Genomic DNA, 55,764 nt, shown 5'->3' with positions numbered 1-55,764 from the left:
GCGCGATTCCTCGCGTACGGCGGCTGCGTGGACAAGCAGCCGGGCCGCGAGGAGGAGGTTCCCCGCTTCGCTGCCGGCCCCGGAGGCGCCGAACTGGGAGAGCTGCTTCTGGGCGAGCTCGAGTCCGCTCCGGTCACGGACCACGCCTGCGTGCTCGGACATGAGCCGCTGCAGCTGTATCCGGGCGTAGGGCTCGCCCGCGCCGGCGGGTGCGGGGTGCAGGGCGGTGGAAGCGAACACCGGCCAGGCGCCCGGGGGCGCTGCGAGCGCGGCCGCTGTGCGCGCCCCGAAGATAAGGGCCTCGAGCAGTGAGTTCGACGCGAGGCGGTTGGCTCCGTGCACCCCTGTACAGGCGGTTTCACCGACTGCATAGAGCCCGGGGACGGAGGTCCTCCCCCAGATGTCGGTGCGCACCCCGCCCATCCAGTAATGGGCGGCGGGTGCCACGGGCAGGGGTTCGCGCGCCCAGTCGAAGCCGCACCGCGCGGTCGCGGCGCTCAGCGAGGGGAACCGCCGCTCGAGGAAGCGCCGGCCAAGGCCGGTGGCATCGAGGTAGACCCGTTGTTCCCCGCGGCGCGCGAGGTGCAGGGCGATGCTCCGCGACACGAGATCGCGGGGTGCCAGTTCAGCGGCCGGTGAGTAGTCCGAAAGGAAGCGGGAGCCCGAGGAGTCGAGCAGGACGGCACCTTCACCCCGCACAGCCTCGGAAATCAGCGGATGGCCGGGGACGTCGAGTGCCGTCGGATGGAACTGGAAGAACTCGAGGTCGGCAACCACGGCGCCGGCCCGCCATGCCAGGGCGACGCCGTCGGCCGTGGCCACCGGGGAGTTGGTGTTCGACGCGTAGAGCTGGCCGCCTCCGCCGGTGGCGAGCACGACGGCGTCCGCCTCCTCAACGTGCACCCCTGCCGTGCGGCGCACGGCCACTCCGGCAAGCCGCCCGGCATCGGTGAACTCCAGCGCCTCGACGAAGGCCTGCTCAAGCACGGTGATGGAGCGGTCCGCGCGGACGGCACCGATCAGGGTGGAGGCGAGCCCCGCCCCGGTGGCGTCGCCGCCGATGTGAAGGATCCGCGGTGCCGAATGGGCAGCCTCCCGCCCCACCGAGAGGACGCCGCCGGAGACGTCGAACCCGACGCCGAGTTCACGGAGCCGCCGGATCTCGGCGGGCGCACCCTCGCAGAGCAGGCGGACGGCGTCGCCGGAGCACAGGCCCGCGCCGGCCGCGAGGGTGTCGGCGGCGTGCGCGCCGACGGAATCCTCCGGCTGGATTCCGGTTTCGTGCTGCGGCAGCACCGCCGCAATGCCGCCCTGGGCATACCAGGTGTTGCTTTCGCGCAGCTCCGATTTGGCGATCAGCACCACCCGGGCGGCCGGCAGCACGGCCCGTACCCGGAGTGCCGTGTACAGGCCGGCGACTCCGCCGCCCACGATGACAACGCGCCCCGGATGCCCCTCCCCGGCGCCGCGGGCCGCCGGGCGCATGCGCACAGGACCCGCGGTCACCGGCAGGCAGCTGTTCGGGCCGCCCGGGTCGGCGCGGCGGCGGGCGGAGTTCGTTTGACTGACGGATTCACGGCTGCACCGCTAGCATGCGCTGAAGCGCCACCCGTGCGGCGTCCGCGGTGTCGTTCGCGACGGTGATGCGGTTGCGAACGACATTGCCGACCAGCCCCTCAAGCACCCAGGCGAGGTAGCCGGGGTGGATCCGGTACATCGTTGAGCACGGGCAGATCACCGGATCAAGGCAGAAGATCGTGTGTTCGGGGTGCTCGGCGGCGAGGCGGTTCACCATGTTGATCTCAGTGCCGACGGCGAAGGTGCTTCCGGGCGCGGCAGCGGCGATCGCCTTGCGGATGTAATCGGTCGAGCCGGCTTCGTCCGCGGCGTCAACGACGGGCATCGGACACTCCGGGTGGACGATCACGCGCACGCCCGGGAACTCGGCCCGTGCCTTGTCAATCTGGGCCACGGAGAACCGCTTGTGGACCGAGCAGAACCCGTGCCAGAGGATGACCGCGGCCTCGTTCAGCGCCTGCTCGTCGTTGCCGCCCAGGTCCTTGCGGGGATTCCACATCGGCATCCGCTCCAGCGGTATGCCCATGGCCTTGGCGGTGTTGCGCCCGAGGTGCTGGTCAGGGAAAAACAGGACGCGCTGTCCGCGCGCGAAGGCCCATTCGAGGACCGCAGCAGCGTTCGAGGAGGTGCACACGATGCCGCCGTTGTCGCCGCAGAATGCCTTGAGGGCAGCCGAGGAGTTCATGTAGGTAACGGGGATGACCGGGACCCGGCCGTCGTCGTCGGGCTCGGTGCCGTAGAGCTCGCACAGCTGCTCCCAGCATTCGGTGACCGAATCGATGTCGGCCATGTCCGCCATCGAACATCCTGCCGCGAGATTGGGCAGGACCACCGACTGGTCCGGCCGGGAGAGCAGGTCGGCGGTCTCGGCCATGAAGTGGACGCCGCAGAATACGATTGCCTCGGCGTCAGGGCGCTGCGTTGCCGCCCGCGCGAGCTGGAAGCTGTCGCCCACGAAGTCGGCGTGCCGGAGGACCTCGTCGCGCTGGTAGAAATGCCCGAGGATGACGACCCTGTCCCCCAGCTCCGCCTTCGCTGCCAGGACCCGCATCTCAAGTTCCTCCTCCGAGGCGAGCCGGTACTCCTCCGGGAGTTCCGCCTGCCGCGGGGTGAAGGCGGGCGCGGCGTCGTTCATCGAGGCGCCGGGCCCGTAGCCGGGCTCGACTGCGGCGTCGAACGCCCACGGGGCCCGGGCGAGCTCCGGGGTGCACGATGATGCACCCGCCGTCGCCTCCTTCCGGGAGATGAGCTGGATGGCGGTGTTCACTGAGGTCACGTGGTCTCCCTTGGGGATGGGCGGTCGGCGCCGGAGGCGGCGCTTCCGGTGTAGCGGTAGAGGCGCGGCGGCCGGTGCCGCCCGCCCTGGAGGTAGTCGTCCGTGGCGACGATGTCGGTTGCCGCGCGGAGCTGGCGCCGGAAATTGGCCGGGTCGAGCTCCCTGCCGAGCACGGCCTCGTAGACCTCCCGCACCTGAGCGAGGGTGAAGGATTCCCCGAGGAAGAGGTAGGCGATCGACGCGTATTCCATCTTGTTGCGCAGGCGCCAGAGTGCGTAGTCGACGATCTCGTTGTGGTCGAAGGCCAGGTCCTCGAGGGCGTCGGCGCGGAACCACCGGACGTTCTCCGATTCCTCGGCGAGTTCCGCCTCGTCGGGCTGGACGAGCGCCCAGTAGACGATCGAGACGACGCGCCGGGCGGCCGCCCGGTTCAGTCCGCCGAATGCATAGAGCTGCTCGAGGTAGCGCGGGGCGAGCGCCGTGGTTTCCCGGAGGTTGCGGGCCGCCGCATCCTGGAGCGACTCGGTTCCGGCCAGCGGCCCCCCCGGCAGCGCCCACTTTCCGAGGTGCGGCTGGCGGATGCGCCGGACGAGCGGAATCCAGAGCTCCTTGCGGCCGGGCTCGCCGCGCAGTGCGAATATCACGGTGGAGATCGCCAGGGCGGGCGGTTGGAGGCTGCGCTCGGAGACGTTCGCTGAGATCGACATCCTGCTGCACCGCCCCGGTCGAAAGGCCGTTGACAAGACGGTCACGAGTAAAAGTCATAATGACTATAACTCATGATGCAGGGTGGCCGCGACCGGCGTCGGCCCCTCCCGCCCAATCTTCCCTGCCGGGGCCGGACGGCGGCCGGCCGCGCGGGCGGGACTCAGCCCTCCGCGGCTCCCGGGCGCGGGAGGGCGGCGGCATGCAGCAGCGGCAGGGTCCTGCCTTCGAAGTGGGTGTTGAGCACGATGACGCTCGAGGAGCGCAGCACCGTCTCGGTCGCGATGATTTCGTCGATAACCCGCTGCAGATCCGAATTCGACCGGGCGGTGACGCGGGCCAGGAGGTCGCTCTCCCCCGACACCGTGTGCACCTCCTGGATTTCGGGGATTCCGGCCAGCGCCTCGGCGACGGCCGCATGCCCGGTGTCCTGGTTGATGATCAACGAGCAGTACGCCGTCACTTCGTATCCGAGCGGACCCGGATCGATCCGTGGCCCCCACCCTGCGATCACGCCCCCGCGCTGCATCCGCTCGAGGCGGGCGGTCACCGTGGCGCGGGCGACCCCGAGGCTCCTCGACGCCTCGAGAACCGACATCCGGGGATCGTCGGTGAAGATTTCGGCAATCCGGGCATCGAGCTCGTCGACATCCATTCCTTCTCCTTCAGTTGGGGCGGCCCCGAGGTGCGCTCCCTGGGGCCGGGACTGGCGCGTGACGAAGTTGCGGGAGATCCGCCGGTGTGCCTAAGGTCACACCGGCGGCCGAAACCGCCGGACGGCGGGGATATGTCCAACGACGCACATATCTTCGCCCCTCCGAGACAGCCCTCCAGTCAGGAGTCACCTGCGGCCAGCCCGCCACAGCCCTGTCCTGACGATAGCGGAAACGGCTAACAGTTTGTATACCTCCATTCGGGGAATCCCGGGGAAATGCGGCAGTTTGTGTTAGCTTTACTCGGCAGATTGCGCGATCGTGTCTCCTTGCATACGGTCGCGGGAGCTACCTCAACCGAAGGATGGACAATGGACAGCGCCTCCCAGACGGACCAGCTTGAGCTCGAGGAGCTCTACCGGCTCCTCGCCGCCGTCCGTCACCTCGACATCGCCGCGGTCCGCTGGCAGCGGCAGGGCATCCTTCCGGGGTACGCCCCGCTGCTCGGGCAGGAAGCCGCCCAGGTGGGAAGCGGCTTCGCCGTCGACCCCTCCCGGGACTTCATCTTCCCGACCTACCGCGAAATGGGCGTCGCCAGGGCCCTCGGCGTGGACATGGTCGAATACATGGCCACCCACAAGGCCGTCTGGCACGGCGGTCTCTACGACCCCGCCAAGACACACTTCGCTCCGATCCAGGCCGTCGTCGCCGGCTCCGTCCTCCACGCCGTCGGGTGGGCGCACGGGCAGACCCTCGCCGGACCCGCTCCAGACGGCTTCAACGTCGCCCTGACCTATTTCGGCGACGGCGCGAGCTCGCAGGGCGACGTCCATGAGGCGATGAACTTCGCCGCCGTCTTCCGTTCCCCCGTCATCTTCTTCGTGCAGAACAACGGGTGGGCGATTTCCGTGCCGACCGAGCGCCAGGTCGCCGGAGGATCGGTCGCCGCGCGTGCGGCCGGGTACGGGATGCCGTCGCTGCAGGTTGACGGCAACGACGTCGAGGCCGTCCTTGAGGCAACACGGCAGGCCCTCGCGCACTGCCGGGCGGGCAAGGGACCGATGCTGATCGAGGCGATGACCTACCGGCTGGGACCGCACTCCACGAGTGATGACCCCGGCCGTTACCGCGGGCTCGACGAGGAGCAGGCAGCGCGTGCCCTCGACCCGCTGCTCGCCTGTGAAGGGATGCTGCGGCAGAGGTTCGGCACTCCTGATGCGTTCTTCGCCGAAACTTCACGCGAGGCGGAGGCGGAAGCGGAGCGCGTCCGCGAGGGCGTTGAACGCCTTCCCGCACGCGGAGGCGCGGAGATGTTCGACTTCGTGTTCCAGGAACCCACCCGATCGCTCACGGAACAGGCCGCGGCCTGGAGGAAGGAGTCGGAGCATGCTTGAGCCATCCACCGCACTGCGCGGCGACCCCCAAGGGCAGCCGGAGGGTGCTGCCGTGCCCGCCCCGGTCCAGCTGTCGATGCAGGCTGCGTTGAACCTCGCCCTGGCCGCGACACTCGAAGACAATCCGAAGGCGCTGATCCTCGGCGAGGACGTCGGGGCGCTGGGCGGAGTCTTCCGGATCACCGACGGGCTGCAGGAGCGGTTCGGCAGCGCCAGGGTGTTCGACACCCCGCTTGCGGAATCCGGGATCCTTGGCATGTCGGTCGGCCTCGCCATGGCCGGCTTCCACCCGATTCCCGAGGTGCAGTTCGACGGCTTCGCCTACCCGGCGGTCAACCAGATCGTCTCCCAGATCGGCAGGATGAACTACCGCAGCCGGGGGACGCTGCCCATGCCGATCACCCTGCGGGTTCCGAGCTTCGGCGGCATCCGGGCACCGGAACACCACGGGGAGAGCCTCGAGAGCCTTTTCGTCCACGTGCCCGGGCTGAAGGTCGTGTCACCCTCCGATCCCCACCAGGCCTACCACCTGCTCCGCCAACCCGGTTCGATGCCGGATCCGGTCATCTTCATGGAACCGAAGGCGCGCTACTGGCAGAAGGGTGAAGTGGACCTCGAATCGGCAGGTCCGCTGGAGGGTTCGCGCATCGCGCGGCGCGGCCGCCACCTGACCCTCGTCGCCTGGGGCGCGATGGTCGCCCGCTGCCTCGCGGTGGCCGAGCTTGCCGCCGAAGACGGAATCGACGTCGAGGTGCTCGACCTCCGCTGGCTCAGCCCCATCGACGCCGAAGGGCTCGCCGAGTCCGTCTCGCGCACGCGCCGTGCCGTCGTCGTCCACGAAGCCCCCCGCAGGAGCGGACTTGGTGCCGAGGTCGCCTCGATCATCACCGAGCGGTGTTTCAACACCCTCAAGGCTCCGGTGGAGCGCGTGACCGGCTTCGACGTTCCCTACCCGTCGGGCGACCTCGAGGAAGAGTACCTCCCGAACATTGACCGGATCCTTTTTGGGATCCAGCGCGTATTGGAGCACCGCCGTGGCTGAAATCTCATTTCCCCTGCCCGATCTCGGTGAAGGCCTCATTGAGGCAACCATCCTTGAATGGCTCGTCGCCGAAGGCGACTACGTTGAGCGCAACCAGCCGCTCGTTGAGGTTGAAACAACCAAGTCTGCCGTGGAGCTTCCTTCACCCCAGGCCGGCACTGTGGTTAAGGTTCATGGTGAACCGGGAGCCGTCATCGCCGTGGGGCAGCCGCTCATCGTTTTTGAGGTGCCCGACGACACTGCGGGTATTGTCGGCACCGTGCCCACCGAACAGGCGCCGAAGCGGCGGGTGCGCCTGAGCGCCGTGCTCGACGACGACTGACCGGCACGCAACTGATGGGACTGCCGGCGCGGACACCCGCCCGTGCGGTGGATGAAAGGGATGGAATGGGACGGCACAGCGAGCACCTGGTTGAGGGGTCGAATCCTCAGCTGAACGTGCAGATCCATCCTCCCGCGGAGGACGCCGGTGCGCGCCCGGTCCTCCTGCTTCACGGGTTTGCCTCCTCCGCGAAACTGAACTGGATCGACACCGGGTGGATCCGGTTCCTCAACGACGCCGGCCGGCGGGTCATCACGGTGGACCTGCCCGGCCACGGCGGCAGCGGAGCGCCCGAGGCCCGCGATGCCTACTCCCCCAGCCGCATTCGGGCGGATCTGCTGCAGGTGCTCCTTGACGCCCACGTCATTCCGCTGCGGGAGGACCGGCCCGGAAGCGGCGTGGACATCATCGGGTACTCATTCGGCTCGCGGCTCGCATGGGAGTTCGGCGCCACCCAGCCCGAGCTCGTGCACCGCATGGTCCTGGGCGGCCCGGGAAGCGAGGACCCGCTCGCGGCCTTCGACCTTGAGGCCGCCCAGCGCTTCCTTTCCGACGCGGTGCCCATCGCCGACCAGTCCACCGCCGACCTCTTCCGCATGGCCCGCCTCGTTCCCACCAACGACGTCTTCGCGCTGCTCACGCTTGTCGAGGCGATCAAGACAGAGCCGTTCCGGCCTGCCGAGGCAGTGCCGAAGATGCCGTTGCTGCTCGTGGCCGGCGAGAACGACGAGCTCGCCCGGACCGCACCGGAGCTCTCCGAACTCGCACCCGAGGCGGGTCTGCTGTGGCTTCCCGCGCGCACCCATGCCAACGCCGTCACCTCCCGGCAGTTCAAGAGCGCCGCCGTGGAGTTTCTTGCACGGTGAGAAACAAGCGGGACCGGCTGTATAAATTTTCGGTAAATGCCCCGCACCTGGCGGCGAATGTCGGTTGCGTCAGGATACAATCATCAAAGTGATCAGCAGCCTTATCATTACTGCGCTCACCACCGGTCTTCTCAATAAACTTTTCCACTTTCCACTTTCCCGGGAGAACACCCATGGATGTGCTCCTCGCCGAGCGGTACCAGACGACCGACCTGCTGGGCGTCGGCGGGGCTGCATCCGTCTATAAAGCCGTCGACAGGAACCTTGGGCGCGACGTCGCGGTCAAGGTCTTCAACTCGACAACCGCCGACGACGACGAATACCGCCGGCAGCACACCGAGACGCTCCTGCTCTCAACCCTCAACCACCCCGGACTCGTGACCCTTCACGATGCCGGGCTGCACCAGGATGAGGACGGCCGCACCACGGGGTTCCTCGTCATGGAGTTTGTTGACGGCGAGGACCTGCGCAAGTTCCTCAAGAAGGGGCCGCTGTCTCCCGCCGCAGTCGCGCAGGTGGGTGCTGACCTCGCCGACGCCCTGGCGTACATCCACTCCCAGCGGGTGGTTCACCGCGACGTGAAGCCGGCCAATATCCTCATGTTCCACTCCGGGGAAAACGACACAAGGCTCTACCCGAAGCTGACCGACTTCGGTATTGCCCGGATGGTCGAGGCGACGATGGCCACGGCGACGGGGCCACCATCGGCACGGCGAACTACCTGAGCCCCGAGCAGGCACAGGGCATCGAGATCGAAGAACGCAGCGACATCTACTCCCTCGGCCTCGTGCTGCTTGAGTGCCTTACCGGAGAGAAAGCGTTTCCGGGGCCCATCGTTGAAGCCGCCGTGGCAAGGCTGCTGCGCGATCCGGAGGTTCCTGCCGCACTTGGCGCGGACTGGGTCGACATCCTCACCCGCATGACCGCCCGCAACCCGGCCGACCGCCCCTACGCCCACGACGTGGCGGTGATGCTGCGCGCCCGCACCGACGAGGGCACCGTCCTCGCCGAGCCGTTCGCGGAGCGGATATCCCGCACCGCAGACAGCGCGGAAGACGTCATCACCGGTGGAATCACCACCGGGAACATCCACATCCCTGATCCGCCCTCAAGAGCTCCGAGCCTGGGCTGACAGCCCTCAATACGGAGCTGCCGACACAGAACTGCCGGCCTGCTCCAGGGCATTGATGCCCTGCAGCAGGCCGGCAGGTTCCGGTCAGTGATTGACAGTAATCAGGCGCCGCCCCCGGCGTTCTTTCCCTCCGGGTCGGCCTCCGCGTCGTCTTCCTCCGGTTCGAAGTTCGACGGTTCGTCGAGTGTCGTGGCGCCGATGCCGTCGGAGCTGTCGGGAATAGTCCCCTCCGGGCCCGCTCCGCCGGTCTCGTCGTCCCTGTTCTCTTCGCCGTTGCCGGATTGTGAAGTCGTCATTGGATTATCCTTCCGATCTGAGAAGCGTGCCTCCCCTCGATCCTAGGCGCTTTGAACGCCGATCGACAGCAGGCTGATGACCGGGTCAGTGAGCTGACACGCCCAAGGGGGCGCCGCGGGTCTCCTTGACCAGGGTGACGCCAATGAAGGAAATGGCGCACAGGATCATGATGTAGATGGCAACAGCCCCCGACCACTTGTAGGTCTCGAGCAGGAGCTGCGCGACCATCGCCGCGAACGCTCCGCCGAGGATGGCACCCAGCGCGTAGCCGATCGAGATCCCGGAGTATCGCACGTTGGCGGGGAACATTTCCGCGTACATCGCCGACATCGGGCCGTAGGACAGCCCCAGCCCGATGGTCAGGACGAAGAGGGCCAGCCCGTACAGGAAAATGTTTGCGGTATCCACGAGCAGGAACATCGGAAGCATCCAGACGAACACGAGGGCGTAGCCGATCTGGAACGTCCGCACGCGGCCGATCCGGTCCGAGAGCCACCCGCCGACCATGGTGAAGATCAGCCAACCGAAGGAGGCGAGCGTTGTAGCGAGCAGCACCGGCACCACGGGCATTTTCAATGCGGTTGTGGCGTAGGAGATGAAGAAGGCGATGACCAGGTAGCCCGCGGCGTTGTTGCCGATGAAGATGACTGCAGCGAGGAGCACTTCGCGGGTGTTCTTGCGGAACAGTTCACGCAGCGGCGCCTTGCTTTCGGCCTTCCGGGCCACCATCTCCTTGAAGACAGGGCTCTCGCTGACGGCACGGCGGATCAGGTACCCGACGACGATCAGCACCACCGAGAGCAGGAACGGCACGCGCCAGCCCCACTCAAGGAACTGGTCCTCCGGGATGGCGGTGCGCAGCATCAGGAGCGTGCCTGTGGCAAGGATCATGCCGATCGGCACCCCGATCTGCGGGTAGGCGCCGAACAGCCCGCGCTTGCTGATCGGAGCGTGCTCGACGGACATCAGGGCCGCTCCTCCCCACTCGCCACCGGCCGAGAACCCTTGGAGGATGCGCAGGAGGATCAGCAGGACGGGCGCCCAGACACCGATCGAAGCATAGGTGGGCAGGAGCCCGATCAGTGCCGTCGCCGCACCCATGAGGATGAGGGTGAAGACGAGGACCGACTTCCTTCCGATGCGGTCCCCGAGGTGGCCGGCCACGATCGCCCCGAGGGGGCGGAAGAGGAAGCTGATGCCGATCAGGGAGAACGCGAGGACCTGGGCAAGGCCCGGATTCGACTCCTTGAGCGGCGTGAGGAACAGCGCGCCAAGTACCGTCGCGGTGAGCTGGGCGAAGATGAAGAAGTCGTACCACTCGATGGTTGTTCCGACGAGTGTGCCGGCAAGGACCCGGCGCTCCTCGCGGGAGGTGCGGTGGCCCGAGGCCTGCGCAGCGGTGAAAGACGTCATTGTCACTCCAAGGGACGGATCGAATAACCGACAGAACGTTCGGTAGTGTGAGATCGATCATACGCATTCCCAGCCCCGGATCGGGGAAGATTCCCTTAATTAATTAGCGGTTTCACTTTCCGGGGTCTCGTCTTCCCTCGCCAGGAACTCGCGGACCCGGCTGCGCGCCGGCTCGCGGTCATAGCTGTTCACCAGGGCCCCTGCCATCCGCACCGGGTCGCCGAAGAAGTAATACTCGTAGAGGGCCTGGCGCCCGGAGAACCCCGAGATGCTCGCGTCGAAGGCAAGTTTGAACAGGCGGACCCGTTCCGGACCGGTGAGCGTCTTCGCCTGCAGGTAGAGCTCGATGTCGGCGAGGGCCTGGCCTGCGACGTCGGCCTCACCGGGAAGGGCCATCAGGCCGCTGGCGGAGAACTTGCGAATGATCTGCGGGAAGCGCTGTGACACCTTCGGATACCAGTTCCGGGCGGCGTTGAGCGTTGACCACTTCGGAAGCATGACCCCCTCCGCGTTGGGGGCGGCGTCAACCTCGGAGGCGCGGAGCAGCGCCTTGCCGATCTCCACGATCTGGATCAGTTCGGCGAGGTCCTCCTGGATGTGGAGGAAGCCGTCCGTGCCGATGGCTCCGGCCAGCTCGGAGGCGAGTCCGAGGTAGAACTCGCTCTTGGCGATGGTGCGGGTGACCACCTGGTGCGTCATGAGCGCCCCCGCTCCCGTTTCGGCGTAAAAGCCGTTGCACAGGTCAGGGTGGCCGAGCATGAAGATCCGCTCGCGCGGGACGAAGACGTTGTCGAAGACGGCGACGGCGTCCATCTCCTCGAACCTGCTCGCCAGCGGCTCGTCGTGGGTGGGGCCGCCGTTGTAGAGCGGGCCGCGGCAGAGGTACCGCAGGCCCGGGGTGTCATTGGGGACAGCGAACGCAAAGGAATAGGGCTCGTCTTCGGGCGTGTTGCGGAGCAGGGTCGACGGGAAGACCAGCAGTTCGTCGGCGATCGGCGCGATTGTGGCGAGCATGCGGGCTCCGTTGACGACGACGCCGTCCTCGCGCTCCTCGGTGATACGCGCGGCAAGCTGTCCGCCAAGCTGCTCAGAGCCCGACACCGAGCGGTTGACCTGCGGCGGAATGAGCGTGTGGGTTGCCAGCAGGTCCTGCTCCCGGCACATCTCGTAGTAGTTCCTGATGTTCTCAGCGAATTCCGGGTCGGCCTGTCCGAACCACTTCGCGGCGGTGCCCAGGGCGGTCAACGAGCTGTTCATGTAGTCGCCCGTGCGCCCGAGGAACCCGTTCGAGTATTCGGCCCAGGTGGAGATTGCCCTGCGCCGGCGCTCGAGGTCCCCGATCGTCCGCGGGACGAGGAAGGACGCGTTGACCCGGTCCCCCGTCGAAGGTGATTCGTAGGTCAGCGCCTCGCTGAACTTCGGGTCGTGCTGCATGTCGAACAGCTTGGCGTAGGTGCGCGCGACGTTGCGGAAGGCCGGGTGCTCTGCGACGTTTTCCGTGACGACCTCGCCGTTGATGAGGATCGAGGGATGCATCGAATTGATTTTGTCGAGGAACTGCCGGCCGGTGCGGATGCCCATGGGTACTCCAGTGGTTGAGTAGTTGGCTGTGGCTGGACGGGAAGCGGTTAGAGCAGGTCCTCCACTCCGAGCAGCGACTCGGGGATTGTCGTGAACCTGCTGTTGACGTAGGCGAGGGCATCTCCCCTGCGGTAGTCGAAGTGGACGACCTCGCCGAGGTAAAGGGTGTGGTCGCCGCCGTCGTAGGCCGCCCAGGGGGCGCACTCGAAGAACGCCAGGACCCCTGCGAGCCGGGGCGCGGTGCCGCCCTCAATCCATCTGGGCTCCTCGGTGGGACGGCCGGCGAAGTGCATTGCGAGCTGCTGCTGCTCGGCACCGAGGATGTTGACGCTGAAGGGCCGCCCGGCGAGCTCGTCGTGCGCTTTCGTGGTGCGGGCGATGCTGACGAGGACAAGCGGCGGCTCAAGGGACACCGAGGTGAAGGAGTTGACCGTGAGCCCGAAGCGCTTGGACCGGCCGTCGAAGGCGACGATCGCGACGCCGGTGGCGAACCGCCCGAGGCTTCCCCGGAAATGCTGGGCGCGGGGCGTAGGGACCCGCGGAATTCTTGGCGGGACAGGACCGGAACGGGCAGCACCGGACTGGGTTGAAGTGGGCGGGGCGGCACCGGATGGGGCCGCGGCGGGTGGCGGCGCCGCGGCACTCTCGGAAGAAGGGTCGCTCGGTGTGGCGGTCATCCTGTGCCTCGTTCACTCGAGTGCGGCGCTCACTCAAGGAGGTGCTCCGCCGCCGGCGCTGCGGAGCCGTCGGTCGTTGAACGCTGGGTTCCAGTAAAGAACGATATCAGCGGTGGGATGGCGACCACCATGAATCCGTCCTCGGAGGCCCCCGCCGCCGGCAGATCTGGACTGCCCGTCGGACTGGGGCCGGTCTGCCGCGGACCCCGAGGAGCAGCCGCGCCCGGGTGTGCGCCTGTTCCGGACTAGCCGGCCGCCGGGGAAGCGGTCTTTGTCCGCAGGCCGAGCACGCTCGCCAGGCCGAGCAGGAGCAGCGCGCCGGCGGCTGCAACGGAGACGAGGAAGGCCGCCGTGGGCCCCGCCGTATCTGCCAGCGCCCCGGAGGCTGCCGACCCGATGGCGGTGCCTGCGACGATTCCGCTGGCCAGCAGGGTCATGACGGTACCGAGCAGGTGGGGTGGGGCAACGGCCGAGCCGATGCTGAAGATCGTGACCATCGTCGGTCCGACCGGGATGCCGAGCAGGAACAGGACGAGGAGCATCGGCGGGATGGTGCCCGGAAGGAAGAACAGCCCGCTCAGGGCGGCCATTGCCGCGGCGGAAAGGACCCACCGCCAGGGGTGGCCGAAAGCGCGGGGCCAGTAGGCCACCGACAGCGCGGCCGCGGCCGAACTCAGTCCCATGACCGCGTACAGGAGGCCCGCCGCTTCGGCCGCATCGAACTGTCCAGCGAAAGCGGTGAGCGCCGTCTGGGTCGATCCGAAGAACGTTCCCATCGCGACCATCCCGAGCACGGGCACGGCGATCAGCACAAAACTCCGGCGCGGAGCGGAGGCGTGGGTGCGGCGCCGGCCGGAGGTGGGGGCGACGGCCCTTCCGGTGCGGTGCAGGGCGAACGCCGTCACCATGGCGATCGTCAGCACGGCGGCGAGGGCGAGCGGAAGCCACGGAGCCACCAAAGACGCGAGCAGTCCCACGAGTGCGGGCCCGAGCACGAATGTCAGTTCATCAGCGGTGCTTTCGTAGGAAAGCGCGGTGTCGAGGTCATCGGCCCGCCGGCCCTGCGTCAGCGCAACCCAGCGCACACGCGCCATCGGACCGATCTGCGGCGAGGTGAGGCCCATGGCGAACGCGGCGGCAAGCACTGCCGGCCCGCCTGTTGTCGCAGTGACCGATGCCCCGAAAATAAGGACCGTGAGGATCGCCAGCGTGTTGAGGACCGAGGTGGTGAGGAGGACCATCCGCTGGCCCAGCCGGTCCGCGAGGAATCCGAAGACAGGCGCCCCGATTGCCGAGCCGACGCCCACGGCCCCGGCGGCGAACCCTCCGAGCGCATAGGAGCCGCTGGCGGAGGTCACGAGCGTGAGCGCGCCGACGGTGAGCATCGCGAGCGGAAGCCGGGCTATGAACCCGATCGGAAGGAAGGAATTGCCCGCAAGTTCGGGGAGGAGCCCGAAGCGGCCGAGGCGGCTTGCTGTGCGGGGAGTGCGCGGCTGTTTGGCCGCTGGAGTGGAACGGGGAAACTGGAACATTAGATATCCGGGTGGCTGAGATCGCGCATCGTCCCTCCTCCCGATGCGCCCTACCCGGTAACCCGACAATTGTACACGAAACCCCGGCGGTCCCCGGTGTGGCAGCGACAAGCGGGCCGGGGGCGCCCAGCGCCTAGATCGCGGCCAGGTCCTCCACGAAACGGAGGGTGGAGCCCTGCCGTCCCTTGAGGACCTGGAGCTGGACCGGGATGCGCTGCTTCAATTCGGCGACGTGGCTGACGAGGCCCACGACCCGGCCTCCGCTGCGCAGCCCCTCCAGCGCGTCCATCACCTGTTCAAGCGCCTGGTCGTCGAGGGAGCCGAATCCCTCGTCGACGAACAGGGTCTCAATCTCGAGCCCGCCGGCCTCCTGCTGCACGACGTCTGCGAGGCCAAGCGCCATCGCAAGCGACGCCATGAACGATTCGCCGCCGGAAAGGGTGGAGGTGTCGCGGCGGTTCCCGGTCCAGCCGTCGACGACGCTCAGGCCGAGTCCTGCCTTGCGGTTGCCGGCGAGGGCGTCGCTGTGCACGAGGGCATACCGGCCGTCGGACATGGCGAGCAGCCGCTCGGTGGCGGCTTCGGCCACCTGTTCAAGGCGGGAGGCAAGGACGTAGGTGCTCAGGGACATCTTGTAGAGGTTCTCACCACCGCCGCGGGCGGAGTCTGCCACCGACTGAAGCAGGGCATGCTTTTCGCGGAGGGGGCCCACCGCCGCCTCCTGTTCGGCGAACGTGGCGCTCAGCCCTTCGAGCTGAGCCACTGAATGCCCGAGCAGCCCGGCTGCGAGGTCTTCGCTCCTCGCCTGTTCAGCGAGGGCCTCGTGGGCCCGGGTGAGCGCTTCGAGTTCCGCGTCGGAGGGGATGCTCAACCCGCGGCGCTCGTCGTCAAGTGCTGCGGCGATCTCGCCTCCCTCTGCTTCGAGCGCCAGCCGGTGGGCAGTTGCCTCGTAGCTGCGGACTGATTCCCGGTAGTCGGCAAGCGTCGCGGGGCCGAGAAGCGCCTCGCGGATGTCGGAGGCGGCGGCGAAGGAGGAACCGTCAAGGGCCTGCGCGAGGGCGCGTGCCGAGCGGTCCGTGCGCTGGGCGCTCCGGTCTGCTGCTTCAAGGGCCTCCCGGCTCCGAATGAGCAGCCGGTGGGTCTCCTGGAGGGCTTCGACGCGCGCGGCGAGCGTTTCGTGGGTGCCGCGGTAGCCTTTCAGCCGCTCCGTCAGCTCATCCGCCTGCTCCTGGACGCCCCGCAGCTGCACTGCAGCATCGGCAGCGTCCTGCCGCGCGGCTTCCTGCTGCGAGCTGAGCTCGCGCTCCTTGGCTGTGACCTCGTCGAGGCGGGCGGAAGCGGTGTCGGCGGCCCGGCGCGCGTCCTGCGCCTCGCGGAGCTGTGCCGCCGCAACGGCGGCTGCATCGCGGGCTGCACCGGCGTCTCCGGATCCGCCGCGGGCTGCGAGTCGTGCGGTTTCGAGCACGGCGGCGTCGCGCGCCGCGCGTGCCTGGTTCAGGCGCGCTTCGGCGTCGGCGGCGGAACGCCGTGCCGCCTGTTCGATGTCATGCGTGACCAGGGCGGTGCCGTCGGTGAGCGCCGGGGCCGGGTGCTCGGGGCTTCCGCAGACCGCGCAGGGCTCGCCGTCCTCAAGCTGGGCCGCGAGTTCGACGGCGGCCTGCTCGAGCCGCAGCTGGAGCTTCTCCAGCCAGAGTTCCTTGAGTGCGAGGTGCTCCTCGTGGGCCGTGGAGTACACCCGTTCCGCTTCGGCGCGGCGTTTGTCGGCGGCGCCGTATTCGGCGATTGTCGATTCGAGCTGCCGGGCGGTTTCAAGCAGCTCAGCGCGGCGCCCCTCAAGCGCGGCCCCCGCCCGGTGCTCTTCAAGGTCCTTCACCAGATCGGCCTTCTCGGACGCCAGCACCGCAAGGGCACCTGCCAGTTCGGCGTCGCGGCCGCGGAAGGCTTCGACATCGGCGGCGAGTTCGTCGGCCTTGCGCGAGAACCCCCGCAGCCGCTCTTCCTCGGGAAGCGCCGCGCGCAGCGCCCCGAGGTCGGACGAGATGGCATTGACGGCGTCGGCGAGCTCTCCGGCACCCGGGTCCGCTGCTTCAGCGCCGGCTGGTTCCATAACCGGGTCGGCGGCGGCGCCGGCGAGGTACTCCAGGGCGGCCGGATCAGCGCGGAGCGCGCCCAGTGCCTCGGACCATTGGCCAAGGCACAGCTGGTGCTCACCCTCGGCCTCCTCTGCCGCTGAGAGCACGCCTTCCAGCACCTGCGCGAGCTGGTGTCGGTCGAGTGCCGCCCTGCGCAGCTCGACGGTCGTCCGTTCCGCGGCGTGGGCCTCCTCGTCGGCCCGAAGGCGGGCGAGCGCGGTGGCACGCCTCCGTGCGGCGGAAAGCGCAGCGGAGCTCTCCTTCTCCTCGACGAGCAGCCGCGCCGACCGGGCAGCCGAGTCCTTGGCGGCCGCGTGTTTGGCCTTGAGCTGCTCGAGGAGTGGCTGGAGCGCCGCCGGGCCGCCGTCCCCGCCGGCGGGCACCGCCGTACCGTCGCCGTCGGATGCACCGGCGATGCCGTGGCGGCGGGCCTCGTCGATGGCCCGTTCCACGGTGCGGTGCTGCGCCTCCTGGGCGGCTGCAAGGGCCGATGCGGCCTTCTGCGCCGATTCGTGGAGCAGGTTTTCGATCTTCTCGAAACGGTCGGTGGCGAAGAGCCGCTGAAGCAGCGCGCCGCGGGATTTCGCATCGGACTTCAGGAATGCCGCGAACTCGCCCTGGGCCAGCATCACCACCCGGGTGAACTGTTCCTTGTCCATGCCGAGCAGGTCGAGGATTTCGAGGCCCGCTTCGTCGTTGCGTGCGGAGAGCTGGACCCAGTCGCCGTCCCTGAGCTCCGAAAGCAGGACGCGCGCCTGCTCGGTTGTCGTGCCGCCGCCGCGCTTGGACGGCCGCTCCCACTGCGGGGAGCGGCTGACCCGAAACCTCCGGATACCGATGGTGAATTCCATTTCGACTTCCGGGGCGAGCCCCTCCGGGGCGTGGTCGCTGCGCAGCCGCTTGGCGCCGGAGCGGGTCCCGGGCAGCGAGCCGTACAGCGCGTAGCAGATGGCGTCGAGCACGCTCGACTTCCCGGCCCCGGTGGGTCCGTTCAACAGGAACAGGCCCTGGGCGCTCAGGGCGTCGAAGTCCACCCGCTGGCGTTCTGCGAATGGACCAAAAGCCTGAATCTCGAGGCTCGAAATCCTCACGCGGCGCCCGCCCGGCCCGCGGCGCGCGTCAACATCCCGGCCGTCCGCCGCCTCATCGTTCCGAAGCCTGGCTGAGCGCGGCGTCAACCGTTGACGCGAGCAGTTCCCGTTCGGCGGCGGAGACCTGGCGCGAACGCACGTGCTCGAGGAAGCCGCAGCAGATGTCGGCGTCATCAACCGCCGCCGCTATGCGCTGGCTGTAGGTGCGGCCGTCCTGCTGCGCCTGACCCTCCGGTTCGAACGCCAGCACGAGGGTCCCCGGGAACCGCGACCGCAGCCGCTCCATTGCGCGGGGCGGACGTTCCGCGTCAAGGAGCGTGACCTGGCAGTAGGCATCTTCGGCCCAGTTGAGCGCTTCGTCGGCGAGGATCTCCTCGAGGCGGCCGGCGAACACGGCAAGCTCCTTCGCGGCGGGCCATTTGACCGGCGTGATCGGTCCAAGGCCGGCGTTTGTGAATTCCACGAGCCATGCGCCCTTGGTCTGGCGGGCTTCGGAGAAGGAATACGCCAGGGGCGATCCAGAGTAGCGAACGGTCGGTGACAGCCGCTGCTGGCCGTGGAGGTGCCCAAGTGCCGTGTAATCGAACCCATCGAAGAGGTCGAGTGGCACCGCGCCGAGGCCGCCGATCGCCAGCTCCCGTTCGCTGTCGGAGGTGATTCCTCCGCTGGCGAAGGTGTGTGCCATGACCAGCGAATGCACGGTGCCGGAGGCGCGGCGGCGGCGGAGGTCGGCGTGGATGAGGTCCAGTGCGGCCGCGGTCACGCTGAAGTGGGTGGGTTTTTCGGCCCCCAGGGCGTCCGCAACCACCCGTGGTTCGAGATAGGGGATGCCGTAGACGGCAAGTTCGGCCCCGTCTCCGAGGCGGTAGGTGACGGGCCGGCCGATGTCCTTGACGCGGGTGCGCAGGTGCACGCCCCCACGCTCAAGGATGCGGCCGCCGAAGCCCAGCCGGGTGGCGGAGTCGTGGTTTCCGCTTGAAACGACCACTTCCGCGCCCGCGGCCCGCAGGCGGTCGAGGGCCTCGTCGAAGAGCTGGATCACCTCGACGCCGGGAAGCGCGCGGTCGTACACATCGCCCGAGATCAGAACGACGTCGACGTCCGATTCGCGCACTGTCTTCTCGAGATTGTCGATGAAGAGGCGCTGCGCGGGAAGGGTCCCCGTGCCGTGGAAGGACCGCCCGAGGTGCCAGTCGGAGGTATGAAGTAACCGCATGTTTTCAACGCTAGCGCCTGCTGCCGACAATCCTGAGACACCGCGCGGGCGCGGCACGAAGAGGTCGACGGCAGGCACCGGCCAGCCGGTTCGCTCCCCAAAGATCCTCGCCCGCGCTTCCGGCCCGGCACGTCGACCGGGACGGAAAACACGGGCTGGAGGACCGGTGGGAAGCACCGGCAGGACGGGTCAGTTTCGGCCCGTGGTTCCCGGATTCTTATCGAAGAACGAGCGCACCTCGGCATCGGCGTCGGCCGGTGCCGGGCGGACGGAGGGCTCCGCGGCCTGCCCGTCGGCGGTCGCACGCTCATCCGTGTGCGCCGTCGTTCCGGCGGGTGCTGCGGAGCCTGCGGTGTCGGCTGCGGGCTCGGAATGTCCGCCCTCTTCGCTGCGTTCCGCCTGCGAGGCTGCGGCGGCGGCATTCTTCGCGGGGACCGCGTCCTTGCCTTCGCCGCCGTCATTCTTGGGCCGGGAGATCCGGACGGCGGGGTCGGCATCGATGCTGCGGTAGATCAGCCCGGCAATGACAGCACCAACCACGGGTGCGGCCCAGAACAGCCACAGCTGTTCGAGGGCCCAGGTTCCGGTGAAGATCGCCGAAGCCGTTGAGCGGGCGGGGTTCAGCGAGCCGTTCGTGATGGGGAGCAGGAAGGTGAGCAGGGCGGCATAGGTCAGGCCCACGGCGAAGGGTGCGGTGCCCCGGTGCGCCGAGTGCGACGTCGCGCCGAGGAAAACGGCGACGAGGATGGCCGTCGCGGCGACTTCAGCGAGGAAGGCGCTGGTCAGCGGGAACTGGGCCGCCGAGTGCTCGTCGAACCCGTTGGCAGCGCTTCCGAAGAGGCCTGAAACGTCGGTGAGCTGCGCGTTGGCGCTGACAAGGAGCCAGAGCAGGCCCGCCGCCGCTGCACCCCCGGCAAGCTGGGACAGGATGTACGGGAGCACCGACTGCCACGCTGTGCGGCCGGCGGCGGCGGATCCGAGGGTCACAGCCGGGTTGAAGTGCCCGCCGGAGACGTAACCGAAGGCGACCATCGCCGCAGCAAGCGCGAAGCCGAAGGCCAGTGTCGGCTGCACTCCCGCCTGGGTGTTCAGTATCGTCACGCCCAGCCCGGCAAAGACCAGCAGGAACGACCCTGCTGCTTCCGCCGCTGAACGCGCGGGCAGCCCGTAGCTGCGCAGCGGCAGAATGGTTGGGGCTGCCGGCGCGGTGGCCGGCTCCGCGGATGGGGGCACTGCGATCTGCGACATGAAAGTCCTTTGCTTGGAGGCGGTGGTCTACTGCGCCGGTTCAGGCGCCGACCCGTTCAGCGTTCCATCCTAAGCTGGGTGGGTGCTGAAGGTGGCCCGGGGCTCACTGGGTGGAACGGGGCGCCTCAGCCCGTCCTAGACTGAGGAAATGCCAAAACAAGCAACATACCCCGAGCGGGTGCACGGCTCCCTGCTCGGAGGAGCACTCGGCGACGCCCTCGGGTACGCGGTGGAAATGGACAGCGTCTCGGATATCCGCGAGCGGTTCGGTGCCCAGGGCCTGACCAACCCGGGGCTCCTCGATGAACCGTTTGCCTTCTCCGATGACACCCAGCTCACCCTTTACACAGTCGACGGGCTGGTCGAAGCACTCGAGTGGGCCAATGACGGGGTTGCCGCCGATGAACTCGCCTGCCTCTGGCTCGCCTACCTGCGTTGGCTCGGAACCCAGGGGGAAACACCCTCGGCTCCGGCGCCGGTGCCGCCTCCGCGCTGGATTGACGCCCAACCGGTGCTGCGGCAGCTTCGCGGCCCCGGAGCCGCATGCCTTTCGGGCCTGCGCAGCGGGATCATGGGAACCCGGCGCAAACCGCTCAATCCGGACGCGCAGGGAGCCGGAGCGGTGATGCGTTCGGCCCCATTCGGGTTGGTTCCGCGGATCCCGGCGGAAATGGGCGACCGGCTCGCCCTTGACGGAGCAGCCCTCACCCACGGGCATCCAGCCGCCCAGTATCCCGCAGCGGTGTTCGCAGGGCTCATCCGGTCGATCGTGAATGAGGAACTGCCGCTTGAGGCAGCCGTCCGGGGCGCCGTCGCCCACGCCGAAGCACTTGGCGCCACGGAATTGGCGGCGCAGCTCGGGCGGGCGGCCGCCCTCGCTGAGGCCGGTCCCGCAGCTCCCGAGCGGCTTACCGCCGAGCTCGGCGGAGGATGGCTCGCCGGTGAAGCCCTCGCCATCGCGGTCTATGCCGCTCTGGCGTCAAGCGGTCCCGACCCGTCGGCGCACGTGGCGGTGGCCCTTGCCCTGGCGGTGAACCACGACGGCGACAGCGACACCACCGGCTCGATCACGGGCAATATCGTTGGAGCGCTCCACGGCTCCGGGGCACTGCCCCGGGACTGGCTGGACCGGCTCGAGGGTGCCGACGTGGTTGCCGCCCTCGCCGAGTCCCTGATCGCGGCGACCACCGGGGAAACTGCCTAGCGGGCTGCCTTACGCCGCAGTGAGAGCCTGTCCGTACGGAAGCCGCAAGTCGTGGAAGACTGCAGCGTGGAACATTTCGAAACCCCGGTACTCCAGGGCGCCTACCGGCTGAGACCGGCGACCGAAGACGACGTCGAACCGATTGTTGCGCTGCTGGCCGCGGACCAGCTCCGTGCTCCAACCGAGCGCACGGATCCCGCGGCCATGGGCCCGTACCACCGCGCGTTCCGGGCAATCACCGACGATCCCGGGCAACTGCTCATTGTCGCCGTCGACCATGCGGGGCGTGTGGTCGCAACGATGCAGCTGTCGTTCATCCCCGGCCTCGCCCGGGCGGGGACGACGAGGCTGCAGCTCGAAGCGGTGCGGGTCGAGGCGGCGCTGCGCTCCAACGGCCTGGGCAGGGCGATGGTCGAATGGGCCCTCGCTGAAGGGCGCAGGCGTGGTGCGGGCCTCGCCCAGCTCACGTCCGACCAGTCACGGACGTCGGCCCACCGCTTCTACGAGCGGCTCGGCTTCGAGCAGTCCCACCTGGGTTTCAAGCTCCTCCTCTGACCGGCGGCCGGGCCGGAAGCGTCCCCAGCCCTACTGGCTGCCCTCCGGCCAGCGCCCGCCGACCATCTGCAGGAACTCCGCTTCTGAAAGCACCTCGATCTGCTGGCCGCGCTCGTGGAGTTCGAGGACGCGGCGGGCCTTGCCGGTGACCCTGCCGTTGCGCAGATCCGATGCGACGAACCCATCGCCTACAACCAGCACTGTCGTTTTGCGCGTCACGGCGCTGGCGGGCTGGGCTCCGGCGTGCGCGGCTTGCCGTTTTGCCTGAGGACGCGGAATCCCGAGGCTTCCCGTGAACACCACTGTCTGCCCGTACAACGGGTGGGAGGGATCCGCCAGCCTATTCGGGTCGGGGTTGCTGCCTTCCTCCGGCCAGCCCACCCATTCGACGATGCCGGCGGCCGCCTTGGCAAGGGCCGTCCTCGTTGCCTTTGACAGCTCATCGATTCCTGGAAGGTAGGGCTCGGCCCGCGAAAGCGGCAGACCGTGGGAGGCGAGCAGGTGCTCCACTGAGGCTGCCTCCTGCCGGCGGGCCATATCGATGAGGATTCCGGCGCACGCCCGCGCGTCCTCGACGGCGTCGTGGTGGTTGAGGAGCGGCACCCCCGCGGCTTCGGCGACGAAGGGCAGGGAGTAGGAGGCAAGGGAGTAGCTGCGCCGCGAGAGGACAACCGTGCATGCGTAGTCCCACCCGGGGCCCGGCAGGTCGGAGACCTCAAGGGCCGAGCGGAGCACTCCAAGGTCGAAGGCGGCGTTGTGAGCCACGAGGATGTCATCCCCGATGAAGCCGCCGATTTCGGGGAACAGGTCGCCGAAGCGCGGTGCCGAGGCAACCATGTCCGCGGTGATCCCGTGGATACCCACATTGCGGGAGTCGAAGGCGTCGTGGCCGGGAGGTGGACGCATCAGCCAATGCGCTTCTTCGACGATCCGGCCGTCGCGTACTTTTGACAATCCCACGGCGCAGGGCGATCCGCGGAACCCGTTGGCTGTCTCGAAGTCGATAGCCGTGAACTCAATTCCCACTAGACAAGGCTACCGGCGCCAAACACCGATTGAGTTCACATAACGTTTACGCAGCGGCCACTGCGCATACCGGTTCCGGCCCGTACGCTGAATCATGATCGGATCAAGCCGTTGCCCGCACTGGTATCTCTTCGACTACGCCGCGGTGATTTCGACCGCGCCAACCGCAGCGGACTGGGACTTCCTCGAGGAGGAAACCGCAGCTCTCCTGCGCCACCCCACCTCCGCATACTGGGCCCTCCGCGGCGCCTTCGAAGCCGGTTTTCTCTCCTCCGCCGATTACTGGACGCGCGTCACCGGGCGCAGTGTCCCCCCGGCCCGCGCCGCGTGGTTCGACGCCCTCGACGCCGGGCAGTGGTCCCACTACAACCTTGAGACCCTCGATGTCCTCGATGAGCTCGCGGACTCGGGGGCGCGGCTTGCCCTGCTTTCGAACATGCCGGCAGCGATGGTGTCCAACTTCTCCGGAGCGCCCTGGCTGCGGTACTTCGAACGGCTGTTCTTCAGTTCAAACCTCGGCCTGGTCAAGCCCTCGCAGGAGATCTTCCGCCATGTCCTTGCCGCCCTTGACGCGCCCCCGGAGGCAGTGACCTTCATTGACGGGTCGCCCGTCAGCGTCGAAGCCGCCCGGAGCCTCGGCCTTGACGCGAGGCTCCTTGGTCCGACGACCGACCTTTCACGGGAACTCAAGCGCCTGTCAGTGTAGGGCGGGCGGCGCCGAAGCCCTCGACCACGGCCGTCCACTCCGGCCGGCGGAACTCGCTCTTCTGCAGCAGCAGCGCCTGCTGCTGGTCGACCTCGCCCGGGCGCGCCTCGACGAGGGAAGTGCCGTTCGGCCGGTATCCGAGCGCCGCGGAGACCCCCAGCGAGGCTCCGTTCCAGGCCGCCGCCCCCGATGCCGCCGAATCGGCCCCGAGGTGATCGAAAGCGAACTGGAGAATGGCCGCGCGCATCTCCTTGCCCAGCCCCTTGCCCTGTTCGGACTGCGTCAGCCACGACCCGGTGCGAACCTGGCGAAGCAGGGAAAACCGGCGAGCCGCGAGGTCCTGCGTGCCGATGACCCGCCCCTGATGCTCGACGGCGAAGATCACGCTCCAGTTCTCCGGCTCGACCGCCGCACGGGTGCGCCATTGGTGCTTGAGGGTTTCCCGGATGAGGACTTCCCGCGGCGCGTCGGTCCACGGGACGCTGAAGGGCATGACGGCCGGATCGTGGATGCCCGCGAGGGCTGCATCGATGAGCTCGGGCAGCTGATCGTCGCGAATCGGCGTAAGCGTCAGCCGGGGGCTTGTGATCGAGAGGCCGAAGAGCGGCCATACCTCGGCCAGCCGCGGCGGGAGGGGGCTCACTGGACCTCTCGCGAGCGGCGGCGCTTGAGCACCTTGCTCACGACGAAGTAGCCAACGAAGAGGATCACCGCGACGATGACGATCTTCTGGAAGGTGTCGGCGTACCGCTCCACCAGATGCCAGTTCTCGCCGAGGTAGAAGCCTGCGAGTACGAAGATCGAGTTCCAGATCAGGCTGCCCGCGGTTGTCAGGACCAGGAACTTGCCCTGCGGCATCCTCTCGATGCCCGCAGGGATGGAAATCAGGCTGCGGAAGAGCGGGATCATCCTGCCGAAGAACACGGCCCGGTACCCGTGCCGGCTGAACCAGGCTTCAACCTTGTCGACATCCTCGAGGTCGATCAGCGGCACCCGTGAGACGATGGCCCGCATCCGGTTCCGGCCCAGCCACGCCCCAAGGGCGTAGAGGACGTAGGCACCGACGACCGACCCCAGGGTGGTCCAGAAGATTGCCTCGAACAGGGTGAAATTGCCCCGGCTCGCGGTGAACCCCGCGAGCGGAAGGATCACCTCGCTGGGAAGCGGCGGAAACAGGTTCTCCAGGGCGATCGCCAGGCCGGCACCGGGAGCACCGATGGTCTCCATGATGTCCACCGCCCACTGGGAGATTCCGCTTAGTGCGGATCCGTCGGACTGGGTCGTCAGCGCCTGCTGCAGAAAAGTAGTCATATTGCCAACAAGTCTGCCCTATGCACCGCCCGGCCCGCCAAAAACGGGTCAGTGGTCCGCGCCCGCCTCCGGTGCCCCAAGCGCCTGGATCAGGTGCGGCAGCAGCGCCCGGAAGGCGAGGCCGCGGTGGCTGATGCGGTTCTTCTCCTCCGGGGTGAGTTCGGCGCAGGTCCGGTCGAATCCGGAGGGAACCAGCAGCGGATCGTACCCAAACCCGCCGGTTCCACGCGGTTCGGTGAGCAGCGTGCCCCGCAGCTCGCCGATCTCGACATGCACCGCGCCCCCGGGGACGGCGAGAGCTGCCGCGCAGTGGAAGGCGGCACCGCGGTGGGCCGGTTCGATGTCGGCCAACTGGGCAAGCAGGAGCTCAAGGTTCGCCCTGTCGTCGCCGTGGCGTCCCGCCCAGCGCGCGGAGAAGATTCCCGGAGCTCCGCCGAGGACGTCGACGGCGAGTCCCGAATCGTCCGCGACAGCCACGAGGCCGGCCTGCGCCGCCGTCTGGCGGGCCTTGAGCAGCGCGTTTTCCTCGAAGGTGACTCCGTTCTCGACGACATCCGCCGCACCGGCCGTCTCGGCGTCGACGACCTGCGTGTCGACGTCGAGCCCGGGGACCTGGCCGCGGAGCAGCTCGCGCAGTTCGCGCAGTTTGCCCTTGTTGCGGGTTGCCAGCACCAGCCGGTACTGATGCTCAGGCACCGGCGGCGTCCTTGAGGGTGTCGAGCTGGATCTGGGCCAGCTGCGAGGTGCCAAGCAGGGCGAGGTCGAGAAGGGCGTCGAGCTCGGCGCGGTCGAAGGGGGCGCCCTCGGCGGTTCCCTGGACCTCGACGAACTTCCCCGAACCCGTGACGACGACGTTCATGTCCGTCTCGGCGCGCACGTCCTCAACGTAGGGAAGGTCCAGCATTGGCACGCCGTCGATGATCCCCACACTCACGGCTGCGACGGTGTCGATCAGCGGCTTGGCGTTTGCGGGAATGAGCTTCTTGTCCTTCGCGTAGCGGATCGCGTCGGCGAGCGCCACGTAGGCGCCGGTGATGGCGGCGGTGCGGGTTCCGCCGTCGGCCTGGAGGACGTCGCAGTCAAGCACGATGGTGTTCTCACCCAGCGCCTTGGTGTCGATGATCGAGCGCAGCGAGCGCCCGATCAGGCGTGAGATCTCGTGGGTGCGTCCGCCGATCTTTCCCTTGACCGATTCGCGGTCGGAGCGGGTGTTGGTGGCGCGCGGCAGCATTGCGTATTCCGCTGTGACCCACCCCTTGCCCTCACCCTTGAGCCAGCGCGGCACCCCGCTGGTCAGCGAGGCGGTGCACAGCACGCGGGTGTTCCCGAATTCGATGAGCGCCGATCCCTCGGCCTGCTTCGACCATCCCCGGGTGATGCTGATGTTGCGCAGCTGGTCCGGGGTGCGGCCGTCCGCCCGACGTGCCTGGGCGGGGTCCTGTCCTTCCGGTACGGACTGGGAGGAAGAAGGGGACGGGGCGTTCGTTTGGCTCATGCAGCCAGTCTAATCGGGCGGCACCGGCGCCCCGCCCGGCCGGCGGCGGAGGGACCGGAGACCGGCAGCGGCAGCGTCAGCCCTTCACGGGAGAGGCGCTCACCACGACGTTCTTGCCCCACGGGTCCTCCGTGTAGCAACTGATGAGGACAAGGCGGTTCGGCACGATGTTCCAGATGTCGCTCGTCTTGAGGGTGTCCTTGTCGTGGGTGATGATCGAGTCGACCCGGTAGTCGAGCTTTCCCTTCTGGGTGGTGACGGTGATGATGTCACCAACCTCGGTATGGGTGCTGAACCGGTCGAACGGGGCCTCGCGGCCTTCCCAGCTGTGCCCGGCGATGTAGGTGGTGTTGCTGGAGCCTGCGCCCGGGGTGCCGTAGGACGTCAGCCAGTAACCGTCGTCGGTGAACGGGGGAACGATCGTCTGGCTCTCGAGCTCGGCTCCCGTGGGGCTCAGCGGCAGCACGGCCACGTCGATGCCCGCGGCCTCGACGGTGATCCGGGTCGGGGCCGCGGCCACGGGGCCGGGGTTGGGCACCGCCTTGGCGGCCGGCGGCTTGGGCTTCGCGCTCGTTGCGGGCGCGCTCGGCGGGGACGCGCTGGACGCGCTGGTTGGGCGGACGCTGGCCGGTGCGGTGACCGCCCCGCGCTGGGCTTCGTCGGAGGCGTTCGAGCGCGAGGTGAGCTGCGGGATGAGCACGAGGAGCACCGCAACGAGCAGTGCCGCCAGCGGAAGCAGCATGCGGAGACTTGGCCTGCGCCGTGCTGGAGCTTCGGAGCCCTGGCCGGCCTCCGCACCGCCGGGCCCGGGTTCCCCCTGCTCCTGGCCGGGCTCCACGCCCGAAGGTTCCGGCGGAAGGCCGCGCTCAGCGGGGCCCGTTGGGGTTGGTTCCATGTTCTTGAGACCTTTCACACGGACACCGGCCCCGGCCCGGGACGGGCATCCCGGCGGGGTGGTGCTTTCCGCAGACTACACCGCCGGGGGAAACCCGGGGAGGATTCCGCTGCGGTTCAACATCGCCGGTGCGGGTGGTCTACCCGGCACGGCCGGGTAGGACGGCGTCCTCCACCGTTTCCTACACGGTGTAGGACACGCCGGCGACGGCGACGGCCAGCTCCCCGGAGTAGGAAGCGCGGGCCTCGTCGATTGAGACGTTGGCGTCGTTCCACACCGGCAGGTGCGTCAGCAGCAGGCGCTTCACCGATGCCGCAGCGGCAACCGCACCCGCCCGGCGCCCGGTCAGGTGGACACCGCTGATTCCGTCGTCGCGCCCCTCATGGAAGGCCGCCTCGCAGAGGAAGATGTCGGCGCTCGAAGCGGCCTCGACCAGGGAGTCGCAGGAATCGGTGTCGCCGGAATAGGTGAGCACCCGGGTCTCGGGGACTCCCCCGGCGTTTGGCTCGGTCACCTCGACGCGCAGCGCGTAGGCTTCCTCGGCCGGGTGCAGCACCGGGTACGGGGTGATGGTGAAGGGGCCCAGCCGCAGGGCGGTGCGCGGGTTGTACGAGTGGAAATCGAAATCCTCGTGCATGCCGGGGTTCAGCGCGAGCCCGTACGCGGTGGCCATCCGGTCGGCCGTGGCCGTAGGCCCCCAGACCGGGATGCGTTCCCTTCCCCATCCGGCAGGATCCCAGTGGACCGCAACATGGAGCCCGCACAGGTCCATGCAGTGGTCCGGGTGGAGGTGGCTCAGGAACACTCCGTCAATCTGGCGCAGGTCGATGTAGCGCTGGAGGGCGCCGAGGGATCCGTTCCCGAGATCGAGCAGGATCCGCCAGGTGCGCCCCTCGTGCTCGGCACTCACCAGGTAGCACGACGCCGGGGACTGCGGGCCGGGAAAGGACCCGCTGCAGCCGACGATTGTCAGCTTCATGAGGTCCGCCCCGCTGCTGCAATCATGTCCGGAGTGACCCTGGCGAGGCTTCCGGTCGGGTATTCGGCCGCGACACGGTCAACATGCTGCACGCCCAGCACCTCCGGGCCGAGGAACCGGCGGGCAAGGACCTCGAAGCTCTCGGCGTCCCCTGTCGCAATGAAGCGGTGCCGGGCCACGGCGGAGTCGGCACGGAGGAGGTCGTGCGAGACGAGGGCCCGGTAGACGTCCTTCGCGGTCTCCTCCGCACTTGAGACGAGGCTGACGCCGTCGCCCATCACGTAGGAGATCACGCCGGTCAGGAGCGGGTAGTGGGTGCAGCCGAGCACAAGTGTGTCGACGTCCGCCCGCTTGAGCGGCTCCAGGTAGCGTCGGGCGGCCGAGAGCAGTTCGGGTCCGGCCGTTACCCCGGCCTCGACGAACTCGACGAACTCGGGGCACGCCGCCGAGGTGATCCGCAGGTGCGGGGCGGCGGCGAAGGTGTCTTCATAGGCGCGGGAGCTGACCGTTGCCGAGGTGCCGACCACCCCCACGTTGCCGGTGCGGGTTGAGGCGACTGCGCGGCGGACGGCCGGCTGGATGACCTCGATCACGGGGATCCCATACCTCGCCGTGTAACGCTCCCTGGCGTCCCTGAGCACTGCGGCGGAGGCGGAGTTGCACGCGATGACCAGCAGCTTCACCCCGGAATCCACGAGCTCGTCCATGACCGCCAGCGCGTGGGCCCGTACGGCCGCGATCGGCTGCGGCCCGTAGGGTCCGTTGGCCGTGTCGCCGACGTAGATGATCGATTCATGCGGGAGCTGGTCAATGACCGCGCGGGCCACCGTCAGCCCTCCGACACCGGAGTCGAAGATGCCGATCGGCGCCTCGGTTTTCTTCAACGATGAAAATACATCCGCGTCTGCGCTCATAATCTACTGAGAATATGACGTGTTGGCCGAAGAAACTAACTTTCGCCCAGTCGGATATATCACACTCGCCGATTGGTGCTCAGCGCCGCGGCCTGCCCGAGCCGAGCATCGCCTGCACCAGGGACTCCTGGAGCCAGGTGACGAAGTTGTAAACCAGTGCGAGGTAGGCCTCGACATCCTCGGCGTCGGCGAAGTCGGTGACGCCGTGGAGCCGTGCGGCGTCCTCGTCGGTCTTGATGCCCAGCCGGTCGGCCAGCACCAGCCTCACATCGTTGAGCGCCTGCGCCATCAGCGGCGCCTGTTCCGGGGTCAGGGAGATCGGGTCACTTTCGAGGAGCAGCGCGCTGCTGCGCAGCGCCCCGATTTTCTGTTCCCGCAGGGACCGCTCGGTGAGCCGCCGGAACTCGAGGGCCTCGCCGTCGTCGTTGCGCACCGCGTCGGGAAGCAGGCGGCGGACGGCGGAGTCGGTGGGCGCCACCGCCTCGGTGTCCATGCCCACCATCGCCGCCAGGGGGTCGGTGCTCGGAGCGGTCTCCGGCTCGAGCATCGAGATGATGTCCTTGAAGAGGGTGCCCAGCAGCCGCACTTCGCCGGGCTCGAGCCGGGCGGTGATGCCGCGCCGGGTTGACTTGAATGCTTTAGCCACGGGGCCTACTCGCTTCCGGCTTTTTCGAAGGTTGCCCACAGGCCGTACCCGTGAAGGGCAACGGTGTCGCGTTCGGCCTTCTCGCGGCTTCCCTCGGCCACGGCGGAACGTCCCAGCTCGTGGACCTCGAGCATGAGCTTGCGGGCCTTTGCCTCGCTGTAGCCGAAGTAGGTCTGGAAGACGTAGCTGACGTAGCTCATGAGGTTGACCGGATCGTTCCACACCACCACGACCCAGGGCTGGTCAAGGTTCATCGATTCGCGGGTGTGGGTCTCTTCCCGCACGCCGGGGTCCGTCGCAACGCCAAGTGTCATGGTTTTCATTCTAGGTTGCGGTGCTCCCGGGTCGTCCGCAGGTACTCACAAAGCGAACGCCCGGCTAATGTTTTGACTGTGACTCCTGCCAGCGGAAACGCGACCCGCCCGATGAATCAGCCAAACACAGCGCTCTTCACCGACCAGTACGAGCTGACGATGCTTGAGGCCGCCCTGACCTCCGGAGCGGCATCGCGCCGCTCCGTGTTCGAGGCCTTCGCCCGGCGCCTGCCCGACGGGCGCCGCTACGGCGTCACCGCAGGCACCGGGCGCCTGCTTGATGCCCTCGCGGGGTTCCGGTTCGAGGACGAACAGCTTGAGTTCCTCTCCCGGAACGCGGTCGTGGATGCGCGCACCATCGCCTGGCTCGCGGATTTCTCGTTCAGCGGGAACATCTTCGGGTACGCCGAGGGTGAGGCCTACTTCCCCAATTCCCCGATCCTCATCGTGGAATCCACGTTCGCCGAGGCCTGCATCCTCGAGACCCTGATCCTCTCGATCCTCAACCATGACAGCGCCATCGCCTCGGCGGCCTCGCGCATGACGAGCGCGGCCGCGGGCCGCCCCTGCATCGAGATGGGGTCCCGGCGCACCCACGAGGAGGCGGCCGTCGCCGCTTCCCGGGCGGCGATCATCGGCGGCTTCGCCAGCACCTCGAACCTTGAGGCAGGACGCCGGTACGCTGTTCCGACCGTGGGAACCGCCGCCCACTCGTTCACGCTGCTCCACGATTCGGAGCGCGAAGCGTTCGAGGCGCAGGTTGCGGCGCTGGGCCCGGGCACCTCGCTGCTCGTCGACACCTTCGACGTCGAGAAGGGCGTGCGGACCGCCGTTGAGGTCGCCGGCCCGGAACTGGGGGCCGTGCGCCTTGATTCCGGCGACCTCGTCGCCCAGGCGCGCTGGGTGCGCGAACTGCTCGATGACCTCGGAAATCCGAACACGAGGATCCTTGTCACCTCGGACCTCGACGAGTTCGCGATCGGCCTCCTCGCCTCGGCCCCGGTCGATGCCTACGGCGTGGGCACCTCCCTGGTGACCGGTTCCGGAGCCCCGACCGCCGGCATGGTCTACAAGCTGGTCAGCAGGGAGGACAACGACGGCCGCTTCGTGGCGGTCGCCAAGTCGGCGAAGAACAAGGCGTCGGTGGGAGGCAGGAAGTACGCGCTGCGCCGCCGCGACGAGAACGGCGTGGCAACCGCCGAGGTCGTGGGAATCGGCGCCGCCCCCTACGACGACGGTAACGACCGGCCGCTGCTTCACCAGCTCGTCAAGAACGGCGAGGTGCTCCCGGGCTGGACGGGACCGGAGGCGGTGGTCCGTGCGGCCCGGCACCACCAGGAGTCCATTGCGGAACTGCCCGCTGCGGTCCACCGCCTGCAGCGCGGCGAACCCGTCATCCCCACCGAATACGAGGAGAACCTGCCATGACCCGAGCGCTCATCATCGTCGACGTGCAGAACGATTTCTGCGAGGGCGGATCGCTTGCCGTCAAGGGCGGTGCAGCGGTTGCCGCGGCGATCAGCGACCACGCCGACGAGCACGCCGCCGACTACGACTACGTCGTTGCCACCCAGGACTGGCACATCGATCCGGGCCCCCACTTCTCGGAGACCCCTGACTTCGTCGATTCCTGGCCGGTCCACTGCGTGGCGGACACCCCCGGCGCAGAGTTCCATCCGGATCTTGACACCGAGAATCTCGACGCCGTGTTCCGCAAGGGACAGTTCGAGGCCGCCTACTCCGGATTCGAGGGCGTCCTGGCCCCCGAGGACGAGGTTCCCACGGGCGAGCAGAAGCTTGGCGCGGTCCAGGACCCCGAGGAGACCCCGCTGACCCTGGACGACTGGCTGCGCGACCACGACGTCGAGGAGGTCGTGGTCACCGGCCTTGCCGCCGACTACTGCGTCCGCGCCACCGCCCTCGACGCGCTTGCGGCTGGGTACTCCGTGTCCCTGCTCAGCGGCCTCACCCGGGCCGTCCATGCGGAGCGGGTGGAGGAGACCCTTGAGGAGCTGGAAACGGCTGGGGTCGAGGTGATGCGCTGAGCGCATTGCCTTCCCGGCGGCGGAAGCCGGCATCCCGCCGTCCCGCTTCCGGGTTCTGGCCTATTTCCGGCCGATGAACCAGTCCTGAAGCTTCTTCAGCCGGCGCTGGAGCTGCTCCTCGTTGGCCTGGGCGACCGCGGGGCCGCCGCAGGCCTTCCGCAGTTCGGTATGCACGACCCCGTGGGGGGTGCCCGAGCGGGCCGACCACGCAGCGACGTTCTTGGCCAGCTGCCCGCGCAGCTCGGTCAGCTGCCGGTGATCGACAACCTGGGGCTGCGGTTCAGCGGGTGCCGCTTCGGCGCGCCCGCGGCGGCGGGACTGCTGGTCGCGCTGCCGCTGGCGCAGCAGCTGGCCCACCTGGTCGGCGTCAAGGAGCCCCGGGATCCCGAGGAAGTCGAATTCCTCCTCGCTGCCCATCTCGCCGCCCGTGCCGAATTCGCCGCCGTCGAACAGCACGCGGTCGAATGAGGCCTGCGACTCGAGGGCCTCGAATTTCTGCTTGGTGAGGGAGTCGGAGGCCTTCTCCTGCCGGTTGGCCGCCTCCATGAGGCTGTCCTCGAGCGCGAAGGCGTCCTCCTCCCCCGTGGTCGGACGGTCGAGCGCGTGGTCGCGCTCCACCTCGAGCTGGTTCGCCAGAGCCATGAGGTTCGGCACCGAGGGAAGGAACACCGACGCCGTCTCGCCGCGGCGGCGGGCACGCACGAAGCGCCCGATGGCCTGGGCGAAGAACAGCGGGGTGGCCGTCGAGGTCGCGTAGACGCCCACCGCGAGCCGGGGCACGTCAACGCCTTCGGAGACCATCCGCACCGCAACCATCCACCGGCGCTCCCCCGCGGAGAACTCCTCGATCTTGCCGGAGGCCTTGGCGTCGTCGGAGAGGATCACTGTGGGCGACTCCCCGGTGATCCGCTTAAGCTGGCCGGCGTAGGCGCGGGCGTCGTCATGGTCGGTGGCAATGACAAGACCGCCGGCGTCGGGCACCGACCGGCGCACCTCCGTGAGCCGCTTGTCCGCTGCCGCGAGCACCGCGGGGATCCACTCCCCGGCGGGGTTGAGCGCCGTGCGCCACGCCTGGGCGGTGATGTCCTTGGTGACGGCCGCTTCGCCGAGCGACGCCGCCATCTCCTCGCCCGCGCTGGTCCGCCATCGCATCTGGCCGGAATAGGCCATGAAGATCACCGGACGCACCACGTGGTCGCGCAGCGCCTCGCCGTAGCCGTAGGTGTAGTCCGAGCGGGAGCGCCGGATGCCGTCGGCGTCCTCAACATATTCGACGAAGGGAATCGCCGCGGTGTCGGAGCGGAAGGGAGTACCGGTCAGCGACAGCCGGCGCACCGCCGGCTCGAAGGCCTCGCGGATTCCGTCACCCCACGACAGGGCGTCGCCGCCGTGGTGGATCTCATCGAGGATCACCAGCGTCTTCGCGCCCTCGGTCTTGGCACGGTGGAGCATCGGCTTGCTGGCCACCTGCGCGTAGGTGACGGCGACCCCGATGAAGCCGTTGCCGTGGCGGCCGTCGGCGTTCTTGAAGTTCGGGTCGATCGAGAGGCCCACCCGCGCCGCGGCATCGGCCCACTGCCGCTTCAGGTGATCGGTCGGCGCGACGACGGTGATGCGGTTCACGATGCCGCGCTCAACGAGCTCGGTGGCAACCCGCAGCGCGAACGTCGTCTTGCCGGCCCCGGGGGTTGCGACGGCGAGGAAGTCCTGCGGCGAATTGGCAAAGTATTTTTCGAGGGCTTCGCTCTGCCACTGGCGGAGTTTGGGTGCGGTGCCCCAGGCTGCACGCTCCGGATACGCGGGCGGCAGCGCTGGGCCGGCACCGAACAGGGTGTCACTACTCACGCCGGGACAGTACCTTCCATTGACTTCTTGGTGTTCGGATCGGGGCCGGCATCAGCAGCCTGCGCCCCTCTCAGACCCGAAACTATACCTGCTGCGGAGAACAGGCACAGAGCCAGCCAGATCGCAACAAAGACCGAGACCTGTCCGGGGTTGGCGGGGTCCCGCAGCAGGGCGAAGAGTGTGCCTGCTCCAGCAGTGCCCACCACTCCGCCGATCTGGTCGGAGATCTGGAGGGACGCTGAGTTGCGTCCCTGCTCGCCGTCCGGGGAGAGCTTCAGCACCAGCACGGAGGTGCTTGAGAGCGTCATGCCCATGGCGAAGCCCGCGAGCGCCCACACCGCGATCAGCACGCCCAGCGGTGCCTGCGCTCCGGAGGCGAGGGCGAAGCCACCGAGGGCGGCGGAGAGCAGTGTTGATCCTGCCACAAGCAGCCATTGGCGCCGGAAGCGCACCCGTGCCTGAAGGAAGGATCCGCCGCTCCAGCCGAGGGCGCCGGCGCTCAGGGCCAGCCCGGCCGTTGCGGCGCTGAAGTCCCTCGCCGTGACGAGCATGAGCGGGATGAAGGCCTCGGCGCCGAAGAAGGCGACGTTCACGAAGCCCCGGGTGGCGATGATGCTGGGAAGGCCGGGGGCCAGGCGCAGGGTGCCGCGCGGAAGCAGCCCGGGCAGGGTCACGAGCACCGCCGCGAGCCCTGCGGCGGCGGCGAGTCCCCTCAGGGCCAGCCCGGCGCCGCCCGGTGCCTGCGTGTCGAGGCCGCTGAGCGCCGCCTGGACGGCGAAAACGCCCCCCGCCAGTCCCAGTCCGCGCACAGCCCGGTGCCATCCGGTGCCCGCCCCGGGGCGTCGAGGCCGTGGGCTGCCGGAACGGGAATCTCCTGGAGCTTCCGGTCCCCCACAGTGAGCTGCGGCGGCGGGCTCCGGAGGGCCGAGGCCGCGGGTGCGCGGCCAGACGATCAGCACTGCGGCGAGCACCACCGGGGCGACGCCGAGGAAGACCCACCGCCAGCTGGCCTGTTCTGCAACCACGCCGGCCACCAGGGGGCCGACGAGCGAGGGCACCACCCAGGCCGCGGAGAGCCATCCGAATACAACCGGCCGGGCCTGGGCGGGAAAGACCCTGCCGATGATCACGTAGACGGCAACGATGACGAAACCCCCGCCCAGGCCGGAGACGGCCCGGCCCGCTGTGACCACCCAGAACGCCGGTGCGGCGCCGGAGAGGATCAGCCCCGCAATCATCAGCAGCATCCCGACGGCCAGGGCCGGCCTCGGGCCCCGGGCGTCGGTCCACGACCCGGCCAGGACCGTGCCCAGCAGGGAAGCGGTCAGGTACATCGAGAATGCCAGCCCGTAGGCTGCCTCGCCGGAGAGCTCGGCGGCCACCGCCGGCATGGCTGTCACCACCGCCATCGCTTCGAAGGCGGCGCACGTGATGATGGCGAGGACCCCGAGCGTGAGCGGACGGTACCTTGCCGACATTGCGCCGGCGGGCACGGTGGAGCTGTCAGTCATTACACCCCTGGGATGTCGGTCGGAGGCTTCCCGGGAACTCCACCGGGCATTCAGCGGCGGGCCGCCGCCGGGCAATCAGCGGCCGGCCGGCGGGACTAGGAGTCGTCTTTGCCGGGACGCAGCCCGTTGTAGATCTCCTTGCACTCCGGGCATACCGGGAACTTCTCCGGATCCCGTCCGGGCGTCCATACCTTCCCGCAGAGGGCGATCACGGGCTCGCCGGTGAACGCCGATTCCATGATCTTTTCCTTGCGCACATAGTGGGCGAAGCGCTCGCTGTCGCCGGGCTCAACCTCCTGGCGCATTTCCTCGCGTTCGAGGGTGGTTGTTGAACCGCCGGCGCTTTCCAGCGGATCGTTCTCGAAAGGGTCTACGGGCATAGTCATTTTTCCATTCTATCGCCGGCGCACTTTTGGCAGCGGCGCCGCGCGTGCCGCCGGCGTCCGCGGCAAAACCTAGGACCGCCCGGCGCGTTCGTACTGCGGCGCCAGGGGAAGCGTGTAGCCGAGCTCGTGCGCGGACCGGACCCACCAGTGCGGGTCGCGCAGGGCGGCGCGGGCGATCAGGACGGCGTCGGCGCGGCCCTCGCGCACAACGGACTCGGCCTGCTGGGCTTCGCTGATCAGACCGACGGCGCCGGTCGGCACCCCTGCCGCACGCACCGCCTCGGCAAGCTCCACCTGGTAGCCGGGCCCCACGGGGATCCGCGCGTGGGGCACCGCCCCGCCCGAAGAAACGTCAACGAAGTCGACCCCGTGCTCGGCGGCCCGCTCTGCGAGGCGGGTCGAGGCGGCGCCGTCGAGCCCGCCCTCGGTCCAGTCGGAGGCGGAAATGCGAAGCAGCAGCGGCATCGAATCGGGAATGCTCCGGCGGACCTCGTCGATGACCGCCAGGGTGAGCCTGAACCGTGCGTCCTCGGACCCTCCCCACCCGTCCTCGCGGGTGTTGACGAGGGGCGTGAGGAACTGGTGCAGCAGGTACCCGTGGGCGGCGTGGATCTCCACGGCGTCGAACCCGGCCTCGACGGCCAGACGGGCGGAGCGCCCGAAGTCGTCGATGACCTTTTCGATGTCACCCTCGGTCATTGCCGCTGGAGCCGCGTAGTCGCCGAACGCCTCCCCGGTCGGCCCGAGGGTCTGCCAGCCTCTCTCCGATACCGGCACGGAGCCGTGGTGGCGGCTGAACGGCCAGTAGGTCGACGCCTTGCGTCCGGCATGTGCGAGCTGCACTGCGATCCTGGTCCTGACCGCACCGTAGGTATGGACGAAGTCGACGATGCGGCGCCAGGCCTCGACCTGGTCGGCATTGTAGAGACCGGCGTCGCGGGGACTGATCCGCGCCTCGGGATTGACCGCCGTGGCCTCCGTGATGATCATTGCCGCTCCGCCGGCGGCGAACTGGCCCAGATGCATCAGGTGCCAGTCGTTCGGAACCCCTGGCGCCAGCTGCGCGTCACACGAGTACTGGCACATTGCCGCAACCCAGCCGCGGTGCTCGATGTCGAGCGAGCGCAGGCGGATCGGGGTGAAGAGAGCCGGCCGGGTGGCGCTCCCAGTGTCTTCGGTTGTCATGATTTCCCTTTTGCGGTTCCAGCTGCGGATGATGCCTTGTCGCGCAGGGGCTAGAAGAGCGCCCGCGCGAGCGCGCTGCGCGCCTTGGTCACGCGCGGATCGGTGGACCCGACGACCTCGAAGAGCTCAAGGAGGCGCTTGCGGGCGGCGTCCTTGTCTTCGCCGGCGCTGCGGGCGATGAAGGAGACGATGCGCGCGAAGGCGTCCTCGACGTGGCCGCCGGTCAGGTCGAGGTCGGCCACAGCGAGCTGCGCTTCAAGGTTGTCGGGCTGCTCGGCCCCGGCGGCGCGGATCTGCGCTGCATCGACCTCCTCCACGCGCTGCATGAGCTCGACCTGGGCGAGGCCGGCCTTGGCGTCGGCATCGGCGGGCTGCTCGGCGAGTGCCTGGCGGTAGGCAGCGGCGGCTGCCGCGTAGTCGCCGGCCTCGATCGCGTCGTATGCCGCCTGGTGCAGGGGCGGCAGCACAGGCTCGGCGCCGGGCGCCGGCACCGCTGCCGCACCGGCTTCGTTGAGCGTTCCCGTCACCCCGTTGGCCTCGGCGACCTTCAGGAGCTCATCGATGAAGGCCCGGATCTGCTCCTCCGGCAGCGCCCCCTCGAACAAGGGAACGGGCTGGCCCTTGACCACGGCCACGACGGTAGGCGCCGCCTGCGCCTGGAACGCGGACGCGATCTGCGGCTGGGCCTGGATGTCGGCCTTTGCCAGCAGCACTCGGCCGTCAAGCTCAATGGCTACGGCTTCGAGCACGCTGCTGACCTGCACCGACTGCTCGCTCCACACCGCGCCCAGATCGACGATCACCGGTACCTGCGCGGAGAGCTGGACCAGCTGGGGGAAGGTCTGCTCGGTGACCTGAACGATATAGGGACTTGCCGTCGGGGGGCGGCTCTCAGCCGCCGCGGGCCGTGCGGCGGCCTCCGCGCGCGCTTTGAGCGCCGACAGATCAACTGCGCCATGGAGGTTCATCGACGCCGGCGGCACGCTGCCGCGGTTCCCAGGTGTGGACAAGGTTCTGCCTTTCGGATCGGACGAGAGCGGGGACTGCCTAGCGGAGCTTCGCAGCGAGGAGCTGCTGGGCGGCGCCGATGACGCGGATCTTCTCACTGCTCCCGGCGGGCGGTACATACATCATCACGGCCTCGCCGTACCCGACGTCAATGCCTTTTTCCGTCTTGTCTTTGCCGGTCAGGGTTTCGTAGATCGTACCGTTGAGGTCGATCGAGTCGCCCTTGCCCTTCGGCACGCTCGAGTAGGTGTGTCCGAGGTATCCGAACACTACCGCTCCCCCGTCGCTGGTGCGCACCGCGCGGGTGTTGGCCGGGACGGCGTCGTGCTTGAAGGAGATGGTGGCTGCGTCGTCATCCGTGTCCGCGACCACCCCCGCCTGGAAGTCTGTGATCGCCTCGGCGAAGGAGTTCGTCTCGAAGGTTCCCTTGTGCTTGCCCTTGGGCGAAGTGAGGAAGTTGGCGATCGCGGCAACGGCGGCCTGCGGCGCCATGGCCAGACCCTCGGCGTCGTCCGGCTTCACCTCAGTGAGCCCCTTGCCCGGGGTCGACGCCGGGAAGGTTGTGCCGGGAAGCATCTGGATCGCCGAAACAAGCTGGTAGTTCGAGCGGGGGGTGTCCTGGCTGAGCACAAGGGCCTGGGGAACCGGGTTCTTCTCGCCCTGGGTCAGCGCCACGACCGTCCGCGGCCATGCCGTTCCCGACGGGATCATGCGGGTGAGGACCGGCGACGCCGCCACCGGCACCGGCGCCGGAACGTCGTCCGCCTTGGACCGGACGGCATACCCGCCGCTGCGCAGGTTGGCCGCGGCCCCGGAAACCCGGGACTTCAGCAGGGCGGCGTCGGAGGCCGCATCGGCCTCGGCGACTGTCGCCGCCACCGAACCGAGGATGCGCTCGAGCTGGGCATCAAGCAGCACGGGGGGTGCTTCGGCCGCGCTATCCGGTCCAGCGGCGGCGCTGGGCGTGGTTGTGCTTTCCGGCTTCTGGGTGGCCGCGTTCCCGGCGGCGGGCCCGGCCGCGGTCATTCCCAGCGCGAGTACTGCGGCGGCAGCAGGATGGGCCATCCGCGGCCGGCGGGCGCCCCGGCGTGCCGTGGCGGCGCCCTGCTGGCGCAGGTAGGCCCGGGAGCCCTCGACTGCCGGAGCCCGGCCGCCGGGCCGGGTTCCCTTGCCCCCGGCGGTGCCGGAGGAGCGAGGGGTGACGAAGGCAAGGGCGATGCCGAGCACCGTGACGAGCGCTCCGGCGACGATCAGCGGCACCGCGAACGGCGTCGAGCGGTCGTTGGGCTCGGTGATCGAGATTTCCGCGGGAGCCGGGCGCTTGCCGTCCGCAGCGAGCAGGATGGACCAGTCGCCCTCGGCCGGCTCAAGCCAGCGGTGGGTCACCGAGCCGTCTGCAGTCTCCTCGCTCGTCCACAGGTCGGCACCGCGGGGGTCGGGAACCGTCTTTTCCCCGTCGGTGAACTCCGTCGTCAGCTCTTCCTCGCCCTTGCCCGTGACGCGGAGGTGTGCGGCCTTGCCCACCCAGGCGTCGACGTCGGCGGCCCGGCCAACGGCCAGGGTGAACTGTCCCTCACCCTTGACGGTGATGTCGATCTCGGCCGCGTCGGAGTTCCGCGAGGCGGCGTCGATCACTGTCACGGGCGCCGACTGCGCCCCCGCCGGAACGCTCCAGGTCCGGGTTTCGGACGGCGCCCACAGGGTGCGCTGGCCGATGCCCAGCAGCATCAGCAGCACGCCCGCAATGATAATCGGCACTGCAATTTTCAAACGCACTCGGCTACCTATCGTCGTATAGTGGAGCGGGCGGCCGTCCTTCTGCGCAGCCCCCTGTCCGCGGGGCATGCAGGACCAAGGGTCGCAAACGCTCCCGATTCGTTCCCCAATGGTAACGAAGATCGTCCCCCCGGCCGATTTCGGCCCGCCGCCCATCTGGGCGCCCCCCGCAGTGACGGCCGGTCCGGTGCCCGCCGTGCGTAATTTTGTTCCGGTCCCGCCCGTCACGTCCCGGCTTCGGTCCGCTCCGGCTGTAGTGTTTCGCTTGTCATACCACCTGCCGCGCAGGCAGCCACTTTCGAAAGCAGAATCCAGCGTGACGAACAACGAGGAAGTCCCCGTCGACGAGCCGCTGCCCCGGCCCGAAGGAGAAAGTGCGCCGGGGGCGAACCCTGTGCCGGCTGCGGCCGGAACCCCGGCCGTTGGCGGTCCTGAGCCCTCCCGCAGGAGCCTTTCCGCCCTGCTCTCCCATGCGCGGCGGTTTCCCGGGGCCCAGCCGCGGCGGCGCTTCGAATTCCCGCCGGAGCTTGAACCGGCACCCGTTGCCGTCGATCCGAGCGTTCAGCTGACCGACGAGCGCCTCAAGTTCGGCGGAGCGTATCCGCGCTCGATGCGCCAGCACCCGATCCATTTCGGATTCATGGCAAGTGTGGGCGTGGGACTGGCGCTGCTTGCCTACTTCATCATCATGAATGTGGGCCAGCTGCTGCTCTGGATCGGCGCCGCCCTCTTCATCGCCCTTGGGCTTGACCCGATCGTGCGGTGGCTTGAAACCCGCGGGGTGCCGCGTCCGGCGGGGATCGCGGTGTCGCTGCTGATCCTTGCCGGCCTGGTTGTCGGCTTCTTCGCGACCCTCATTCCCACGATCGTCAACCAGACCTCGCAGATCGCAGAACGCGCGCCCGGTTACGCCGACGACTTCCTCAACTCCGAGCTGTTCCGCACAGTCGACCGCCAGTTCCAGGTCCGCGACAGGGTCTCGGCCGAGATCAACAACTTCTTCACCGACAGCGAGGCGGTCGGGGGGATCTTCGGCGGTGTCCTCGGTGTGGGCACCGTGATCCTCAACGGCCTCTTCGGCGCGCTCATCGTGCTGGTCCTGACCCTCTACTTCCTTGCCTCGCTGCCCTCGATGAAGAAGTGGGCCTACCGCCTGGCACCCCGCTCCCGCCGGCCCCGGGTGCAGTCCCTCTCCGAGGAGATCACGCGCAGCGTGGGCATGTACGTCATCGGGCAGGCGTGCGTGGCGCTGCTCAACGGCATTTTCGCGTTCGTGGTGATGAGCATCGTCGGGGTGCCGTTCTCGGTGCTCCTGGCATTCATCGTCGTCCTGCTGGCCTTCATCCCACTGGTGGGGGCGCTCATCGCGGCAGGCTTCGTGAGCCTTATCGCCCTCACTGTCAGCTGGCAGACTGCGCTGCTGTTCGCGATCCCCTACATCGCCTACCTGCAGTTCGAGGCCTACTTCATCTCCCCGCGCATCATGCAGCGGGCGGTTGCGGTCCCCGGCGCGGTGGCGGTCATCGCCGTCATCGCGGGCGGAAGCCTGCTCGGCGTCCTCGGCGCCCTCATCGCCATCCCGACGGCGGCCGCCGTGATGCTGCTGCTCAAGGAAGTGTTCATCGCCCGCCAGGACAGCCAGTAGGTCATCCCGCCGGGACGGCACGCAGGGGCTGGTTCGAACGGCCGGTTCTTTCGGCCCTAGGAGGCCGTGGCCACCGGCCCCTCCCACTGCGTGGGAAGCGGGGAGACCGGCGCGGGAAGCACGACGTCGGCAATCTCGTTGAGGGCCCGCGATGCGTACTTCTCGCCGACCCACAGGTGCTTGGCGCCGTCCACCCCGGTCACGACGGCCTGCGGAACGCCTGCGAAACGTTCCTCCGCGGCGTCGGGGCGGAGGTAGTCATCGAGTTCGGGGACGAGGACCGTCAGGGGGAGCCCGGACGAGGCCCAGGTGTCGAGGTCGGTGTCTTTGGCCCTGTGGAGCGGCGGGGAGATCAGGATGGCTCCCTCGATGTGCTCGGCGATCGGATCGCTCGCCCCGTATTTCAGGCACAGTTCGGTCCCGAAGGACCAGCCGACCAGCCAGATGTTCGTGAGTCCCTCGTTCACGGCCCACTTGACCGCAGCCTCGATGTCGTGGCGCTCGGAGGCGCCGCCGTCGAAGGTCCCTTCGCTGCAGCCCCGCGGAGAGCAGGTGCCGCGGGTGTTGAAGCGCAGCACTGCGATGTCGGCAAGGGCCGGAAGCCGGAAGGATGCCTTGCGGAAGAGGTGGGAGTCCATGAACCCGCCGTGCGTCGGCAGCGGGTGAAGCGTGACGAGGGTGGCCTTCGGCGTCCGGCCCGCGGGTGCGGCGAACTCGCCCACGAGCGTCAGCCCGTCGGCGGTTTTCAGTTCGATGTTCCGCCGGTCCGCCGGCAGCACCGTCGACGCGCGGATCTCGACGGGTTCCGCGCTGGTTGAGAAGACGTAGTCCTGGGGATCGCTTGCCATTTCCCCATTCTAGGGCGCCGCGCGACGGGGTCGGCGCGTCGTGCCGGCGCTGGTCAGTACCGGAAGCTGCGGGAGCGCCAGCACCGGTTGTGCCAGTGCCGGCGGTCGGCCAAAGCGGCCTCGGTGCCGAACAGGGAGTCCTCGCGCCACACCACAAGGTGGGCCAGCCCGGGCGGAATGACGGTGTTGCAGCCGGGGCAGGTGTAGTTCTTCGCCGCGTTCCGCTCGGTGATGGTGCGCACAGACCATTCGCCGTCGGGGGCGCTTTCGTGGATTGGCACGCCAAACCGGGCGAGCTCGGGGTCCCGTTCGGGCGCGGGCGCCCACTTGTTCCTTCCGCCGCTTGGCGGACGGCGGGGGCGGTTCGATCGTGGCACCCTCTAAGTCTGCCCGACGGCGCGGCCGGCGCCGAAACCGCGGCACCGGGCGGAGCGGTGCAGCCTGTCCCCCGGCGCGCGGACGGTAAGCTGTGGCGTGTGCGTTTAGTAATAGCCCGCTGCTCCGTCGACTACATCGGCCGACTCAGGGCACACCTTCCCCTTGCCACCCGCCTGCTGATGGTGAAGGCGGACGGCTCGGTCCTTGTCCACTCCGACGGAGGCTCCTACAAGCCGCTGAACTGGATGAGCCCCCCGGCATCCCTCCGTGTCTCGGCTCCCGACGAGGCGGACGCCGCCGACGGCGTCACCGAGGTGTGGACCGTCCAGCACGCCAAGAGCGACGACAAGCTTGTGATCAACATCCGCGAACAGCTCCACGAGACCTCCCACGACCTCGGTGACGATCCGGGCCTGGTCAAGGACGGCGTTGAGGCGGACCTTCAGCGGCTGCTCGCCGAACAGATCACCCTCCTCGGTGAAGGGTTCTCCCTTGTGCGCCGGGAATACATGACCGCCATCGGTCCGGTTGACATCCTGGCCAGGGACGGCGCAGGGGCGACCGTCGCCGTCGAATTGAAGCGGCGCGGCGACATCGACGGCGTCGAGCAGCTCACCCGCTACCTTGAACTGCTCAACCGGGACCCCCTCATGTCCCCCGTGCGCGGCATCTTCGCCGCACAGCAGATCAAGCCCCAGGCGCGGGTGCTCGCCGCCGACCGCGGCATCGACTGCGTGACCCTCGACTACGACGCGATGCGCGGCGTTGACGACAAGGAATCCCGCCTGTTCTAGACCGGGCTCGCCGCTGGCGGGGTGCGGGCGCATAGAATCGGAGAATGGCCAACCAGCAGGGTACTCCGCGCTTCCTATCCGGACGGCTGGTCACCGAGACGGGCATCGTCGACGACGCCGTCCTTGGCTGGGAGGAAAACCGGATCATCGTTGCCGGCCCCGCGGGACCGGCGGCGCACGGGACTCCCGCCCTCCTCCCGCCCGGGGCGCTGATCCTTCCCGGACTGGTCGACCTCCACTGCCATGGTGGCGACGGCGGTGATTTCACCTCCGGCACGAGCGCGGAAATCCGGTCGGCCGTCGACTTCCAGCACCGCAGCGGCACCACGACGCTCCTGGCCAGCACGGGTGCAGCACCCGGCGCCGACCTGCTCGCCGTGTTTCCGCTGCTCGCGGAGCTGGCCGAGGAGGGGGTCATCGCGGGCATCCACGCCGAGGGGCCGTTCCTTTCCCCGCTGAGGGCCGGCGCCCACGACCCCGCCTACCTCAGCGACCCCGACGAGGAGCTGCTCCAGCAGCTGGTCCGCGCCGCCGCGGGGCACCTGATTTCGATGACCTACGCGCCGGAGCTGCCCGGAACTGACTCCCTGGTCTTCGAGTTGGTCACCCACGGCGTCATTCCGGCAATCGGCCACACCGACTGCAGCCCGGAGCTGGCGGCGGCAGCCCTCGACCTGGTGAACGAGGAGCTCGCCTCGACGGGCTTCGACGGATTCGCCGGGCGCCCCATGGCCACCCACCTGTTCAACGCGATGCCCGCCATCCACCACCGCTCCCCCGGGCCGGTTCCGCTGCTGCTCGAGCGGGCCCGCGCCGGCGAAATCGCGGTGGAGCTGATCGCTGACAACATCCACCTCCACGCGGACACGGTGCGCATGGCCTTCAACCTCGCGGGCCCGGCGAATGTCTGCCTGGTGAGCGACGCCACCGCCGCCGCCGGCCGGGAGAACGGCGAGTACCGCCTGGGCCGGACCCGGATCAGAGTCCGCGGCGGCAGGTCCTATCTCGCCGGATCCGAGGAGATCTCCGGAGGCACCACCACGCTGCTCGACGTGGTGCGCTGCGCCGTCCGTGCGGGTGTCGACCTCGTTGACGCGGTGCGCTCGGCGTCGGCCGTGCCGTCCGGGATTCTTGGGCTCGCCGACGAACTCGGCAGCCTGAGGCCGGGGCTGCGTGCCGATGCGGTGGTTGTGTCGGAGGAGCTTGAGCTCCTCGGCGTGCTCAGGGCCGGGACGTGGATCCTCGAGCCCTCCGCACGGCGCTAGCTGCCCGCGGCGGGGCGCATCAGCGCCAGGTGCCGATGCCGATGACCGGCCCGGCCTCGAGCCAGGACGAGAGCCCGGCGTAGACCTCATACTTCATGGCCAGGCTGAGCTCCTGGCCCTCGTAGGTGAGCAACACGACGATCGCCCCCGGCTGGACGCGGTGCTTCTCCGCCTCGGACGGGTGCCGCCAGCCCTCGAGTTCGAGGGAGCTGCGCAGGAACCGGTGCCGTGGAATGGGACTGAGCGAGAACAGCCTCAGCCACTCGAGGTGCATGTCCGTATAACGACAAACCCCCATCCGCCAACCCGTTGAGGGAAGGCGGATGGAGGCGTCGAAGGTGCCGAGGGTCCGGCCAAGCTGGAAGCGCCGCAGGACCAGGGCGCCAATCATCAGCAACAGCACGCCTGCGGCGGCTGCGAGGACAATCAGCACAAGTCCCAGGGCGTCCATGGTGCGTCGGTCAGCGGTTTTCCGCGGTCACCGGACCGCCGACCTTCGCGTTGTCGGCCACGATCACGACCCGGTTGCTGTCGACGGAGAAGAATCCGCTGTCGACCCCCACGATGATGCGCTCACCGCTCACCGGCTGGATGGCCAGTTCGCCCTCGCCCAGCAGCGCAAGCACCGGCGAGTGGCCGGGAAGGATCCCGATCTCGCCCTCGCTCGTGCGCGCCTTGACCATTGTCGCCGGGCCGGACCACACGAAGTGGTCCGCCGCGACGATCTCGACTTCTAGCTCTGCAGAGGCCATGAGCGTTACTTTCCGGTCCGCTCTTGGATCTTCGCCCACTGGCGCTCGACGTCGTCGAGTCCGCCAATGTTGAAGAACGCCTGCTCGGCGATGTGGTCAAGGTCGCCGTCGCAGATGGCGGTGAAGCCCTCAATGGTGTCCTTGATGCTCACAGTTGAACCCTCAACGCCGGTGAACTGCTTGGCGGTGTAGGTGTTCTGCGAGAGGAACTGCTGGATGCGGCGGGCGCGGGAGACGACGATCTTGTCTTCTTCGGACAGTTCGTCGACACCCAGGATCGCGATGATGTCCTGGAGTTCCTTGTTCTTCTGGAGGATCTGCTTGACCCGGACCGCGGTGTTGTAGTGGTCGTGGCCAATGTACTGCGGATCCAGGATGCGCGAGGTCGACGCCAGCGGGTCGATGGCCGGGTACAGTCCACGCGAAGCGATTTCGCGGGAAAGCTCGGTCGTCGCGTCGAGGTGCGCGAAGGTCGTCGCCGGAGCCGGGTCGGTGTAGTCGTCGGCGGGGACGTAGATGGCCTGCATCGAGGTGATGGAGTGGCCCTTCGTCGAGGTGATGCGCTCCTGGAGGACGCCCATCTCATCGGCGAGGTTCGGCTGGTAACCCACGGCGGAAGGCATGCGGCCCAGCAGGGTCGACACCTCCGATCCGGCCTGGGTGAAGCGGAAGATGTTGTCGATGAAGAGCAGCACGTCCTGCTTCTGCACATCGCGGAAGTACTCCGCCATGGTCAGCGCCGACAGCGCAACCCGGAGACGGGTTCCCGGCGGCTCATCCATCTGGCCGAACACCAAGGCGGTGTCCTTGAGCACGCCGGCCTCTTCCATTTCGACCCAGAGGTCGTTGCCCTCGCGGGTACGCTCGCCCACGCCGGCGAAAACGGAGGTGCCGCCGAAGTTGCGGGCAACACGGGTGATCATTTCCTGGATCAGCACCGTCTTTCCCACACCGGCGCCGCCGAACAGGCCAATCTTTCCACCCTTGATGTAGGGGGTGAGGAGGTCGATGCTCTTGATGCCCGTTTCGAGCATCTCGGTCGAGCCCTCGAGGGAGGCGAACGAAGGAGCCTTGCGGTGGATCGGCCAGCGCTCGGTGATCTCGAGTGCCGATTCCTCGACGTCGAGGGGCTTGCCCAGCACGTTGAAGATGTGTCCCTTGACGCCGTCGCCGACGGGCACGGAGATCGCCGAGCCGGTGTCCTGCACCACGGTGCCGCGGACGAGGCCGTCGGTGGCCTGGAGCGAGATCGCCCGGACCAGGTTGTCGCCGAGGTGCTGCGAGGTCTCGAAGGTGATCATGTGCGTCTCACCGTTGAGGGTGATCTCGGTGGTCAGCGCGTTGTAGATTGCGGGGATCGCGTCAGCAGGAAACTCGACGTCGACAACCGGGCCAATGACACGTGCAATACGGCCGGTAGCTCCGGGGGCAACTGAGTCCGTACCGTGTTCAACAGTCTGGGCAGTCATCTCTCTCACTTCATTTACGTAGATGGCGTGGAACTAAGTTTATCTGGTGGATCAGGATGCGCTCAGCGCGTCGGCGCCTGCGACAATCTCCGAAAGCTCCTGCGTGATTTCCGCCTGGCGGGCGGTGTTGCGCAGACGCGTGTACTTCTTGATGAGGTCGGTCGCGTTGTCGCCTGCGGACTTCATTGCGCGCTGGCGGGCTGCGAGCTCGCTCGCCGCCGCCTGGAGCAGCGCGGCGAAGATCCTTGACTCGATGTAGCGCGGCAGGAGGGCGTCGAGCACCCGCTCCGGCTCCGGCTCGTACTCGTAGAGGGGAAGCAGATCGGAGGTGTCTCCGGCTTCTTCCTCGACGACTTCAAGCGGAAGCAGGCGGATGACCGTCGGCTCCTGCGAAACCATTGACCGGAAGCGCGTGTAGACGACGTGGATCTCGTCGACTCCGCCGTCGTCGTAGCCGGTGACGAACTGCTCGACGAGTTCCGTACCGATTTCCCGCGCGGTGGCGAACTCCGGAGCGTCGGTCCCGCCAGTCCAGAACTTCTCGTACGAGCGGCCCCGGAACTCGAAGTATGCCTGGGCCTTGCGCCCGACGAGGAAGGTCTTTACTTCCTTGCCCTCTTTACGAAGCATTTCGAGAAGCGACTCGGTCTGCTTCAGCACGCTTGCCGAGTAGGAACCGGCAAGGCCGCGGTCCGAGGTCATTACGAGAACCGCGGCGCGGCGCACCTCGGTGTGCTCGGTGGTCAGGGGGTGGTCGATCTCCGACTGCGATGCCACTGCAGAAACGGCACGGGTAATCGCATTGGCGTAAGGCAACGACGCTGCGACGCGTGTGCGTGCCTTTCCAATGCGAGAGGTCGCGATCAGCTCCATCGCCTTGAAAATCTTCCGCATCGACGTCGTCGAAGCGATTTTCTGGCGGTAGACCCGAATCTGGGCTCCCATACTTGTCCTTTCCTCCACTCCCGCGCGGGAAGTGGCTAAGGCTCAAGGCCCGGGCCGCCGGAGGACAGCGTTCTGTCCTCCGGCGGCCGCGGTGCCTCTAGCGCTTCTGCTTGACGATCTTTTCCTGGTCGACTGCGTCCTCGGAAAGGGGGTCGTGCTTCTGGTGGGCCGTGAGGCTCTCCCCCTGGCCGAAGAAGCCCTGCTTGAACTCGGCGACCTGGGACTTCAGCTCGTCGACGGTCGAGTCCTCAAGCACGTTGGTCTGCGCCAGCGTTGTGAGAACCGACGACCGGTTGCGCAGGTGGTCAAGGAACTCGGTTTCGAACCGCTTGACTTCGCTGACGGGCACCTCGTCGAGGTGTCCGTTCGTGCCGGCCCAGATCGAGACGACCTGCTCCTCGACGGGCATCGGGGAGTACTGGCCCTGCTTGAGCAGTTCCATCAGGCGCGCACCGCGGGTCAACTGCTGGCGCGAGGCGGCGTCGAGGTCCGAGGCGAACATCGCGAAGGCCTGCATGTCGCGGTACTGCGCCAGGTCAAGCTTCAACGTGCCCGAGACCTTCTTCATCGACTTGACCTGCGCGGCACCGCCAACGCGGGAAACCGAAACGCCGACGTCGACCGCAGGGCGCTGGTTGGCGTTGAACAGGTCGGACTGCAGGAAGATCTGGCCGTCCGTGATCGAGATGACGTTCGTCGGGATGTAGGCCGACACGTCGTTCGCCTTGGTCTCGATGAGCGGCAGACCCGTCATCGAACCGGCACCGAGCTCGTCGGAGAGCTTGGCACAGCGCTCGAGCAGGCGGGAGTGCAGGTAGAACACGTCGCCGGGGTAGGCTTCGCGTCCCGGCGGCCGGCGCAGCAGCAGCGACACCGCACGGTAGGCCTCGGCCTGCTTTGACAGGTCGTCAAACACGATCAGGACGTGCTTGCCGCCGTACATCCAGTGCTGGCCGATGGCCGAACCGGCGTAGGGGGCGAGGTACTTGAAGCCGGCCGGGTCGGAGGCCGGGGAAGCGACGATCGTCGTGTACTCCAGGGCACCCTTGTCTTCGAGGGTCTGGCGGACGGCGGCGATTGTCGAAGCCTTCTGACCGATTGCGACGTAGATGCAGCGGACCTGCTTCTGAACGTCGCCGGACTCCCAGTTGGCCTTCTGGTTGATGATCGTGTCGACGGCGATGGCCGACTTGCCGGTCTGGCGGTCGCCGATGATCAGCTGGCGCTGGCCGCGCCCGATCGGGATCATCGCGTCGATTGCCTTAAGACCGGTCTGCATCGGCTCGTGAACCGACTTGCGCATCGTTACGCCGGGAGCCTGAAGCTCGAGCGCGCGCCGGCCCTCGGCCTGGATCTCGCCAAGCTCATCGAGGGGCTGGCCGAGCGGGTCGACGACGCGTCCGAGGAACGCATCCCCAACGGGCACGGAGAGGATCTCGCCGGTCCGGTGTACTTCCTGGCCTTCTTCGATTCCGGAGTAGTCGCCGAGGACGACGACGCCGATCTCGCGGGTATCAAGGTTCTGGGCCAGGCCCAGCGTGCCGTCCTCGAAACGCAGCAGCTCGTTCGCCATGACCGAAGGCAGACCCTCAACCTTGGCAATGCCGTCGCTTGCGGTGGTGACGCGGCCAACTTCGACGCGCTCCGCATTTCCGGGTTCGTAGGACGCCGCAAACTCGTTCAACGCATTACGGACATCTTCAGCGTTGATGGTCAATTCGGCCATCTGCAGTCCCTGCTCTCCTGTGTTGCGATCACCACCGCCGGCGGTGACCTGTGTGTAATTCAGTGTTGGATCAATCTTCAGGCGCGGTGTGCGCCTATCCCGCCAGTCGTCGGCGGAGTTCGGACAGCCGCGTGAGCACTGTGGAGTCGACCATCTCGTCGCCCACGCTGACACGCACACCACCGATCAAGGAGGGATCAACGCTGACGTTGATCTTCAGTTCACGGCCGTACAGGCGGTTGAGCCCTGCTTCAAGCTTCGACAGCTGCTCCGGAGTCAGCGGACGGGTGACGCTGACAGTTGCGATCCACCGCTGCTGCCGCAGTGCGACAAGCTCGACGAACCGCTGGACTAGCTGGGTGGGCCGCAGGCCGCGCGGGGTGGTGACCGCCTGGCGGATGAGCAGCTTCGCCTCTGCGCCTGCGTCGGGAACCAGGCGGAACGCCAGCGCAGTCTTCGCTTCCGGGCTCGCCTGGGGATCCGACAGGGCGCGCTGCAGCTCATGGTTCGAGCCCACGAGGCCGATAAAGGAGAACAGGTCACTCTCGAGCCGGTCGAGGCCTTCAGTGCCCGATCCGGCCGCTTCCGCCACCGCAATGGCAACGGTCGCGGCGAGGGTTTCCAAAGCGTCGCCGAGGTCGCGGGGGCGGGCCCACCGCTCTGCGACGAGCGCCTTGACTACCGAGGCAGCATCAGCCGAGACCCTGCCTGCCACGAGCTGGTCCACGAGCGCCGCCTTGTCCGCGCCGGAGCGGGACGGGTCGGTCAGCGCGCGCCGCAGGCCGGCGTTGCTGTCAAGGATGGCGAGGATTCCGAAGAGCTCCTCCGCCAGCGGCAACTTCGCTCCGGGGAGGCGTGATTCAAGCTCCGCGCGGACTGTGGCAAGGGACTGGCTTGATACTCCGGCCATTACTTCGCCGCACCTGCGCTTTGGTTCTCAAGGTCGGCGAGGAAACGGTCAACGACACGTGCCGAGCGCGCGTCGTCGGCCAGCGACTCTCCAACGATGCGGCTTGCCAGATCCGTTGCCAGCGTGCCGACCTCGGCGCGGAGCGACACGACTGCTGCCTGGCGCTCGGCCTCGATCTGGACGTGAGCCTGCTCGGTGATCCGGGACGCCTCCGCTGCTGCCTTCTCCTTGAGCGAGGCAAGGATCTGGGCACCTTCGGCGCGCGCTTCCTCACGGATGCGGTTTGCCTCGGCACGGGCGTCGACAAGCTGCTGCTTGTACTCTTCGCGCGCCGCGTTGGCTTCGGCCTGGGCTGCTTCGGCCCGGGCCATTCCACCTTCGATGGCTTCGGTGCGCTCTGCGAAGGTCTTCTCGAACGCCGGCATCACGTACTTGATGACGATGAACAACAGGACCGCGAAGCCCACTAGTGTGACGAGGATTTCCCACCCGTTTGGGACGAGCGGGTTTGCGCCCTCTTCCGCTGCCATAATGGCTGCATTAAACATCTTTCACCCGTCTTTCTTCAACTGGTCTTCGGATCTCCAGCCTGGAGTTGTTAGGCGCCGATGACGAAGGCGAAGACCAGACCGAGGATCGCGAGAGCTTCGGTCAGGGCCAGGCCAAGGAAGGCGATGGGCTGAAGAACGCGCTGCGCCTCGGGCTGACGTGCTACGCCGTTGATGTATGCGGCGAATACGAGACCCACGCCGATACCACCGCCGATTGCGGAGAGACCGTATCCAACGAGGTTGAGGCTACCCTGTACTTCCATTGTGTTCCTTTCAAGATGCCGCCTTGGTGCGGCAGGTTGTTTGGGATCATCCCCGACGGGGAAGAATTTGTGATCAGTGGGCGTCGGCGTGAAGCGCGCCCTCGATGTAAATCGCGGCAAGCAGCGTGAAGACGTACGCCTGGAGGATCATGATCAGCGCTTCGAGCATATACATCGCGACCGAGCCGCCCAGGACGAGGACGCCGGTGCCCTGCAGCAGGATGCTGCCCGAGAGTGCCATGTATTCGATGGCCGAACCCGCAAGGGTGATGATGAGGTGCCCTGCGAGCATCGTCGCGAAGAGTCGGAGCGAGTGGGTCACGGGCCGCACGAGGAAGTTCGAGATGATCTCGATCGGGATCAGCAGCGGCATGATGTACCACGGGACGCCGGAGGGGACGACCGCGAGCTTGAAGTACCGCAGCCCGTGCTTCTTGATGCCGATGGCGATCCAGAGGATGTAGAAGATCCCGGCGATCGCGTAGGCGCTTCCCGGATGGGAGAAGGTCGGAAGCTGAAGGAACGGGATGGCACCGAAGATGTTGTTCACCAGGATGAAGAAGAACACGGCGAACAACCAGGGCACGTACTTCAGGTAGTCACGGCCACCGATGATGTCCTTGCCGATGGAGTTCCGTACGAACCCGTACGCGGACTCGCCGAGGAACTGCATCCTGCCCGGGACCATCTGGCCGCGCCGCGAGGCGGCGATGAAGAAGGCTGCGATGAGGATGACGGAGAGAATGATCAGCAGCATCTGCTTGCCGAAGCCACCTTCGAACCAGACGCCGTATTCACCACGCCAGGGGAAGATGTCGGGGTAGTGGGTCTCTTCAATCGTGGGGGCTACGAAGCCCTCATCAGTTGTTGCGGCCGGGAGCGCAAGCGCGATCAACGCGTTTCCTCTCTGCAGTGTCCATCGTTGGGCATGATACGACCGGGGACAGCGACACTGCTCCGGCTCATTAAGTTTTTAGGTGTCACTTCGGGCTGTTCTCCGGAGGCTCTGGGCTGCCCTGCGGCGTGGAGCCGGGATCAGAGAGGTGCGATCGGGTGAGGTTGTGCATATGGGAGAGGTAGAAACCGCCCCCGGCACCCAAGAGAGCCCCTGCGAGCACTATCCAACGTGTTCCCAGAAGATTATCCAGGCCCCACCCTATCAAACTCCAGACTAGGATCCCGCCAGTGATGTAGCTGAAGACGGCGATTCCAGCGTTGTAACCGCCCGAGCCGTAACGGCCGCGGGCATCGTCGCCGGAGCCGTTCCCCTGTGCGTTGTCAGGCGCCATGTCCTGCCTCCTCCGGGTCGTTAAAGAGCTGGTGTCGGGTACGCGAAAACACGAAGATCTCGACCGCCTGCCAGACGATCACGGTGCTGACGGCGCCGGTGAAGAACCAGGTCCGGTCGAGCCACTGCGGGGTGCCCAAAAGGAACAGTACAGCGGCGAATCCGACCACCTTGATGGCGTAGGTAACGGCGAAGAGCCCGAGGGCACCCGAGGGGTTCGTCTTCCCCGCGAAGTGGCCGATGAGCAGGCTGATGCCGAAGAAAGCGGCAACCACGCCGTAGCCGAAGGCGGCGCTGAGGGCCGCCCCGGGGCCGGCCGTGAGGGCCGCCGTCGTCGAAAGCAGGGCCGTCGTCCCCACCGTCACCGCGGCGCAGCGTACCAGGATCCGCAGCCACGGCGATCGTTCCGGACCGGAGACGCCAAGCCGCGGCCCGGCAGGGGCACCCGAGGCATCTTGAGGAGTCACAGCGTTCCGTCCGTGGTGTTTGGGGGGGTCCGTCGGCCATTGCTGGCTTCGGACCGGGAAGGCACTCGCGCGGCTTAGGCCGGCGGCGCACTCAACATTCTACAGCAGATAGAAATCGCGGGGCCCCGCCCGGGGCTCAGACTGCCCGGCGTTCCCGCCGCCTGGCTGAGGCCGCGGCAAAGAGGCGGGGGCTGTAGAGGTAGGCGCACACGACCGCTGCCGCGAACAGGGAGGCGGCGACCGCGATCGGCGGCTCGGCCGTCGCGGCGACGAAACCGGCGGCACCGGTGAGGGCGGAGGCCGCAGTGACGAGCAGGGCGACCTGGACGTGGGTGAGTCCCGTGTCGGTCAGCCGCTGGTAGACGTGCGAGCGGTGGGAGGCATAGAGGCGTTCACCCCTGCGCGCCCGCCGCAGGAAGGTGGTGAAGGTGTCGGCCAGGTAGATCAGCACCGGGGAAAGGAGGTACTCGAGGTAGACCCCGGCGAGGAGCCCTGCCACCGCGGTCGCCGCGATCGAGGCCCCCAGCAGGTAGCTGCCGACGTCGCCGAGGAAGACAAAGCCGCGGCCGAGGTTCCATGGCAGGAACGCGAGGAACGCGACGCCGATGACCAGTCCGGTCACGGTGAGCCACCACTGGCCGCTGAGCACTCCGGCGAGGGAGTAGAACCCGCCGGCGAGTGCGCCGTGCATTCCCGAAATGCCGTTGATGCCGTCCATGAAGTTCGCGGCGTTGATGTAGGTGGCGAAGGCTATTGCCCCGACGGGAACCCACCAGTAGCTCTGGCCGATCGCTGCGGCCAGGGCGGCGGTGCCCACCGCTCCGATCAGCAGCTGGATACTGGCCCTGGCCACGATCGACACTCCGCGCAGGTCTTCGATCCAGCCGATGAGGGAGGCTCCGGCGATCATGAGGAGGATGACGGCGGGCAGGGAACGGTCGACCGCGATGAGGCCTGTGGCGAGCGCGAGCACCAGGCCGCCGGCGATCCCGCCTGCCACGGCGAGGCCCATCCCCCGGATGACCACCGTGCTGTGCGACGAGCGGTGGTTGGGGACGTCGAGGACGCCGTGCCGCTGGAGGAGGGGCTTGATCGCCGCCGGAAGCAGCGCACTGAGCGTGAACGCGGCGGCCGACACCGCGACCAGCAGCGGGATCACTGCAGCGCCTTGCCGTTTGAGGGTTCGGGCATGCCCGTACCGGCGGCCAGCGGGAACGCTCCCCTGCTCCGGAACTCCTGGAGGTCGAGGTGGGAGGGATCAAGCGGGGCAACGGGCGTGTGGGAGATCTTGGGGTGGAGCGGCCGCGAATCGTCTTCATCGATTCCCACGAGGTCCTCGTGCATCTTCTCGCCGGGCCGCAGCCCGGTGAAGACAATGTCGATGTCCTTGCCGGACATCGCGATCATGCGTTGGGCCACGTCGAGGATCTTCACCGCCTCGCCCATGTCGAGGATGAGCACCTCCCCCGCACGTCCGATCGCACCGGCCTGGACCACGAGCTGGCAGGCCTCGGGGATCGTCATGAAGAACCGGGTGACCTCGGGGTCGGTCACGGTGATCGGACCTCCGTTGCGGATCTGCTCGGTGAACAGCGGAAGCATTGAGCCCCGGCTGCCGATGACATTGCCGAACCTGACCGAGACATACTTCCGGCCGGTGCGCGCGGCATACCAGGCGGTGATCCGCTCGGCCAGCCGCTTCGAATGCCCCAGCACGCTCGTGGGGTTCGCCGCCTTGTCCGTTGAGATGTTCACGAAATTCGTCACCCCTGCGGCAGCAGCCGCCCGCAGGACGTTCGCGGTGCCCTGGACGTTCGTCTTCCAGGCCTCCTCCGGGTACTGCTCGAGCAGCGAGACGTGCTTGAGTGCCGCGGCGTGGAAGACCACTTCGGGCCTGCGCTCCTCGAAGATCCCCAGGAGCGTTTCGGCGTCGCGGATGTCGGCGAGGACGGTGTCGGGCCCGGTGAGCAGCCCCCTGCCGGTCAGCGAGATCTGGGTTGTCTGCAGGCCGGTCTCGTCGCGGTCGAGCATGATCAGCTCCTTCGGGCTGAACTCGGCCAGCTGCCGGCACAGCTCGGATCCGATCGAACCGCCGGCCCCGGTGACCAGCACCCGGCGTCCGGTGATGTACCCGGCGACCTCGTCGGCGTGGATGTCGACGGGCCGCCGCCCGATGAGGTCCTCGACGGCCACCTCGCGGAAGTCGGAAAGACCCGTTCCGGCTCCAAGCATGTCGCGCAGGGGCGGGAGGACAAGAACCTTGATGCTGAGGCCCGCAACGAGGTCGGACACGCGGCGCACCTGCGATGCCTCCACCTCGGAGAAGGCGATGACGAGCACGGAGGGTTTGGTCCGTGCCACGATGTCCGGCAGGTCCTCGAGGCGCCCGAGGACGGGAACCGAGGAAAGCCGGAGGTGCTTCTTGGCCGGGTCGTCGTCGATGAGGCCGACCGGGAAGTAGGGGGATTCCGGATCCTGCATCATGCGTCCCACGAGGGAATTGCCGA

The 55,764-nt window shown here is 68.0% G+C and carries 57 protein-coding genes (2 of these 57 running past the window's edge); 14 read left to right on the top strand and 43 right to left on the bottom strand.

Features of this window, described 5'->3' with window-relative positions:
* The 4 genes from nadB to AC4D14_RS01830 form a co-directional block, all read right to left on the bottom strand.
* Positions 1-1,506, bottom strand: the 5' portion of a protein-coding gene (gene nadB / locus AC4D14_RS01845) for an L-aspartate oxidase (protein ID WP_490899884.1). Its footprint begins 108 nt before the window's first position; 1,506 of the gene's 1,614 nt are visible here — the first part of the coding sequence; it begins with the start codon at positions 1,504-1,506; the stop codon falls past the left edge of the window.
* A 67-nt stretch (positions 1,507-1,573) separates the two neighbouring features.
* Positions 1,574-2,854 carry a quinolinate synthase NadA gene (gene nadA, locus AC4D14_RS01840; RefSeq protein ID WP_490899883.1) on the bottom strand — a complete coding sequence of 427 codons (1,281 nt, stop codon included), beginning with the start codon at positions 2,852-2,854 and terminating at the stop codon, positions 1,574-1,576.
* Positions 2,851-3,561 (bottom strand): NUDIX hydrolase, encoded by a 711-nt coding sequence (locus tag AC4D14_RS01835; RefSeq protein ID WP_490899882.1) that lies wholly within the window; start codon positions 3,559-3,561, stop codon positions 2,851-2,853. Before AC4D14_RS01835 ends, nadA begins: the two co-directional genes overlap by 4 nt.
* Positions 3,562-3,722: 161 nt before the next feature.
* On the bottom strand, positions 3,723-4,214 hold the full coding sequence (locus tag AC4D14_RS01830) for an Lrp/AsnC family transcriptional regulator (RefSeq protein WP_490899881.1): 492 nt from the start codon (positions 4,212-4,214) through the stop codon (positions 3,723-3,725).
* Positions 4,215-4,583: 369 nt separating this feature from the next.
* Between AC4D14_RS01830 and AC4D14_RS01825 the strand changes: the two genes are divergently transcribed.
* The 6 genes from AC4D14_RS01825 (at position 4,584) to AC4D14_RS01800 (ending at position 8,968) form a co-directional block, all read left to right on the top strand.
* Entirely contained in the window at positions 4,584-5,606 is a 1,023-nt protein-coding gene (locus tag AC4D14_RS01825) for a thiamine pyrophosphate-dependent enzyme (protein WP_490899880.1), read from the top strand.
* A 76-nt stretch (positions 5,607-5,682) separates the two neighbouring features.
* The gene (locus AC4D14_RS01820) at positions 5,683-6,648 is read left to right on the top strand and encodes an alpha-ketoacid dehydrogenase subunit beta (RefSeq protein WP_490900469.1); all 966 of its coding nucleotides are present in this window, start codon (positions 5,683-5,685) and stop codon (positions 6,646-6,648) included.
* Positions 6,641-6,970, top strand: coding sequence for a biotin/lipoyl-containing protein (locus AC4D14_RS01815; protein WP_490899879.1), 330 nt, complete (start codon positions 6,641-6,643; stop codon positions 6,968-6,970). The genes AC4D14_RS01820 and AC4D14_RS01815 overlap by 8 nt, the downstream gene beginning before the upstream one ends.
* 65 nt (positions 6,971-7,035) lie before the next feature.
* The gene (locus AC4D14_RS01810; RefSeq protein ID WP_490899878.1) at positions 7,036-7,836 is read left to right on the top strand and encodes an alpha/beta fold hydrolase; all 801 of its coding nucleotides are present in this window, start codon (positions 7,036-7,038) and stop codon (positions 7,834-7,836) included.
* 173 nt (positions 7,837-8,009) lie between these two features.
* Positions 8,010-8,561, top strand: a complete 552-nt coding sequence (locus tag AC4D14_RS01805; protein WP_490899877.1) for a serine/threonine-protein kinase — start codon at positions 8,010-8,012, stop codon at positions 8,559-8,561.
* Positions 8,540-8,968 carry a protein kinase domain-containing protein gene (locus AC4D14_RS01800; RefSeq protein ID WP_490900468.1) on the top strand — a complete coding sequence of 143 codons (429 nt, stop codon included), beginning with the start codon at positions 8,540-8,542 and terminating at the stop codon, positions 8,966-8,968. The genes AC4D14_RS01805 and AC4D14_RS01800 overlap by 22 nt, the downstream gene beginning before the upstream one ends.
* 101 nt (positions 8,969-9,069) lie before the next feature.
* On the opposite strand, the gene AC4D14_RS01795 is transcribed toward AC4D14_RS01800, so the two are convergent.
* From AC4D14_RS01795 to AC4D14_RS01760, 8 genes are all read right to left on the bottom strand, one after another.
* Positions 9,070-9,264, bottom strand: a complete 195-nt coding sequence (locus tag AC4D14_RS01795) for a hypothetical protein (protein WP_490899876.1) — start codon at positions 9,262-9,264, stop codon at positions 9,070-9,072.
* An 85-nt stretch (positions 9,265-9,349) separates the two neighbouring features.
* Complete coding sequence (locus tag AC4D14_RS01790) at positions 9,350-10,678, bottom strand: MFS transporter (RefSeq protein WP_490899875.1); 1,329 nt, start codon at positions 10,676-10,678, stop codon at positions 9,350-9,352.
* A 99-nt stretch (positions 10,679-10,777) separates the two neighbouring features.
* Complete coding sequence (gene hpaB, locus AC4D14_RS01785; RefSeq protein WP_490899874.1) at positions 10,778-12,259, bottom strand: 4-hydroxyphenylacetate 3-monooxygenase, oxygenase component; 1,482 nt, start codon at positions 12,257-12,259, stop codon at positions 10,778-10,780.
* Between the two features lie 47 nt (positions 12,260-12,306).
* Complete coding sequence (locus AC4D14_RS01780) at positions 12,307-12,936, bottom strand: flavin reductase family protein (protein ID WP_490899873.1); 630 nt, start codon at positions 12,934-12,936, stop codon at positions 12,307-12,309.
* Between the two features lie 245 nt (positions 12,937-13,181).
* A complete protein-coding gene (locus tag AC4D14_RS01775) occupies positions 13,182-14,468 on the bottom strand; it encodes an MFS transporter (protein WP_490899872.1) in 1,287 nt (428 codons plus the stop codon).
* Between the two features lie 133 nt (positions 14,469-14,601).
* Positions 14,602-17,691, bottom strand: coding sequence for an AAA family ATPase (locus AC4D14_RS01770; RefSeq protein WP_490899871.1), 3,090 nt, complete (start codon positions 17,689-17,691; stop codon positions 14,602-14,604).
* A gap of 52 nt (positions 17,692-17,743) precedes the next feature.
* A complete protein-coding gene (locus AC4D14_RS01765; RefSeq protein WP_490899870.1) occupies positions 17,744-18,907 on the bottom strand; it encodes an exonuclease SbcCD subunit D in 1,164 nt (387 codons plus the stop codon).
* Positions 18,908-19,096: 189 nt separating this feature from the next.
* Complete coding sequence (locus AC4D14_RS01760) at positions 19,097-20,155, bottom strand: aquaporin (protein ID WP_490899869.1); 1,059 nt, start codon at positions 20,153-20,155, stop codon at positions 19,097-19,099.
* Between the two features lie 148 nt (positions 20,156-20,303).
* On the opposite strand from AC4D14_RS01760, the gene AC4D14_RS01755 reads away from it, so the two are divergent.
* The gene (locus AC4D14_RS01755) at positions 20,304-21,359 is read left to right on the top strand and encodes an ADP-ribosylglycohydrolase family protein (protein WP_490899868.1); all 1,056 of its coding nucleotides are present in this window, start codon (positions 20,304-20,306) and stop codon (positions 21,357-21,359) included.
* Positions 21,360-21,425: 66 nt separating this feature from the next.
* A complete protein-coding gene (locus AC4D14_RS01750; protein WP_490899867.1) occupies positions 21,426-21,914 on the top strand; it encodes a GNAT family N-acetyltransferase in 489 nt (162 codons plus the stop codon).
* A 30-nt stretch (positions 21,915-21,944) separates the two neighbouring features.
* Here AC4D14_RS01750 and AC4D14_RS01745 read toward each other — a convergent pair whose 3' ends face one another.
* On the bottom strand, positions 21,945-22,940 hold the full coding sequence (locus AC4D14_RS01745; RefSeq protein ID WP_490899866.1) for a 3'-5' exonuclease: 996 nt from the start codon (positions 22,938-22,940) through the stop codon (positions 21,945-21,947).
* 94 nt (positions 22,941-23,034) lie between these two features.
* Between AC4D14_RS01745 and AC4D14_RS01740 the strand changes: the two genes are divergently transcribed.
* Positions 23,035-23,646, top strand: a complete 612-nt coding sequence (locus AC4D14_RS01740) for an HAD-IA family hydrolase (protein WP_490899865.1) — start codon at positions 23,035-23,037, stop codon at positions 23,644-23,646.
* Here the strand turns inward: AC4D14_RS01740 and AC4D14_RS01735 are convergent.
* The 9 genes from AC4D14_RS01735 to clpS all read right to left on the bottom strand — a co-directional run bounded on the left by AC4D14_RS01735 (position 23,627) and on the right by clpS (position 30,200).
* Positions 23,627-24,289, bottom strand: a complete 663-nt coding sequence (locus AC4D14_RS01735; RefSeq protein WP_490899864.1) for a GNAT family N-acetyltransferase — start codon at positions 24,287-24,289, stop codon at positions 23,627-23,629. The two genes, AC4D14_RS01740 and AC4D14_RS01735, sit on opposite strands and share 20 nt — an antisense overlap.
* Positions 24,286-24,957 (bottom strand): DedA family protein, encoded by a 672-nt coding sequence (locus tag AC4D14_RS01730; protein WP_490899863.1) that lies wholly within the window; start codon positions 24,955-24,957, stop codon positions 24,286-24,288. The genes AC4D14_RS01735 and AC4D14_RS01730 overlap by 4 nt, the downstream gene beginning before the upstream one ends.
* Before the next feature lie 48 nt (positions 24,958-25,005).
* A complete protein-coding gene (gene rdgB / locus AC4D14_RS01725) occupies positions 25,006-25,653 on the bottom strand; it encodes an RdgB/HAM1 family non-canonical purine NTP pyrophosphatase (RefSeq protein ID WP_490899862.1) in 648 nt (215 codons plus the stop codon).
* Positions 25,646-26,452 carry a ribonuclease PH gene (gene rph, locus AC4D14_RS01720; protein WP_490899861.1) on the bottom strand — a complete coding sequence of 269 codons (807 nt, stop codon included), beginning with the start codon at positions 26,450-26,452 and terminating at the stop codon, positions 25,646-25,648. Before rph ends, rdgB begins: the two co-directional genes overlap by 8 nt.
* 76 nt (positions 26,453-26,528) lie before the next feature.
* A complete protein-coding gene (locus tag AC4D14_RS01715; RefSeq protein ID WP_490899860.1) occupies positions 26,529-27,347 on the bottom strand; it encodes a class F sortase in 819 nt (272 codons plus the stop codon).
* A 181-nt stretch (positions 27,348-27,528) separates the two neighbouring features.
* Positions 27,529-28,326, bottom strand: coding sequence for an MBL fold metallo-hydrolase (locus AC4D14_RS01710; RefSeq protein WP_490899859.1), 798 nt, complete (start codon positions 28,324-28,326; stop codon positions 27,529-27,531).
* Complete coding sequence (gene murI, locus AC4D14_RS01705; RefSeq protein WP_490899858.1) at positions 28,323-29,240, bottom strand: glutamate racemase; 918 nt, start codon at positions 29,238-29,240, stop codon at positions 28,323-28,325. The genes AC4D14_RS01710 and murI overlap by 4 nt, the downstream gene beginning before the upstream one ends.
* Positions 29,241-29,319: 79 nt before the next feature.
* Entirely contained in the window at positions 29,320-29,886 is a 567-nt protein-coding gene (locus AC4D14_RS01700) for a DUF2017 domain-containing protein (protein ID WP_490899857.1), read from the bottom strand.
* Positions 29,887-29,891: 5 nt separating this feature from the next.
* The gene (gene clpS, locus AC4D14_RS01695; protein WP_490899856.1) at positions 29,892-30,200 is read right to left on the bottom strand and encodes an ATP-dependent Clp protease adapter ClpS; all 309 of its coding nucleotides are present in this window, start codon (positions 30,198-30,200) and stop codon (positions 29,892-29,894) included.
* Between the two features lie 111 nt (positions 30,201-30,311).
* On the opposite strand from clpS, the gene AC4D14_RS01690 reads away from it, so the two are divergent.
* A complete protein-coding gene (locus tag AC4D14_RS01690; RefSeq protein WP_490899855.1) occupies positions 30,312-31,628 on the top strand; it encodes a nicotinate phosphoribosyltransferase in 1,317 nt (438 codons plus the stop codon).
* Entirely contained in the window at positions 31,625-32,245 is a 621-nt protein-coding gene (locus tag AC4D14_RS01685) for an isochorismatase family protein (RefSeq protein WP_490899854.1), read from the top strand. The genes AC4D14_RS01690 and AC4D14_RS01685 overlap by 4 nt, the downstream gene beginning before the upstream one ends.
* A gap of 60 nt (positions 32,246-32,305) precedes the next feature.
* Here the strand turns inward: AC4D14_RS01685 and AC4D14_RS01680 are convergent, their stop codons facing one another.
* The 6 genes from AC4D14_RS01680 to AC4D14_RS01655 all read right to left on the bottom strand — a co-directional run bounded on the left by AC4D14_RS01680 (position 32,306) and on the right by AC4D14_RS01655 (position 39,938).
* Positions 32,306-34,090 carry a DEAD/DEAH box helicase gene (locus AC4D14_RS01680; protein WP_490899853.1) on the bottom strand — a complete coding sequence of 595 codons (1,785 nt, stop codon included), beginning with the start codon at positions 34,088-34,090 and terminating at the stop codon, positions 32,306-32,308.
* Complete coding sequence (locus tag AC4D14_RS01675) at positions 34,087-35,601, bottom strand: MFS transporter (protein WP_490899852.1); 1,515 nt, start codon at positions 35,599-35,601, stop codon at positions 34,087-34,089. The genes AC4D14_RS01680 and AC4D14_RS01675 overlap by 4 nt, the downstream gene beginning before the upstream one ends.
* 95 nt (positions 35,602-35,696) lie before the next feature.
* Positions 35,697-35,987 carry a DUF3039 domain-containing protein gene (locus tag AC4D14_RS01670; RefSeq protein ID WP_490899851.1) on the bottom strand — a complete coding sequence of 97 codons (291 nt, stop codon included), beginning with the start codon at positions 35,985-35,987 and terminating at the stop codon, positions 35,697-35,699.
* Positions 35,988-36,056: 69 nt separating this feature from the next.
* Positions 36,057-37,172, bottom strand: coding sequence for an NADH:flavin oxidoreductase/NADH oxidase (locus AC4D14_RS01665; RefSeq protein ID WP_490899850.1), 1,116 nt, complete (start codon positions 37,170-37,172; stop codon positions 36,057-36,059).
* 50 nt (positions 37,173-37,222) lie between these two features.
* A complete protein-coding gene (locus AC4D14_RS01660) occupies positions 37,223-38,182 on the bottom strand; it encodes a tetratricopeptide repeat protein (RefSeq protein WP_490899849.1) in 960 nt (319 codons plus the stop codon).
* Between the two features lie 37 nt (positions 38,183-38,219).
* The gene (locus tag AC4D14_RS01655; RefSeq protein WP_490899848.1) at positions 38,220-39,938 is read right to left on the bottom strand and encodes a DUF8094 domain-containing protein; all 1,719 of its coding nucleotides are present in this window, start codon (positions 39,936-39,938) and stop codon (positions 38,220-38,222) included.
* A 334-nt stretch (positions 39,939-40,272) separates the two neighbouring features.
* Here AC4D14_RS01655 and AC4D14_RS01650 point away from each other — a divergent pair, with 334 nt between their 5' ends.
* The gene (locus AC4D14_RS01650; RefSeq protein WP_490899847.1) at positions 40,273-41,601 is read left to right on the top strand and encodes an AI-2E family transporter; all 1,329 of its coding nucleotides are present in this window, start codon (positions 40,273-40,275) and stop codon (positions 41,599-41,601) included.
* A 56-nt stretch (positions 41,602-41,657) separates the two neighbouring features.
* Here AC4D14_RS01650 and AC4D14_RS01645 read toward each other — a convergent pair whose 3' ends face one another.
* Entirely contained in the window at positions 41,658-42,449 is a 792-nt protein-coding gene (locus tag AC4D14_RS01645) for an alpha/beta hydrolase (protein ID WP_490899846.1), read from the bottom strand.
* Positions 42,450-42,502: 53 nt separating this feature from the next.
* The gene (locus AC4D14_RS01640; protein ID WP_490899845.1) at positions 42,503-42,826 is read right to left on the bottom strand and encodes an Rv1322 family protein; all 324 of its coding nucleotides are present in this window, start codon (positions 42,824-42,826) and stop codon (positions 42,503-42,505) included.
* Positions 42,827-42,925: 99 nt separating this feature from the next.
* On the opposite strand from AC4D14_RS01640, the gene nucS reads away from it, so the two are divergent.
* On the top strand, positions 42,926-43,621 hold the full coding sequence (nucS, locus tag AC4D14_RS01635; protein WP_490899844.1) for an endonuclease NucS: 696 nt from the start codon (positions 42,926-42,928) through the stop codon (positions 43,619-43,621).
* Between the two features lie 44 nt (positions 43,622-43,665).
* Positions 43,666-44,886 carry an N-acetylglucosamine-6-phosphate deacetylase gene (locus tag AC4D14_RS01630; RefSeq protein WP_490899843.1) on the top strand — a complete coding sequence of 407 codons (1,221 nt, stop codon included), beginning with the start codon at positions 43,666-43,668 and terminating at the stop codon, positions 44,884-44,886.
* 19 nt (positions 44,887-44,905) lie between these two features.
* Here the strand turns inward: AC4D14_RS01630 and AC4D14_RS01625 are convergent, their stop codons facing one another.
* The 13 genes from AC4D14_RS01625 to AC4D14_RS01565 form a co-directional block, all read right to left on the bottom strand.
* Complete coding sequence (locus AC4D14_RS01625) at positions 44,906-45,337, bottom strand: DUF2550 domain-containing protein (protein WP_490899842.1); 432 nt, start codon at positions 45,335-45,337, stop codon at positions 44,906-44,908.
* 10 nt (positions 45,338-45,347) lie between these two features.
* Positions 45,348-45,638: a F0F1 ATP synthase subunit epsilon gene (locus tag AC4D14_RS01620; protein ID WP_490899841.1), complete on the bottom strand. Its 291-nt coding sequence runs from the start codon at positions 45,636-45,638 to the stop codon at positions 45,348-45,350.
* A gap of 5 nt (positions 45,639-45,643) precedes the next feature.
* The gene (gene atpD / locus AC4D14_RS01615; protein ID WP_490899840.1) at positions 45,644-47,107 is read right to left on the bottom strand and encodes a F0F1 ATP synthase subunit beta; all 1,464 of its coding nucleotides are present in this window, start codon (positions 47,105-47,107) and stop codon (positions 45,644-45,646) included.
* A 51-nt stretch (positions 47,108-47,158) separates the two neighbouring features.
* On the bottom strand, positions 47,159-48,052 hold the full coding sequence (locus tag AC4D14_RS01610; RefSeq protein WP_490899839.1) for a F0F1 ATP synthase subunit gamma: 894 nt from the start codon (positions 48,050-48,052) through the stop codon (positions 47,159-47,161).
* Between the two features lie 97 nt (positions 48,053-48,149).
* Positions 48,150-49,778 (bottom strand): F0F1 ATP synthase subunit alpha, encoded by a 1,629-nt coding sequence (atpA, locus tag AC4D14_RS01605; RefSeq protein ID WP_490899838.1) that lies wholly within the window; start codon positions 49,776-49,778, stop codon positions 48,150-48,152.
* Between the two features lie 94 nt (positions 49,779-49,872).
* The gene (locus tag AC4D14_RS01600; protein ID WP_490899837.1) at positions 49,873-50,688 is read right to left on the bottom strand and encodes a F0F1 ATP synthase subunit delta; all 816 of its coding nucleotides are present in this window, start codon (positions 50,686-50,688) and stop codon (positions 49,873-49,875) included.
* Positions 50,688-51,236, bottom strand: coding sequence for a F0F1 ATP synthase subunit B (locus AC4D14_RS01595; protein WP_490899836.1), 549 nt, complete (start codon positions 51,234-51,236; stop codon positions 50,688-50,690). Before AC4D14_RS01595 ends, AC4D14_RS01600 begins: the two co-directional genes overlap by 1 nt.
* A gap of 50 nt (positions 51,237-51,286) precedes the next feature.
* Positions 51,287-51,502, bottom strand: coding sequence for an ATP synthase F0 subunit C (locus AC4D14_RS01590; protein ID WP_019481292.1), 216 nt, complete (start codon positions 51,500-51,502; stop codon positions 51,287-51,289).
* Positions 51,503-51,575: 73 nt separating this feature from the next.
* A complete protein-coding gene (gene atpB / locus AC4D14_RS01585; RefSeq protein WP_490899835.1) occupies positions 51,576-52,397 on the bottom strand; it encodes a F0F1 ATP synthase subunit A in 822 nt (273 codons plus the stop codon).
* An 85-nt stretch (positions 52,398-52,482) separates the two neighbouring features.
* Positions 52,483-52,791, bottom strand: coding sequence for a hypothetical protein (locus AC4D14_RS01580; protein WP_490899834.1), 309 nt, complete (start codon positions 52,789-52,791; stop codon positions 52,483-52,485).
* On the bottom strand, positions 52,781-53,257 hold the full coding sequence (locus AC4D14_RS01575) for a Cg1360 family ATP-synthase-associated protein (protein ID WP_490899833.1): 477 nt from the start codon (positions 53,255-53,257) through the stop codon (positions 52,781-52,783). The genes AC4D14_RS01580 and AC4D14_RS01575 overlap by 11 nt, the downstream gene beginning before the upstream one ends.
* 136 nt (positions 53,258-53,393) lie before the next feature.
* On the bottom strand, positions 53,394-54,416 hold the full coding sequence (locus AC4D14_RS01570) for an MraY family glycosyltransferase (RefSeq protein ID WP_490899832.1): 1,023 nt from the start codon (positions 54,414-54,416) through the stop codon (positions 53,394-53,396).
* Positions 54,413-55,764: the 3' portion of a polysaccharide biosynthesis protein gene (locus tag AC4D14_RS01565; protein ID WP_490899831.1), read on the bottom strand. It continues 514 nt past the right edge of the window; 1,352 of the gene's 1,866 nt are visible here — the last part of the coding sequence; its start codon lies off the right edge, out of view; the stop codon is at positions 54,413-54,415. Before AC4D14_RS01565 ends, AC4D14_RS01570 begins: the two co-directional genes overlap by 4 nt.

Source organism: Arthrobacter sp. TJ-254 (assembly GCF_058269175.1).
Note: the sequence above shows the minus strand (reverse complement) of the source record. Positions and strands in the feature narration are given on the sequence as shown.

Excerpts from the sequence above, each read along its gene's own strand:
- AC4D14_RS01835 (WP_490899882.1), bottom strand. The coding sequence starts at position 3,561 with ATGTCGATCTCAGCGAACGTCTCCGAGCGCAGCCTCCAACCGCCCGCC.
- AC4D14_RS01830 (WP_490899881.1), bottom strand. The coding sequence starts at position 4,214 with ATGGATGTCGACGAGCTCGATGCCCGGATTGCCGAAATCTTCACCGAC.
- AC4D14_RS01825 (WP_490899880.1), top strand. The coding sequence starts at position 4,584 with ATGGACAGCGCCTCCCAGACGGACCAGCTTGAGCTCGAGGAGCTCTAC.
- AC4D14_RS01820 (WP_490900469.1), top strand. The coding sequence starts at position 5,683 with ATGCAGGCTGCGTTGAACCTCGCCCTGGCCGCGACACTCGAAGACAAT.
- AC4D14_RS01810 (WP_490899878.1), top strand. The coding sequence starts at position 7,036 with ATGGGACGGCACAGCGAGCACCTGGTTGAGGGGTCGAATCCTCAGCTG.
- AC4D14_RS01805 (WP_490899877.1), top strand. The coding sequence starts at position 8,010 with ATGGATGTGCTCCTCGCCGAGCGGTACCAGACGACCGACCTGCTGGGC.
- AC4D14_RS01795 (WP_490899876.1), bottom strand. The coding sequence starts at position 9,264 with ATGACGACTTCACAATCCGGCAACGGCGAAGAGAACAGGGACGACGAG.
- AC4D14_RS01790 (WP_490899875.1), bottom strand. The coding sequence starts at position 10,678 with ATGACGTCTTTCACCGCTGCGCAGGCCTCGGGCCACCGCACCTCCCGC.
- hpaB (WP_490899874.1), bottom strand. The coding sequence starts at position 12,259 with ATGGGCATCCGCACCGGCCGGCAGTTCCTCGACAAAATCAATTCGATG.
- AC4D14_RS01780 (WP_490899873.1), bottom strand. The coding sequence starts at position 12,936 with ATGACCGCCACACCGAGCGACCCTTCTTCCGAGAGTGCCGCGGCGCCG.
- AC4D14_RS01775 (WP_490899872.1), bottom strand. The coding sequence starts at position 14,468 with ATGTTCCAGTTTCCCCGTTCCACTCCAGCGGCCAAACAGCCGCGCACT.
- AC4D14_RS01765 (WP_490899870.1), bottom strand. The coding sequence starts at position 18,907 with ATGCGGTTACTTCATACCTCCGACTGGCACCTCGGGCGGTCCTTCCAC.
- AC4D14_RS01760 (WP_490899869.1), bottom strand. The coding sequence starts at position 20,155 with ATGTCGCAGATCGCAGTGCCCCCATCCGCGGAGCCGGCCACCGCGCCG.
- AC4D14_RS01755 (WP_490899868.1), top strand. The coding sequence starts at position 20,304 with ATGCCAAAACAAGCAACATACCCCGAGCGGGTGCACGGCTCCCTGCTC.
- AC4D14_RS01740 (WP_490899865.1), top strand. The coding sequence starts at position 23,035 with ATGATCGGATCAAGCCGTTGCCCGCACTGGTATCTCTTCGACTACGCC.
- AC4D14_RS01730 (WP_490899863.1), bottom strand. The coding sequence starts at position 24,957 with ATGACTACTTTTCTGCAGCAGGCGCTGACGACCCAGTCCGACGGATCC.
- rph (WP_490899861.1), bottom strand. The coding sequence starts at position 26,452 with ATGAGCCAAACGAACGCCCCGTCCCCTTCTTCCTCCCAGTCCGTACCG.
- AC4D14_RS01715 (WP_490899860.1), bottom strand. The coding sequence starts at position 27,347 with ATGGAACCAACCCCAACGGGCCCCGCTGAGCGCGGCCTTCCGCCGGAA.
- AC4D14_RS01710 (WP_490899859.1), bottom strand. The coding sequence starts at position 28,326 with ATGAAGCTGACAATCGTCGGCTGCAGCGGGTCCTTTCCCGGCCCGCAG.
- murI (WP_490899858.1), bottom strand. The coding sequence starts at position 29,240 with ATGAGCGCAGACGCGGATGTATTTTCATCGTTGAAGAAAACCGAGGCG.
- clpS (WP_490899856.1), bottom strand. The coding sequence starts at position 30,200 with ATGACACTTGGCGTTGCGACGGACCCCGGCGTGCGGGAAGAGACCCAC.
- AC4D14_RS01690 (WP_490899855.1), top strand. The coding sequence starts at position 30,312 with ATGAATCAGCCAAACACAGCGCTCTTCACCGACCAGTACGAGCTGACG.
- AC4D14_RS01685 (WP_490899854.1), top strand. The coding sequence starts at position 31,625 with ATGACCCGAGCGCTCATCATCGTCGACGTGCAGAACGATTTCTGCGAG.
- AC4D14_RS01675 (WP_490899852.1), bottom strand. The coding sequence starts at position 35,601 with ATGACTGACAGCTCCACCGTGCCCGCCGGCGCAATGTCGGCAAGGTAC.
- AC4D14_RS01670 (WP_490899851.1), bottom strand. The coding sequence starts at position 35,987 with ATGACTATGCCCGTAGACCCTTTCGAGAACGATCCGCTGGAAAGCGCC.
- AC4D14_RS01665 (WP_490899850.1), bottom strand. The coding sequence starts at position 37,172 with ATGACAACCGAAGACACTGGGAGCGCCACCCGGCCGGCTCTCTTCACC.
- AC4D14_RS01645 (WP_490899846.1), bottom strand. The coding sequence starts at position 42,449 with ATGGCAAGCGATCCCCAGGACTACGTCTTCTCAACCAGCGCGGAACCC.
- AC4D14_RS01630 (WP_490899843.1), top strand. The coding sequence starts at position 43,666 with ATGGCCAACCAGCAGGGTACTCCGCGCTTCCTATCCGGACGGCTGGTC.
- AC4D14_RS01625 (WP_490899842.1), bottom strand. The coding sequence starts at position 45,337 with ATGGACGCCCTGGGACTTGTGCTGATTGTCCTCGCAGCCGCCGCAGGC.
- AC4D14_RS01620 (WP_490899841.1), bottom strand. The coding sequence starts at position 45,638 with ATGGCCTCTGCAGAGCTAGAAGTCGAGATCGTCGCGGCGGACCACTTC.
- atpD (WP_490899840.1), bottom strand. The coding sequence starts at position 47,107 with ATGACTGCCCAGACTGTTGAACACGGTACGGACTCAGTTGCCCCCGGA.
- AC4D14_RS01610 (WP_490899839.1), bottom strand. The coding sequence starts at position 48,052 with ATGGGAGCCCAGATTCGGGTCTACCGCCAGAAAATCGCTTCGACGACG.
- atpA (WP_490899838.1), bottom strand. The coding sequence starts at position 49,778 with ATGGCCGAATTGACCATCAACGCTGAAGATGTCCGTAATGCGTTGAAC.
- AC4D14_RS01600 (WP_490899837.1), bottom strand. The coding sequence starts at position 50,688 with ATGGCCGGAGTATCAAGCCAGTCCCTTGCCACAGTCCGCGCGGAGCTT.
- AC4D14_RS01595 (WP_490899836.1), bottom strand. The coding sequence starts at position 51,236 with ATGTTTAATGCAGCCATTATGGCAGCGGAAGAGGGCGCAAACCCGCTC.
- AC4D14_RS01590 (WP_019481292.1), bottom strand. The coding sequence starts at position 51,502 with ATGGAAGTACAGGGTAGCCTCAACCTCGTTGGATACGGTCTCTCCGCA.
- AC4D14_RS01580 (WP_490899834.1), bottom strand. The coding sequence starts at position 52,791 with ATGGCGCCTGACAACGCACAGGGGAACGGCTCCGGCGACGATGCCCGC.